48 protein-coding genes and 1 tRNA gene (2 of these 49 cut by a window edge) are annotated in these 57,671 nt (G+C 54.6%); 20 read left to right on the forward strand and 29 right to left on the reverse strand.

Annotated features, from left to right (window positions below):
- Nucleotides 1-217: the 3' end of a hypothetical protein gene (locus tag IE065_RS06390; protein ID WP_189513048.1), read on the forward strand. It extends 437 nt beyond the left edge of the window; only the last 217 of its 654 coding nucleotides appear in the window; its start codon lies off the left edge, out of view; the stop codon is at nt 215-217.
- 76 nt (nt 218-293) lie between these two features.
- Nucleotides 294-2,303: an NAD-dependent DNA ligase LigA gene (ligA, locus tag IE065_RS06395; RefSeq protein WP_189513050.1), complete on the forward strand. Its 2,010-nt coding sequence runs from the start codon at nt 294-296 to the stop codon at nt 2,301-2,303.
- 12 nt (nt 2,304-2,315) lie between these two features.
- Here ligA and IE065_RS06400 read toward each other — a convergent pair whose 3' ends face one another.
- Complete coding sequence (locus IE065_RS06400; protein ID WP_189513052.1) at nt 2,316-8,264, reverse strand: alpha-2-macroglobulin family protein; 5,949 nt, start codon at nt 8,262-8,264, stop codon at nt 2,316-2,318.
- Between the two features lie 83 nt (nt 8,265-8,347).
- On the opposite strand from IE065_RS06400, the gene IE065_RS06405 reads away from it, so the two are divergent.
- Nucleotides 8,348-8,662: a gamma-butyrobetaine hydroxylase-like domain-containing protein gene (locus IE065_RS06405; RefSeq protein ID WP_189513054.1), complete on the forward strand. Its 315-nt coding sequence runs from the start codon at nt 8,348-8,350 to the stop codon at nt 8,660-8,662.
- 68 nt (nt 8,663-8,730) lie between these two features.
- Here IE065_RS06405 and IE065_RS06410 read toward each other — a convergent pair whose 3' ends face one another.
- The 5 genes from IE065_RS06410 to IE065_RS06430 all read right to left on the reverse strand — a co-directional run bounded on the left by IE065_RS06410 (nt 8,731) and on the right by IE065_RS06430 (nt 13,935).
- Complete coding sequence (locus IE065_RS06410; protein ID WP_189513056.1) at nt 8,731-9,381, reverse strand: response regulator; 651 nt, start codon at nt 9,379-9,381, stop codon at nt 8,731-8,733.
- 68 nt (nt 9,382-9,449) lie between these two features.
- On the reverse strand, nt 9,450-10,790 hold the full coding sequence (locus IE065_RS06415; RefSeq protein WP_189513058.1) for an MFS transporter: 1,341 nt from the start codon (nt 10,788-10,790) through the stop codon (nt 9,450-9,452).
- 370 nt (nt 10,791-11,160) lie between these two features.
- Complete coding sequence (locus tag IE065_RS06420) at nt 11,161-12,255, reverse strand: succinylglutamate desuccinylase/aspartoacylase family protein (protein ID WP_189513060.1); 1,095 nt, start codon at nt 12,253-12,255, stop codon at nt 11,161-11,163.
- Nucleotides 12,252-13,448: a RimK family alpha-L-glutamate ligase gene (locus IE065_RS06425; protein WP_189513062.1), complete on the reverse strand. Its 1,197-nt coding sequence runs from the start codon at nt 13,446-13,448 to the stop codon at nt 12,252-12,254. The genes IE065_RS06420 and IE065_RS06425 overlap by 4 nt, the downstream gene beginning before the upstream one ends.
- A gap of 22 nt (nt 13,449-13,470) precedes the next feature.
- Nucleotides 13,471-13,935: an ATP-dependent zinc protease family protein gene (locus tag IE065_RS06430; protein ID WP_189513064.1), complete on the reverse strand. Its 465-nt coding sequence runs from the start codon at nt 13,933-13,935 to the stop codon at nt 13,471-13,473.
- Nucleotides 13,936-14,036: 101 nt separating this feature from the next.
- Here IE065_RS06430 and IE065_RS06435 point away from each other — a divergent pair, with 101 nt between their 5' ends.
- The 4 genes from IE065_RS06435 (at nt 14,037) to IE065_RS06450 (ending at nt 18,414) form a co-directional block, all read left to right on the forward strand.
- Nucleotides 14,037-15,209: a M28 family peptidase gene (locus tag IE065_RS06435; protein ID WP_189513072.1), complete on the forward strand. Its 1,173-nt coding sequence runs from the start codon at nt 14,037-14,039 to the stop codon at nt 15,207-15,209.
- On the forward strand, nt 15,196-16,170 hold the full coding sequence (locus IE065_RS06440) for a glucosyl-3-phosphoglycerate synthase (protein ID WP_189513074.1): 975 nt from the start codon (nt 15,196-15,198) through the stop codon (nt 16,168-16,170). The genes IE065_RS06435 and IE065_RS06440 overlap by 14 nt, the downstream gene beginning before the upstream one ends.
- Before the next feature lie 150 nt (nt 16,171-16,320).
- A complete protein-coding gene (locus tag IE065_RS06445) occupies nt 16,321-17,754 on the forward strand; it encodes a glycosyltransferase family 4 protein (RefSeq protein WP_189513076.1) in 1,434 nt (477 codons plus the stop codon).
- Nucleotides 17,755-17,817: 63 nt separating this feature from the next.
- Nucleotides 17,818-18,414 (forward strand): hypothetical protein, encoded by a 597-nt coding sequence (locus IE065_RS06450; RefSeq protein WP_189513078.1) that lies wholly within the window; start codon nt 17,818-17,820, stop codon nt 18,412-18,414.
- Nucleotides 18,415-18,477: 63 nt separating this feature from the next.
- Here the strand turns inward: IE065_RS06450 and IE065_RS06455 are convergent, their stop codons facing one another.
- Together IE065_RS06455 and IE065_RS06460 are read right to left on the reverse strand one after the other, a co-directional pair.
- On the reverse strand, nt 18,478-18,867 hold the full coding sequence (locus IE065_RS06455; protein ID WP_189513081.1) for a translation initiation factor: 390 nt from the start codon (nt 18,865-18,867) through the stop codon (nt 18,478-18,480).
- A 20-nt stretch (nt 18,868-18,887) separates the two neighbouring features.
- Entirely contained in the window at nt 18,888-19,115 is a 228-nt protein-coding gene (locus IE065_RS06460; protein ID WP_189513083.1) for a hypothetical protein, read from the reverse strand.
- A gap of 170 nt (nt 19,116-19,285) precedes the next feature.
- On the opposite strand from IE065_RS06460, the gene IE065_RS06465 reads away from it, so the two are divergent.
- The 4 genes from IE065_RS06465 to IE065_RS06480 all read left to right on the forward strand — a co-directional run bounded on the left by IE065_RS06465 (nt 19,286) and on the right by IE065_RS06480 (nt 25,710).
- Entirely contained in the window at nt 19,286-22,048 is a 2,763-nt protein-coding gene (locus IE065_RS06465) for a 2-oxoglutarate dehydrogenase E1 component (RefSeq protein WP_189513084.1), read from the forward strand.
- A gap of 187 nt (nt 22,049-22,235) precedes the next feature.
- Nucleotides 22,236-23,468, forward strand: coding sequence for a 2-oxoglutarate dehydrogenase complex dihydrolipoyllysine-residue succinyltransferase (odhB, locus tag IE065_RS06470; RefSeq protein WP_189513086.1), 1,233 nt, complete (start codon nt 22,236-22,238; stop codon nt 23,466-23,468).
- Nucleotides 23,469-23,521: 53 nt separating this feature from the next.
- Complete coding sequence (gene lpdA / locus IE065_RS06475; RefSeq protein WP_189513088.1) at nt 23,522-24,919, forward strand: dihydrolipoyl dehydrogenase; 1,398 nt, start codon at nt 23,522-23,524, stop codon at nt 24,917-24,919.
- Nucleotides 24,920-25,023: 104 nt separating this feature from the next.
- Nucleotides 25,024-25,710 carry a type 1 glutamine amidotransferase gene (locus tag IE065_RS06480; RefSeq protein WP_189513090.1) on the forward strand — a complete coding sequence of 229 codons (687 nt, stop codon included), beginning with the start codon at nt 25,024-25,026 and terminating at the stop codon, nt 25,708-25,710.
- Nucleotides 25,711-25,773: 63 nt separating this feature from the next.
- On the opposite strand, the gene IE065_RS06485 is transcribed toward IE065_RS06480, so the two are convergent.
- Genes IE065_RS06485 through IE065_RS06495 form a run of 3 tightly spaced genes read right to left on the reverse strand, consistent with a single transcriptional unit; the run spans nt 25,774 to nt 28,820 of the window.
- Nucleotides 25,774-27,042 carry a flagellar basal body-associated FliL family protein gene (locus IE065_RS06485; protein WP_189513092.1) on the reverse strand — a complete coding sequence of 423 codons (1,269 nt, stop codon included), beginning with the start codon at nt 27,040-27,042 and terminating at the stop codon, nt 25,774-25,776.
- On the reverse strand, nt 27,002-27,997 hold the full coding sequence (locus IE065_RS06490; protein ID WP_189513094.1) for a hypothetical protein: 996 nt from the start codon (nt 27,995-27,997) through the stop codon (nt 27,002-27,004). Before IE065_RS06490 ends, IE065_RS06485 begins: the two co-directional genes overlap by 41 nt.
- Before the next feature lie 7 nt (nt 27,998-28,004).
- Nucleotides 28,005-28,820 (reverse strand): ExeA family protein, encoded by an 816-nt coding sequence (locus IE065_RS06495; protein WP_189513096.1) that lies wholly within the window; start codon nt 28,818-28,820, stop codon nt 28,005-28,007.
- Between the two features lie 137 nt (nt 28,821-28,957).
- Between IE065_RS06495 and IE065_RS06500 the strand changes: the two genes are divergently transcribed.
- The 3 genes from IE065_RS06500 to IE065_RS06510 all read left to right on the forward strand — a co-directional run bounded on the left by IE065_RS06500 (nt 28,958) and on the right by IE065_RS06510 (nt 31,221).
- The gene (locus IE065_RS06500) at nt 28,958-29,248 is read left to right on the forward strand and encodes a septum formation initiator family protein (protein ID WP_189513098.1); all 291 of its coding nucleotides are present in this window, start codon (nt 28,958-28,960) and stop codon (nt 29,246-29,248) included.
- Nucleotides 29,249-29,378: 130 nt separating this feature from the next.
- Entirely contained in the window at nt 29,379-29,723 is a 345-nt protein-coding gene (locus tag IE065_RS06505; RefSeq protein WP_189513100.1) for a hypothetical protein, read from the forward strand.
- A gap of 109 nt (nt 29,724-29,832) precedes the next feature.
- Entirely contained in the window at nt 29,833-31,221 is a 1,389-nt protein-coding gene (locus IE065_RS06510; RefSeq protein WP_189513102.1) for a hypothetical protein, read from the forward strand.
- On the opposite strand, the gene IE065_RS06515 is transcribed toward IE065_RS06510, so the two are convergent.
- Nucleotides 31,218-31,628, reverse strand: coding sequence for a hypothetical protein (locus tag IE065_RS06515; RefSeq protein WP_189513104.1), 411 nt, complete (start codon nt 31,626-31,628; stop codon nt 31,218-31,220). The two genes, IE065_RS06510 and IE065_RS06515, sit on opposite strands and share 4 nt — an antisense overlap.
- A gap of 174 nt (nt 31,629-31,802) precedes the next feature.
- Here IE065_RS06515 and IE065_RS06520 point away from each other — a divergent pair, with 174 nt between their 5' ends.
- Entirely contained in the window at nt 31,803-32,069 is a 267-nt protein-coding gene (locus tag IE065_RS06520) for a DUF167 domain-containing protein (protein WP_189513106.1), read from the forward strand.
- Between the two features lie 54 nt (nt 32,070-32,123).
- Here the strand turns inward: IE065_RS06520 and IE065_RS06525 are convergent, their stop codons facing one another.
- The gene (locus IE065_RS06525) at nt 32,124-33,767 is read right to left on the reverse strand and encodes a peptidyl-prolyl isomerase family protein (RefSeq protein WP_189513108.1); all 1,644 of its coding nucleotides are present in this window, start codon (nt 33,765-33,767) and stop codon (nt 32,124-32,126) included.
- A gap of 151 nt (nt 33,768-33,918) precedes the next feature.
- On the opposite strand from IE065_RS06525, the gene IE065_RS06530 reads away from it, so the two are divergent.
- Nucleotides 33,919-35,370, forward strand: coding sequence for a hypothetical protein (locus IE065_RS06530; RefSeq protein WP_189513110.1), 1,452 nt, complete (start codon nt 33,919-33,921; stop codon nt 35,368-35,370).
- A gap of 104 nt (nt 35,371-35,474) precedes the next feature.
- Here IE065_RS06530 and IE065_RS06535 read toward each other — a convergent pair whose 3' ends face one another.
- From IE065_RS06535 to IE065_RS06565, 7 genes are all read right to left on the reverse strand, one after another.
- A complete protein-coding gene (locus tag IE065_RS06535) occupies nt 35,475-36,218 on the reverse strand; it encodes a YebC/PmpR family DNA-binding transcriptional regulator (protein WP_189513112.1) in 744 nt (247 codons plus the stop codon).
- A 66-nt stretch (nt 36,219-36,284) separates the two neighbouring features.
- A complete protein-coding gene (yidC, locus tag IE065_RS06540) occupies nt 36,285-38,198 on the reverse strand; it encodes a membrane protein insertase YidC (RefSeq protein ID WP_189513114.1) in 1,914 nt (637 codons plus the stop codon).
- Nucleotides 38,199-38,467: 269 nt separating this feature from the next.
- Nucleotides 38,468-38,722 (reverse strand): membrane protein insertion efficiency factor YidD, encoded by a 255-nt coding sequence (gene yidD, locus IE065_RS06545; RefSeq protein WP_229792067.1) that lies wholly within the window; start codon nt 38,720-38,722, stop codon nt 38,468-38,470.
- A complete protein-coding gene (gene rnpA / locus IE065_RS17995) occupies nt 38,719-39,120 on the reverse strand; it encodes a ribonuclease P protein component (protein ID WP_200163318.1) in 402 nt (133 codons plus the stop codon). The genes yidD and rnpA overlap by 4 nt, the downstream gene beginning before the upstream one ends.
- Before the next feature lie 55 nt (nt 39,121-39,175).
- Nucleotides 39,176-39,260, reverse strand: a tRNA-Leu gene (locus IE065_RS06555).
- Between the two features lie 61 nt (nt 39,261-39,321).
- A complete protein-coding gene (locus tag IE065_RS06560; protein ID WP_189513116.1) occupies nt 39,322-40,062 on the reverse strand; it encodes a 3'-5' exonuclease in 741 nt (246 codons plus the stop codon).
- On the reverse strand, nt 40,059-42,005 hold the full coding sequence (locus IE065_RS06565) for a DUF294 nucleotidyltransferase-like domain-containing protein (RefSeq protein ID WP_189513118.1): 1,947 nt from the start codon (nt 42,003-42,005) through the stop codon (nt 40,059-40,061). The genes IE065_RS06560 and IE065_RS06565 overlap by 4 nt, the downstream gene beginning before the upstream one ends.
- Before the next feature lie 298 nt (nt 42,006-42,303).
- On the opposite strand from IE065_RS06565, the gene IE065_RS06570 reads away from it, so the two are divergent.
- Nucleotides 42,304-43,125 (forward strand): mechanosensitive ion channel family protein, encoded by an 822-nt coding sequence (locus IE065_RS06570; protein WP_189513120.1) that lies wholly within the window; start codon nt 42,304-42,306, stop codon nt 43,123-43,125.
- 84 nt (nt 43,126-43,209) lie between these two features.
- On the opposite strand, the gene IE065_RS06575 is transcribed toward IE065_RS06570, so the two are convergent.
- Together IE065_RS06575 and IE065_RS06580 are read right to left on the reverse strand one after the other, a co-directional pair.
- Nucleotides 43,210-43,659 carry a hypothetical protein gene (locus tag IE065_RS06575; protein ID WP_189513122.1) on the reverse strand — a complete coding sequence of 150 codons (450 nt, stop codon included), beginning with the start codon at nt 43,657-43,659 and terminating at the stop codon, nt 43,210-43,212.
- Nucleotides 43,660-43,818: 159 nt separating this feature from the next.
- Nucleotides 43,819-44,607, reverse strand: coding sequence for a cytochrome c oxidase assembly protein (locus IE065_RS06580; RefSeq protein ID WP_189513124.1), 789 nt, complete (start codon nt 44,605-44,607; stop codon nt 43,819-43,821).
- Between the two features lie 198 nt (nt 44,608-44,805).
- Here IE065_RS06580 and carB point away from each other — a divergent pair, with 198 nt between their 5' ends.
- Complete coding sequence (carB, locus tag IE065_RS06585) at nt 44,806-48,036, forward strand: carbamoyl-phosphate synthase large subunit (protein WP_189513126.1); 3,231 nt, start codon at nt 44,806-44,808, stop codon at nt 48,034-48,036.
- 110 nt (nt 48,037-48,146) lie between these two features.
- Here the strand turns inward: carB and IE065_RS06590 are convergent, their stop codons facing one another.
- From IE065_RS06590 to IE065_RS06605, 4 genes are all read right to left on the reverse strand, one after another.
- Complete coding sequence (locus tag IE065_RS06590; RefSeq protein ID WP_189513128.1) at nt 48,147-48,902, reverse strand: hypothetical protein; 756 nt, start codon at nt 48,900-48,902, stop codon at nt 48,147-48,149.
- Nucleotides 48,903-49,107: 205 nt separating this feature from the next.
- Entirely contained in the window at nt 49,108-51,225 is a 2,118-nt protein-coding gene (gene ftsH, locus IE065_RS06595; protein ID WP_189513130.1) for an ATP-dependent zinc metalloprotease FtsH, read from the reverse strand.
- A gap of 29 nt (nt 51,226-51,254) precedes the next feature.
- Nucleotides 51,255-52,697 (reverse strand): tRNA lysidine(34) synthetase TilS, encoded by a 1,443-nt coding sequence (gene tilS, locus IE065_RS06600; RefSeq protein WP_189513132.1) that lies wholly within the window; start codon nt 52,695-52,697, stop codon nt 51,255-51,257.
- A gap of 84 nt (nt 52,698-52,781) precedes the next feature.
- Entirely contained in the window at nt 52,782-53,429 is a 648-nt protein-coding gene (locus tag IE065_RS06605) for a GOLPH3/VPS74 family protein (protein ID WP_189513134.1), read from the reverse strand.
- A 264-nt stretch (nt 53,430-53,693) separates the two neighbouring features.
- Between IE065_RS06605 and IE065_RS06610 the strand changes: the two genes are divergently transcribed.
- On the forward strand, nt 53,694-54,113 hold the full coding sequence (locus tag IE065_RS06610) for an RNA recognition motif domain-containing protein (protein ID WP_200163320.1): 420 nt from the start codon (nt 53,694-53,696) through the stop codon (nt 54,111-54,113).
- Nucleotides 54,114-54,334: 221 nt separating this feature from the next.
- Here IE065_RS06610 and IE065_RS06615 read toward each other — a convergent pair whose 3' ends face one another.
- The 3 genes from IE065_RS06615 to IE065_RS06625 form a co-directional block, all read right to left on the reverse strand.
- Nucleotides 54,335-55,414, reverse strand: coding sequence for a nitrilase-related carbon-nitrogen hydrolase (locus IE065_RS06615; protein ID WP_189513136.1), 1,080 nt, complete (start codon nt 55,412-55,414; stop codon nt 54,335-54,337).
- 17 nt (nt 55,415-55,431) lie between these two features.
- The gene (locus IE065_RS06620) at nt 55,432-56,037 is read right to left on the reverse strand and encodes a hypothetical protein (protein WP_189513138.1); all 606 of its coding nucleotides are present in this window, start codon (nt 56,035-56,037) and stop codon (nt 55,432-55,434) included.
- 395 nt (nt 56,038-56,432) lie between these two features.
- Complete coding sequence (locus IE065_RS06625) at nt 56,433-57,164, reverse strand: uracil-DNA glycosylase family protein (RefSeq protein ID WP_189513140.1); 732 nt, start codon at nt 57,162-57,164, stop codon at nt 56,433-56,435.
- 6 nt (nt 57,165-57,170) lie between these two features.
- Here IE065_RS06625 and IE065_RS06630 point away from each other — a divergent pair, with 6 nt between their 5' ends.
- A protein-coding gene (locus IE065_RS06630) for an N-acetylmuramoyl-L-alanine amidase (protein ID WP_189513142.1) crosses the window boundary here: on the forward strand, nt 57,171-57,671 show its beginning. The gene runs 702 nt beyond the window's last position; the window shows 501 of its 1,203 coding nt (coding positions 1-501); the start codon lies at nt 57,171-57,173; the stop codon falls past the right edge of the window.

Below are 57,671 nucleotides of genomic sequence, written 5' to 3' on the forward strand. Positions count from 1 at the left end.
GGTGCTGAACGATCTCCAAGAGCCGCTTGTCTACTTACGGCAGCGTAAAACCTGGCAATCGGCACCTAGTCATGCTGTCGAATGGTCGCCTGATTGGCGGAACTGTGCTCACCTAGTCGAAACACCGAGCTTGCTGCGTCCAGTGCATGAGCCGGACGTTTTTATTGCCGAAGAGGCAGTCTTTCAAAAGTGGTCCGCCGAGCGGCATCGTGGCTGAGTTGGTTTTGGTTGCAAAAGCAAAATTCCGATGGCTGATTGTGATACGGACTTGAACAACCCATACTATTTTTCCAATGAGTAATCCAACTCCTGACCAACACCTTTTAGACCTGCGAGCAGCTATTCGCCATCACGACGAATTGTATTATCGGCAGGCGACACCGGAAATTTCGGATCGTGAATACGACGTCTTGAAAGAGAAATTGGCTCAGTTGGAGTTCTTTGCGGACGCTCAGGCGGAGCCGTCCCCCACCAAGACAGTGGGCGATGACCGGACGGAGGGTTTTCGCAAAATTAAACACCGGCAGCCGATGCTCTCGCTCGATAATACTTACAGCGAGGATGAACTGCGTGCCTTCCATGCTCGTTTGCTTAAGCAGTTCGATGAAGGGACGGATCTGGAATACGTGGTGGAGCCAAAGATTGACGGAGTTGCCGTTAGCGTGACCTACAAAAACGGCAAGCTTACCCAGGCGATCACACGCGGTAATGGTGCCGAAGGTGATGACATTACGCGCAACTTACTCGAAGGCGTCCCGAGCCTGCCTCGAGAGCTTAACGACGCCCCGGAACTAATCGAAATTCGCGGCGAAATTTACATGACGGCAGAGGAGTTTTTGCGTATCAACACCGAGCGCGAAGAAAGCGGCCTGCCGATGTTCGCCAACCCACGTAACTTGACTGCTGGGACGATCAAACAACTCAACGGCGTTGCCGGTCGACGGTTGGAGATTGTCCTCTACGGCGTGGGTTTTTGTCAGCCGAATCGTTTCACCGCGCAAAGCGATTTGCACGAGGCCGTGCGCAAATGGAATTTGCCGACCATCGAAAAATACTGGTGTGTGCACAGCATCGACGAGGTGTGGGCGGCGATTGAAGAGCTGGACGAATTGCGCCACGATTTCGCGTATGGAACCGATGGCGCTGTCGTGAAACTTAATAGCTTTGCAATGCAAAGTGAGGTTGGTATGACTAGTAAGGCACCACGCTGGGCGATCGCTTACAAGTTCGAGTCCGAACAGGCCGAGACCTTGCTTGAGAAAATCGATGTGCAGATTGGGCGGACGGGTGTTGTGACTCCTGTGGCGCATCTGACGCCGGTATTGTTAGCGGGAAGCACGGTCTCTCGTGCGACCTTGCACAACGAAGACGAGATTAAGCGGAAGGACATTCGCCCTGGTGATACCGTAGTCGTTCAGAAGGCGGGTGAGATTATTCCCCAAGTTCTGAGTGTGGTGCTGGCCAAGCGTCCAGCCGACAGCCAACCCTTTGACTTCAGGGAGTTACTAACCAAGTTAGATATTCAGGCAGAGCGTGTGCCCGGCCAGGTTGCTTGGCGGCTGACCGATCAGGACGATCCGATTCAGCAGCGCCGTCGATTAAAGCACTACTCTTCAAAGCAGTGTTTGGACATTGAGAACTTGGGCGAGTCAGTGGTCGACCAACTGGTGACGGCGGGCTTGGTGAATGACCCTGCCGACCTTTACGGATTGACCGAGTCGCAGCTTCTTGAGCTAGAGCGCTTTGGCGAGCGTTCGGCTAGCAATCTAGTCAATGCCATCGAGCAAAGTAAAAAGGCGGAATTCTGGCGATTGCTGCACGCGCTGGGCATCCCGCATGTCGGTAAACAAAGCGCGAAAGACCTAGCCCAGCATTTTGGTTCACTTGATGCGCTGATGGAGGCTGATGAAGCGACGTTGGAGGCAGTCGACGGTATTGGCGGCATTATGGCACAGTCGATTTGCAGCTTTTTTGTGGACGATGCTAACCGCGCACTGATCCTCCGTTTGCGAGAAGCCGGGGTCAACGTGACGCTGTTGTCAGCAGAGCAAAAACCGCACGTTAATAGCGAAGGCGCTTTTGTCGGCAAGACTGTTGTATTGACGGGCTCCTTGCCGAACCTTAGCCGTGAAGAGGCCACGGCGATGATCGAGCAAGCGGGTGGCAAGACGAGTGGCTCGGTCAGCAAGAAGACAGATTATGTTTTGGCCGGAGATGCGGCTGGCAGCAAACTGACCAAAGCCGAAAAGCTTGGCGTCCATATCCTGGACGAAGCGGCCTTTCGTGAATTGATAGGCGATTGATGCTGTAAGCTTTTATTTATCCTCAACGATTATCTTTAGTTCCGCGCTGTTGCCACGGACTTCCGGCACATACATCGCTTCGGCTATGGCTGGCAGGGCGCTGAACTGACCGGGTGTCTCGGCTCGCAGTTCGTAGCGAATTTCCCACAAGCCTTGTGGGAGCTTGTCAATGAAGCTGGCAATCTGACGGTCGCGCAGTTCTTGGTAAACCCATTGAGTGCGGCCTGTGTAACGGTCGACCTGATCAAGCGCGCCGGGTCTGAGTTCCTTAGCGTAAAGCGCCGCGCCGCTCTGCAGGGCAACCGCTTCGAAGCCCGCAGGTTTCAGATCCTCGATCAGTAGGTATTCCAGATTATTTTTCGCCTCAAGGGTGAGGATCGCTTCGATTCGGTCGCCGGAGTTGGTATGGCCACCGTTTAACAATGGGTCTGAGCGCGAATCATAGCCTTCGAGCAAGGTCTTGACTGGATAGGTGCGCTCGTATTTGCGACGAACAAAGAGTTCGTTTCCGGCCGCAGCGATGGGGTCTTCGAGCGAAAAGAAATTAAAGCGCGTTGAAAAATACAAAGGGGAACTGCCCGCTTTGCGTTGCAGAGTAATTGAGTTTTCACCGACCTTAAGTTGATTAATAGGCAGGTTAAGAACGCGGGGCGCTGTAAGCACTGTTTCTTGTGCGATAGTGATCTCCCCCACGTTTTTCCCATTGAGCATGGCCGTGTATTGCCCGCTGGCTTTCAGTTCGCCGCTTTTGCGAAGCCAGGCATTGAGCGCAAGGACGACGATCGCGGTGTCTCGCGTGTTGCTCCACTGAGCGCCACGGCGGTTTTTTACAAGCCAGTTCATCGTGGGCTCAATGAGCTCACTGTCAGGAGTGATCTCGACCAAAGCCATCAGGACAAAAGCGGTGGATTCAACATTGCCGCGAGACCAACGCCAGTAAACGCCATCCTCCCCCCAATGTGCGGTTGGCAGGATAGTTGCGTCACTTTGCGCCGCAGAGCTTGCAGTGGCATTTGCTGGTAAAAGGATTGAGCCTTGCGGATTCTGGTCGAGCTTGACGCCGTTGGCGAGGTTTTCAGCGAGGATGCGAGCTTCGTCTTTGAAGCCCAGCCATTGGGCTGACAACGCTGTGAGCGCACGAGTGAATGCGCTGAGCTGATCACGGTTTTTCCAAAGATTCGCAAAGGCCTTGGCCTCGTGTTTATCGGGCTTAGGTGAGTCCTGACCACGGTCAGCGGCGGCGAGTGCATGGAGTAACCAAGCTTGCATGTCGAAGCGTTCTTCGAAGTCCACAAGATGCGAGCTTAGATAGGCGCGGCCACGCTCCAACATTTTATCGTCAATCTTGCGACCGGCTTGCTGCGCGAGGGTGAGGCCCCACACGACATAGGCGGACATATAGGGGTCGCTGTTTCCTTGCTTCCACCAGCCCCAGCCACCGTCGCTATGCTGGAAGTCGGTCAATCGCGTCAGGCCGGCGGCAACCATTTCATTGAGCTCGCTGATGCCGCCCTCTTGGCGAGGTTTCACTTTCTGAATGATTTTCTTTGGTGTGCTGGCTTCGATTCCGCCAAAGCTTTGCTTCTTGATCACGTCTGCTGGGACGCCCAAATCCTTAAGTGTTTTCGACACAATGACGGCTGGCAAAAAACGGCTCATCGTTTGCTCGGTGCAGCCATAAGGATACTGTGCGAGATAAGGCAGGGCGTCGAGCATCGTGGTGGCGATGCTTGGTGATAGATGCAGGGTCAGCGTGGCACCCTCGGGTTTGAACTTAGGGACGTCGAATTTCAGCTTGAGGTTGTCGGTGGTCATCTTGCCGGACAGTGCGAGGAATTTGTCGATGCCGTGTTCGAAGACAGGGATCGTGAGTTCCATGGCGTCGCTGTGTGTTGGAGAGCGAGTAGTCAGCGTCATCTTGGCAGGGCCAGGTTTTTTGACTGATACCGGCCAGTTGACTTGGGTCGATCCATGTGCGGGCACATCGATGCTTTGCGTTGCAGAGTCCGTTAATGAGATGCCGCCGGTGATCACAAGCTCGGCTTTTACGGCCATGTCGCCGTCGGTATTATTATTTAGGACGCCAGTAATGGTAAGCGTGTCGCCAGTCACCAGGAAGCGGGGTGTTTGTAGGCGTGCAATGAGAGGCAGGCGGGTCTTGGCCTGACTCTTGCCTTGGCCAAAGCTGGCGGGGAGGCCAACTGCGTGCGCTTCGAGCTCCCACGTGGTCAAGTTATCCGGGAATTCAAATTCGACGCTGGCTTGGCCGTTGGTGTCAGTTTGAATGGCGGGCTTCCATAAAACGGTGGCGCGGAAGTCATTGCGAACAACGACGGAGGGTTCTGCGGGCGGCGCTCCAGCGTCATCCGCTGATACCATAGAACTGTCGAGCGACTTGGCAAAACTACTGCGATTAGCAAGTGCTCCCTCTGCCATTGGCCCGGAGGCAGCGGCGGGAGCGGAAAAGGGATCAGTAAAGCCACCAGTGCTACCAATTAGGCTACTTCCGATTTCCAAATCATTTTCCATGCCCTCTTTCCTGCTGTAACGGTTTCCGCTATCCTGCCCTAGTTCAGCCGTTTTGATGGGCTTGATTTCGGTGAGGCCTTGCTGGCTCTGGGACGTTAGCGTCTGGACAGCATCGGACCGCAGTTCTCCGTAGAAAAACTCGCGTGGGTCTGGTGCGATTGTGGGTTGGATGTAGAGTACGGATTCGTCAAAGATCGACAGCGCGACTTCGACCGCGACTGGGCGTCCGTTAACGTCGCGTGTGGTAATCAACGCAGTGGCCTTATCCTTCGGTTGATAGTTTTCCGCATTGGTGACAACGCTGACATCGAGGAAATGCTTGTCGGGCGGCACGACAATGGCCATGCGGTCCTGATGCGGTCGTAGGTCGTAGTTGGCATTGGCTTGCAGCCAGATATTTGGAATCCATTGGTCGCTTACATTGTATTGGAGCAGTTTGACGTTACCTTCTAGGTAGATGACTTTGGTGTCGATCAAGCCTGCACCTTGAACTGAAAAGAGCACCCAGCGGCCTGGATCTGGCGTCGTCACCATGACGGGAGCAGTTGAGCCCTCGCGGAAAGATTGCTCGTCGGCGACGATTTTTAAATCGCCGTGGAAGCCGATACTTTGCGATGAGGAGTCGGCGACCCAGACGGCGGTGTCGACCCGAATAGGAGTGGTGCGTTCAGGTCGGCTAACCCAATAGACGCGGTAGTAGCCGGTTTTCTGTACTGGGAAACTAAAGGTCGCCTTGCCGTCTTCGCCAGTGTGGAGGACGGTGGTTTTGATTTCTTCAATGTCGTAGCCTTCGCGTATTTTGGTCCATTGCGTTGGGTCCAGTGCACTGGAAAAGAGGCTAGGGCCCTTTTTGATGCGGCGTTCAAATTCCTGACCGGAAATTTCTTCACCATCAGGGCCACGCCAGACCTGCATCCATTCTTCGCGTGTCAGGCGAATCTGGCCTTCGATGGACACTGGGTCGTCATTGGCGTTGAGCGATTGGACGGTGACGCTCGCAGTTTCGCCGGGGCGGTAAAGCGTGCGTTCGGGATTGAGATAGACGAAGTACGGCGCACGGGTAGCGCGAATTTTTGCCTGTCCGGAAACTTCACGGCGGGACTCATCAGTAACCCGAGCTTCTATCGTGTACTCTAGGTCATAGGGTGACGAGGCCTTTGTGGGCAATGCAAACCGAGCGCGTCCTTCGGCATCAGTTTTGAGCGTTTCGTTCATCACGACGCTGCCTGGGTTGTAACCGCGGTAGCGTGTGTTGTGATCATTGCGGAGCCAGGGATAGGAAGAGGGGGGACTCCAGCGATGGTAGTACGGGCTTTCGCGGACGACGATCTCGATCTCGGCATTAGTAACGGCACCGCCAAAATAATAGTCAGCGACAATCTCTACCTGAACTTCGTCTCCGAGGCGATAGGCGGTGGCGGTATCACCGTCTTTGCTGGCGGCGCTGACGGCGACTTTGTATTCGGGAAGCTTGTATTCTTCGAGGCGGAAGAGTTCTGCATTGCCGATGTAACTGCCCTTGGAGGAATCGCGTCGAAACTCGACAGAATACATACCGAGCTTCCAATCGTCACCAGCGGTGAATTCGCCCCAGATGCTGCCATATTCGTTGAGGGGCATGGTTCCTTCGGCTACTTGGTCGCCTTGAGGTCCAGACACTTTATAGTAGATGGTCTGGTCATTCGGAACGCGCCAGTTGGTCAGGGCATCGCGAATCCGCGCGGTGGCTTTCCAGTGGATGATGTCGTTGGGGCGGTAGGCGGGGCGGTCGGTGTAAGCGTAGACCTTCCAGGCGTTCTGGTTGCCTGCTTCATATTGGCTAAAATTATAGCCATAATTGCGACTGGTGGTGATGGCAGGCTGGCTATCTTTTTGAGTGATGGCGACCAGTTGTTCATAGTCGTAAAAACTTTTGGTGAGGCCGCTAAAGTCTTTCGCCGTAAAGCGAGCAATACCGTCTTCGGCTGATGTTTTCTGGGCGCTATGCCACTCAGTGAAATGCTGGTTTTTTTCGTAATGTTGGTTACCGATCCAGACCGTGACCGAAGCTTCGCTGGTTGGTTGGCCAGTATGGGCGCTGTTGACCCAGGCAAGGATGGTTTCGCTGTCGCGCAGGACGGTGACCATCTGCTCGGTGATGAGTAACAGACCTTGAGCTGATTCACCAAGCCCCGTGGCTTCGATCACATAGGCACCCGCATTAAGGCCTTCCTCAATTTGGATGGAGGAGTTTTGCCAAGCGTAGGCTTGGTCGTCAGACTCCCGAGTTAGGCGGAGGATTGGGGTTTTACCTGTCAGGTCATAGTGGAATTGGCTGTATGGAGTGGCGTAATTGTCAGTGCGCTCCGGTTTAAAGGCCTGTTCAAGATCAATCGAATACAGGCTGATGGCGACTTGATCCATGTTCCGCCATTGGAGTTGAAACTGGACGATTGAGCCCGGTAGGTAACTGTTGGTAATGATTACGTTGATCGATTTCTTGGTAATGCTTTCCACCTGATTCTTTACCTGATTCCAGTAACGGGAGTCGCCTTTTTGGTAATTTTCGAGAAACTGCTGGTAGAGCCGGAGCGCGAGGGCGAAGTCGGGTTTGGCGACAAATTGTCCATTCTGATTCCACTCGCTGGCACCGAAACGGGCGGCCCATTGGGCGTAACTAAAAAGAGCGTCGTCGGCCCACTCGGTTTTGTTTCCGGCGATGAGTGCGGCTTGAAAGGATTCGCCTGCCTTGATGCTTTTTTCGCCGTATTGCCGAGCTAGGCTGACAGCGAGCAAGTAATTCGCGTGCGCCTGCTGGTCGGGCTTGATCGCGATATCGACCGCGTTTTGGAGGATGTTTTCGGGAATCCAGTTGCCGTAGTAATCACCGTAGCGCCAGTAATTATTGACATTGGGGGGGCGGGCGGCGCGGAAAACAATGTCTAGATAATGTTCGCGGGCAAGGTCGAGATTGGTTGAGCCGGCCCACCAATTCAATGCCTGTTGATAGTGGTTCCAAGCTTGGCCCCAATCGCGGAACTGCTCTGGAAGCCAAAATGAATCGCCGAGGGATTCCTGAATGTCGGCCCAGAGCTGGGGGGGGCGGGTGCCCTTTGCTTCTTTGCGTAGTTTGGTGGCAAGCTGGGTGAGCTGTTCGCGGGGGGGGATGAGTATCTGGTGGTCCGATTGCTGGGTGGCGGCCAAGTTACGCCAAGTGGAATCTGCGAGGCGGAACACTAACTGGTCGCGGTTGAGGGGGAGGGGGAGCGAGTCCTGAGCTAGTAATTTCGCATAAAGCTCGGCGGCGGCCCGGTAATTATGATCAGCGTAATTTTTGTCGGCTTGAATGAGGTCGGCAGGGGGGGGGGGGGAGGCGGGTGTCTGTGCGGAGAGGTTGAGCGCCGCGAGGAGAATGATAAATCCGAAGACTCTTGGGAATGGACAACGAAGCATAATGGGAAGCATATTGATTTTCTTTTCCGCTTCGACATCAATTTGAGCGGTAAAGTTTCTTTTCCTTTTAGATATCACCCTTTATGCAAACACCACCCGAAGATCTGCAACTTATTGGCACCGAATTGGCGGTTCGCTGGGCTGACGGCCGTGAGGATTATTTCTCAGGCGAGTTCCTGCGCGCTCACAGCCCGAGTGCGGAAAACTTGGGCGAGAAGGATATCTTTGGTAATCAATACGGGGGCAATGGCCCGCGTGAGTTCCCCGGCGTCAAGGTCGAGGGCTGGGATTACCAAGGCAATTACGCTGTCCGTTTCGACTTCAGCGATGGCCATGGCTCGGGAATCTATTCCTGGGAATACCTCCGCATGCTCGGCGACCCCAAACGGGGAGAGTAGCGTTTTAAAAAGTTAAGGGGTCCGGCCAATGCATTTTGGTGCAGTCGCCTAACCTTAACTTTAATTGCTTAATCCAAATTCTGCGGCTGGTTGATGAGGCCGAAGGCGATTGCTTGGCGGGTGAGGCCGGCAACGTCGTGCACATCCAGCTTCTTCATGAGATTGGCGCGATGGGTGTCGGCGGTTTTCACGGAGATGTCGAGTTTGGCGGCGATTTCTTTACTCGTGCAGCTTTCGGCGATTAGCTGGAGGATCTGTCGCTCGCGCGGGGTCAGTTCTTCCAGTGAGTCGCTCTGATTGGGGTTAACCATGATTTCGCGCATGATGTCCACAATGCGGAGGCCGAAATGCGTTTGCCCGGCAACGATTTTTTCCACCGCGATTTCGAGGTCAGACAAGTTGGCGTCTTTTTCGACAAATCCATCAATGCCAGCTTCGAGCAATTTTTTAACGGTGCTTTTGCTGGGGAAGGCGGAGAAGACCAAGACACGCGGTTTATGATCTCCCTTGCGAACCTGACGAAGCAATTCAATGCCGTTCAGGTTGGGGAGCATGATGTCGAGCACCAGAATGTCGGGCATCGTTTTAGTGATCTCATCCACTGCGAGCTGACCGTCTCCGGTGGAGCCCACGATCTCAATATCCGGGTAGGATTCAAGCAGTCGGATAATGAGATCACGCAGGATAGTTTGGTCCTCGACTACATACACGCGCTTCATGTCAATAATTTGTAAGTTGCTTGTAGGGTTTTGCAAATGAAAATCATAAATATTAAGCACTACACAGACTAGCGTCGCAGTCGGGTATGAGCGAACCAAGAAAGTGCGATAACAGACACTAGAAATAGCATGGGAAATGTATGTAGAAGTTGCGCAAAAACCCAATCGCCCTGCTCGGCTTTTTCCATTGCTGTCAAAGTGCCATCCACAGAGTCGGTTTGCAGACCACTCGTCAGTGCAAAGAAGGCGAGGCCCGCTAGACCGTAAGCAACGTTGTTGGCCAAGCTCCGAAAGCTTAGCACTGTTGCTCGTCGGCGAGAGTCGGTCACCGCTGCATTCAGATAATGACTCATGAAAAAGTTGAGTAAGAACATCGCTACGCCGATGCCCATTGCGGGGATAACACCCCACCACGGAATGAGCAGCGCCTGCCCAATCATGCTGATCAGGATGATTATCGCCAATAGGCTGAAGTTCGTCAGCGCGCTTTTTCGCTCCACTAATCGCCGAGCAAGAATTGGAATAAAGAGTCCCATCAAGCCACCAATTGCTCCCATGATACCCAATGCCGCTTCGGGGAGCCCAATCATTCGGTAATACTCGCTGTTGATCGTTAACCCGACGCGAACGAGGCTGTCGAAGCAGACCGAGGCCACGATCAACACGAGCACGATCTGTGTTGTTAAAATCCATTTGCCGGTTAGGCCGACTAGTTTGAATGCCGCTCGGGGGGAGGGGGGGGCATTGTCCACACTGCTTTCGACTGGTGGCTCGACCAATTGCCATGCACTGAATAGTGTGATGAGCGACGTTGCCAGCGTCAGGTAAAGCGGGAAGCGAAGTGTGGTTTCGGCGGTCAGCTCGCCAGGCAGGCCAACTAACTGAAGGGCGTGGTTGACAAAGGTGTGGTCGTAAACGGCGGCCCCGATCAACATTCCGGCCAGAAAGCCTGCCGACTGAATACGCATTAGCAGGTCGAGTACACTGGGCCATTCCTTTTCGCGGCCTAGGGCTTTGAGGGAGTCGTAGGCGAGGGCTTCGTCTGCTCCGCTGGCAAAGGCTTCTGCCGCTCCACTGATGATCCGGTTCACTGCAAAAGCCATTAGCAGCAGCCAATAATGATCCAGTGGCACAAAGGCGATGATCGCCAACTCGACCACCATGCACAGCCCCGCCAGCCTCACGAGGTTCCGTCGCCCGAACGTATCGGCAAAGGCACCGGAAGGCACTTCGAGCAACACGATCGACGCGGCCCAAAGTACATTGAGGAGGAAGAAATCTTTGAGCGTTAGCCCAATGTCCAAAAATAAAATGGTGAACACCGGGTAATAAAACCGGGCGTTGAAAAACACCCGGAACGAAATGAACCAACGGATATTGGGAATCGAAAGGACGCCAGTGCTGGCCATGGGGGAATGTTATGGAGCGATCCGAAGGATTTCGCAACCAAGGGGTGTGGATTTTTTGAGCGGGGTAATTTTTCATTAGGAAAAGGGGTGAAGATAATATTGGGTTGTTGCCCAAGATTTTATCATGACCCCTTCACGTTGGCAATGGCTCCGCTGGCTCAGTTGGTTGGGTTGGCTCCATTGGCTTGGTTGGGCAATTTTTTTGCCCGTTTTGATGCCTTCGACGTGAAGCGATACGAGTGAGGATTAATAATTAATAGTGAGCACGATTTATTGGCTCTAGCTCGTGTCGTTTCAGGGGGCAAGAGGGAGGCATTTTAGCCACGTCACACAAAAAAGGTAGCAACTGTTAAGAGGGGGCAGGAGCGCCTTAGTCCGGCTGTGTTTCGGCGGGGATTTCTACCTTGGCAATGTTGGTGGCGAGGTCGCGGCGGACGCGGCCAGCGAGACCTTGGTTTTGCTGATTGCTTTTCCGCATGCCGGGGATGCTGCGTGTGGGTATGGCAATGTGGACAATCGGTTCGCCAGGCTTGACGGCGGGTAGTGTGGCCAAGCTCAAGATAATGCCGTCTGCTGGGCTGACGAGCGTGTGTTGCGCGTGGCCGAGGATCGTGTAATTTGTGGCAATGGGTTGACCGGCTTCGACCCAGTCACCAGCCCCGATATGATAACGCAGAATGCCGCCGACTTCGGCGCGCACCCAAGTGGTTTTCTTGACGCGAATTTGGTAGGCGGGTGTGATCGGCTCGCCGGAGAGCATACCCAGCTTAATGAGCGTGTTGCGGATGCCACGCACGCCGAGCTCAAGAATGCCACGTTCGATTTTCCAAGGTTCGCCGGCTTCAAGGATGATGGTCGGGCAACCGATTTTGCATGCCTCACGGCGGAGGGAACCCTCCGGGCCACGGCCATCGACGATCAACGAGCAACCGAAGGCCAAGGCGAGCTTGCGCGTGTCGGGGTTGCTAAGGTCGGCGCGGACATTGGGGAAATTCGTTCGTTGAAAAGCGGCGGAATGGAGGTCGAGCCCGTAGTCGCACTGGGAGACAATTTCCCGCATGAAAATGGCGGCAACGCGTGAGGCCAAGCTGCCGGATTCGTTGCCCGGAAAAGATCGGTTGAGGTCGCGGCGGTCAGGCAAGTAGCGCTCGTGTGTTTCAAAGCCGAACACGTTGACGACGGGGATCAAAAACAGCGTGCCGCATTCAATGGCCATCGGCACATCGTAGAGCAAATCGTGGACAATGCCCGTGCCGTTAATTTCATCACCATGGATGGCGGCGGAGATGAAGACCTTAGGCCCGGGTTTGGCCGAATGAATGACACGGACTGGCAGAGCAATTTCATCTCCGGTGTAGGTCTCGGAGATTTTTAGTCGAACGTCTTTGGCTTCGCCGGGTTGGATGGTTTCGTCACCCAGGCGGATGGGTTTTACTTTGCGGCTGCGTTTGCGCGGGGTCGTCATGCGGTCGGTGGTGTCTTTTTCTTTTTAGCTTTCTTCTTCTCAGGCATTTTGCGAATGGGAAGGAAGTCACGGAGGGTGTTTTTGCGGCCATAGCACAGGAGGATGTCTCCCTGCTGAATCATGTCTTGCCCCTTGGGGGCGGCTAGAATTTGCCCGGCGCGGTTGATGCTCATCACAATGACATCACGTTCGCGCAGACCGCTTTCGCCGATATTGCAACCGGCAAGATTGGATTCGGGGCCGACGGTGAACTCGGCCACTTGGAAACCACGGGCAAGGCTGAGGCGGTGCCGCAAGTCGAGGTCGTCAAAGCGAAGATTTTCAACGAGGTAATCCACAATCGCGCCTGCTACGTCGATGCCGGTAACGGTCTCAATGCCTTCGAGACCGGGCGAGGAATTTACCTCCATAATCACGGGGCCTTCAGCACCCTCCAGCATGTCGACACCCGCTACGCGGAGGCCAAGGATTTGCGCGGCGCGGACGGCGGTGCGTTCGTATTCCTCAGTTAGCTTGACGACTTCGGTTTCGCCGCCGCGGTGGACGTTACTACGGAACTCAGTGCCCACTGCTTTGCGACGCATGGCGGCGACGACTCGGTCACCCACCACAAACGCACGGATGTCTTTGCCGCGGCTTTCGGCCACGAACTTCTGGATGAGCACGTTGAGGGACTTCGACTGAAGCGTTTCAATGATCGCCTCGGCCATCTTGATTGTGTCGGCCAAAATAACCCCGACGCCCTGGGTGCCTTCCAGTAGTTTGACGATAACTGGCGCGCCACCCACGCGGTCGATTGCGGGGAGCACGTCTTTGCGGTCACGCACAAAAGCCGACGCTGCAATGCCAAGATCATAACGACTGAGCACCTGCAAAGAGCGGAGTTTATCGCGCGAAATGATGATTGATTGTGACGGGTTCGCACTCCAGATGCCCATCTGCTCAAATTGACGGACAACGGCCGCGCCGTAGAAGGTGATTGATGTGCCGATGCGCGGGATGACGGCGTCGTAGTGGCTGAGTCGTTTGGAACGGTAGGTGAGCGTCGGGTTTTTGGACTCGACGTAGATGCCGAACTTGAGCGGGTCGAGCACCATGGGTTTGTGGCCGCGCTGGGCGCACGCCTCCCGGAGTCGCTTGGTACTATAGCAGCGAGGCGCTCGGGAGATAATGGCGATTTTTAACGGGTCCATGTGGAAAGTGATTGGGTGCGAATTATTCGAGAAGTGGTTTTCTACGTTTGCCGTGGAGATATTTCTGAGCGGAGTCCACCACGAAATCGCCCTCTAAGGCTTCACGGCCTAAAATAGCGCGGCAAATCATGCTCCGCCGGTCGACGAGCGAAAATGTCACCTTCTTTTTATGGCGACCAATTTGCAGGGTGGTGGAGACTTTTACGCGCTGCTGGAGGATGCCGTTGCTGGAGCGAACTTTGGACTCGGTGACGACGTCGGCTTCAATGATTTGCTTGAGGGATTTGTCTTTGCGATCAGCGGCGATGACAAAACGTACGCGACCCTCTGGCAGCATCTCGATACCCCGCACGTCGATGGCGGAGCTTTTGGCACCGGTGTCAGCTTTGGCAACGAGATTGCGGATGCCCCAATCGGGTAGGTCGATGGTTTCCTTCCAACCGATGAGCGCGGGCTGGTGTTGATTGCGTTTATTAATAGCGGGCATGCAATGCAGTGATAAATGGATTTAACAGGCAACTGTTAGCTGGGGCGATAAAAAACGATTGTGCCCGGGCGGGGTCTACCGATAGGTTGATGCTGCCACATATGACCGAATCTATTAATGAACTTATCACCGCCTTGCCGGATCTACGCGAAAGCCTGTCGGCCAAGCGCGAGCTCCTGCTGGCCAATGCAGTGATGTTCAGCGAAATTCCGGCGCCAACGTTTGAAGAAACCGAACGCGCACGATTCATGATGGACCGCCTGATCGAGGCTGGTTGCCAGAATGTTTCCACGGACGAGCTGGGCAATGCTGTGGGCATCCACCCCGGCAAAACCGGTAAACGCAACATCCTCGTTGCTGCCCACCTGGATACGCCGTTCGCCAAGACGGCGGACCACGCTGTGCAAGTCAACCCAAACTCGATCACTGGGCCCAGCATTATGGACAATGCGCTGGGTTGCGCGGCAGTCGCAAGCTTGCCGACGCTGTTGTCACAGTTGGGTATCGAGCTTGAGGACAATCTAGTGCTGCTCGGCAGCGTCCGCAGCATGGGCAAGGGGGACATTGAGGGCATGCGCTTCTTTTTGGAAAACAACCAACTCCCAATGCGCGCCGCGCTGCTCTGCGAAGGCGGCACGCTCGGGCGTCTGAGCTACAGCTCGCTGGGGGTGGCCCGTGGCACCATTGACTGCGTGACAGTGCGCGGTGCCAATGCCGGGCGGTTGGCCAGCGGCGGAGCAATTCCTGTGCTCAACCGCGTGCTCACCAAGATGTTGGAAATTCCGTTGCCGACTGACCCCGTGACGCAAGTCATCCTAGGGTCCGTTATTGCGGGCACCACGTTCAACACGCCCTCCCGCGATGCGCATTTGCGTTTTGAAATCCGGAGCGAAGGCGCGGGTGTCGTCAATGAAGTCCTCGAGCAAATCGAGGCCGTGGTGGCGGAGGCCAATTCCATCCCCGGAGCAAAGGTGGCGCTCAACATTGTGGGCCGTCGCAAAAATACGGCGATCAGTTTTCAGCACCCGCTCATTAAATCGGCGCGGCGCATTTTGAAGGAACTCGATATCGAGGACCACACCGCACCTTCCACCGGCGAACTTAGCACGCTGATTGGGCGCGGAATTCCGTCGCTAGTCCTTGGCCTTACCAATGGCGATCACCGCCACGATTACAACGAAACCATTGAGATCGACCCCATTTTCACTGGACTCGCCCAACTCATCACCATGCTACAAGCGATAGACGGAGGACTCTGCGATGCCAACGATTGAAGATTGGATAACACGAAACACGTTTCACCACAGCCAGTTTTTCGACCAACTTGAGCTTCTCAAGCAAAAGGAGAAAACCGGGCTAACGATTTCACTGTGCATTCCCACGCTCAACGAGGAAGCTACGATCGGCAAAGAGATCGTTATCTTCCGCTCAGAGCTGATGGAACGCTACCCGCTGGTTGACGAGATCGCGGTTATTGACTCTGGCTCTACGGATAAAACGTTGGAGGTGGCCGCATCCTTTGGGGCAGACACCTACTTTGCCGGGGACATCTTGCCCGAACAGGGCCATAAACGTGGCAAGGGAGAAAATCTTTGGAAGGCGATCCACCAGCTCAAGGGTGACATCATATGCTACGTCGACGCGGACATTAAGAACATCCACCCGCGTTTCTGCTATGGCCTCATTGCACCGTTGCTTTATCGGCCTGAAATGAGCTACGTGAAGGCTTTTTACGACCGGCCACTGGCCTTCTCGCAAGGCGTCCGCCCGAGTGGTGGTGGCCGCGTGACGGAGATTCTGGTGCGTCCGCTTTTCTCGCTGTTTTACCCAGAACTGAGTGCGCTCATGCAGCCGCTCTCTGGTGAATACGCCGTGCGGCGCCATGTGTTGGAGCGTCTGCCGTTTCCGATTGGCTACGGTGTCGAAACCTCACACATCATGGACGTCTATAAAGAGTGGGGGATGGAAGCCTTTGGCCAGACCGACCTCGACAAGCGCGTCCATCGCAACCAGGAAACGCTGTCTCTCGGCAAGATGAGCTTCGGCATTTTGCAAAGCTTCCTCGGCCGGATGCAGGGCATGGGGATGGAGGGCGCATTGCCCGAGATGCACAACATCCTTCGCCAGTTCCAGGCCCAAGATCAAACCTACGAGCAAATCTGCTACGACATTGTCGAAGAAGAACGTCCGCCGATGATCGAGATCCCGGAATACCGCGAAAAAATGGGATATTAAGGTGTATTCCTTAGTGTTTGGTGTCGAGTGCTTGGCCTAGAAAAAGTTGGGCTGTGAGTCTTGCGTAAAAAACTGCCGCAATGTCGTTAATGTTTGCGAATCAAGCACTCATAACCAAGAACTAATACACACGCCTGTGCTTGCTGTCCCATGAAAGTTGCCACTGTCCATTATCATTTGCGTCCCGGCGGGGTGACCCGAGTCGTGGAAAACGCTTTTGCCTCGCTTGAGGGCAAAGGGGTCAATTTCGTGGCCTTGTCAGGCGAAGCTTACACGGGCGACACCCGTTTGCCAACCGTGGTTGTGCCGGGCTTGGGCTATACGCATTCCAATGAAAAAGCCGATCCCGGCGCATTGTGGTTCTCCATTCGCAAGGCTGCACGAGACGCCTTGGGTGGTGATCCTGATGTCTGGCACGTGCACAATCATTGCTTGGGTAAGAACGCCGCCATGCCGCAAGTCGTCGAGCGGCTTGCCGCAGAAACACCGGTCTTGCTGCAAATCCATGACTTTGCTGAGGATGGGCGCCCGGCCAACTACGCGGCGATGTCTACGCTGATCCCCAATCTGGACTCCATGTATCCGCAGGCTTCGCAGGTACACTATGGGTTGCTGAATTCGCGTGACTTGAACTTTCTGTCGCAAAGTAACTTTTCATCGCAAAGTTTGCACCTGCTCCCCAATCCGGTCGCGGTGCCAGCCTTAGCTGAAGAACGCGCTGCGCTGCAGGGCTTTGGAAGTCGGCGGTTGATTCTCTACCCGACGCGCGCCATTCGCCGCAAAAACCTCGGCGAGATGCTGCTGTGGTCTGCACTGGCGGACAATGATACTGTTTTCGCAACCACGCTCACGCCTGCCAATCCGACCGCATTACCGATTTACGAACGCTGGATGGAGTTTGCACAGGAACTGGAGTTGCCAATGCGATTCGCTCTCGGTGAACAGGTATCGCTGAGCTTTTCCGAGCTGATGTCTGCGAGTGATGCGATCGTGACGACCAGTGTTGCGGAGGGCTTTGGCTTGGCTTTTCTAGAGCCTTATCTGTTCGGCAAGCCACTGGTGGGCCGCGATCTTCCAGACATCACGCGCGACTTTACCAACACCGGCGTTCGTCTCGATTCACTTTATGACGAACTCATGGTTCCGTTGTCTTGGGTTGGCAAAGACCTCGTTCGAGAGACGCTTGCCACTGCGCTAGAAGATTATTACACCGCTTATAACCGCACGCTGCCAGAGCATGCGGTGGACATCGCATTAGCCTCCATGACAGCAGGTGATTACGTGGAATTTGGCCGTCTTTCGGAGGTGTTACAGGAAAAAGTTATTCGCTGCCTGACAACCAACCCTGCTTCTCGCGAAGAAATTCGCCCGGCTCAGTTATGCACCGATTCGGCCAGCGAAAGTGTGACCCTCAACCGTCAGTTGATCGCAGATAATTTCAGTCTGAAGAGCTATGGTGAAAACTTGGCCGCTGTCTATGGCAAGGTCGCTGCTTCGCCCGTGGAGCCATTGGGGCATGGTTCGCACTCGGTCGTTCTGGATCAGTTTTTGGACCCGAAACGTTTCAATTTGCTGCGCACATAGCGCCTCAGGCGTTTTGTCGGTGGTTGTTCGTCGCCAGGGAGTAGCTCGCGCAAGTGGCTTGCCATGAGCGGCTGGTTGGTAGATGCTGACGGGATGAATCACTTTCTCCGTTTCTTTTCCCTGAGCGCACTGATGTTGGCTTCGCTGTCTGCGCAAGCGTTGGACAGCATCGACAAGCAGGTGGTAGTAGATTTTCTGAATGCGCGACGCACAGCCTACCTGTCGGGAGATCCCGCGGTAATCATCCAGGCAGCGGCGCCCGACATCACCGTGACCATGATTTCCTCTGTTGTGGAAGGCCCCGCGGGCACTCGAAGCATGCGCTTGCCGCAGTATGTGCCGTTTTTAAAGGAAGCCTTTGCGAACACCGAGTATTACGGCTATGACTTCAAGGGAGTGAAAGCGCAGATGGCTGATGACGGCCAATCCGCCAAGGTGTTTGTTGATGTTGAAGAGGACGCCCGTATCCAAGGCTTGCCCGTTAAGGCGAGCAAGGCACTTATCTTTACGCTGGTGATCAACAATGGCGTGCTTCAGGTGACCTCGCTCACTGAGCAAATCGGAAAGGTCGATGCGGGCATTCAGATAAGCAAGAAGGCTCCGACTGCGGGCGAATCGACAAGTGGTAGCGGTCAAAGCGCGGTCAAGATCGGCAAATAGCTGTCCTTTTAGTGATCCGTTGCTGGTCTGGGGCTTGTGTTAACGATTTAAGCGGCGTAACCTTTACCCTCCAACACGCACGACCCGGTAGCCACGCTGGATCAGCTCGGGTTCGACGGCGTCGCGAACATCGCCTTGAAGCTCCACGGTTTTGCCCTGTACCTTGCCACCGCAGCCGAGACGGGTCTTGAAGTGCTTCAGCATGGCGTCCAGCTCTTGGGGGCCAGTGTGGAGCATGCCTTCGCCGGAAATCATGGTGACTATTTTGCCGCCGCGACCGCCTTTCTGTCGTTGCAGGTCTATGCGCCCCCGCTTTTTCGGTGCTGTTTGTTTTTTGGGGGGCTTGGGCACGGATTGCTTGGGGGTGTTGGGTAGATTATCACCACTCAGTGCGGCAAAGGGATTTGCGCCGAGCTCGTCACCGCCATCGGTTGAAATACGTTTTTTGGACATTTCAGAAAAAAGGGGATGAGCTAGGATTTTGAAGAACACCCGCCTGGAGGCATGTTTTCGGCGTCGCCGCGGAGGAAGGCCGTGGCCTTGCCGTAGCTGCGGCGCTCTAGGAAGTGCGCGAGGCGTGGGGGGAGGGCTGCGGCGTGGTCTTGGTGGTAGGCGTCGAGGTCGCGGATCACGTCAGCCACGGGGCGGCTACGGGATTCCAGTGATTCAAGATGCTTAAGGAGTGTATCAAATTCGCTCATGCTTTTTGTTCTTCTATGCTTGCGACAATTTGGTCAAAAGTCTATTTCTTCGTGTTCTAAAACCGAATAAAAGCCAATATTTAAGACGAACACCGCTCATTTAAGACATTTTTTGGACGCCTGTGCATTTTTTGACGGTCGTTCGATCTTAGCCCCGGAATCCCCGAACAATGAAGAATCTCGGCATCGCCAATCGTTGGAACGCAGACCTGATTGACCAGAACTACGAGCAGTGGCTTGACAGCCCGGACTCGCTGGATGATCACTGGCGTGCATTCTTTGAGGGTTTTGAGTTGGCCCAGCAGCTTGGAAGCTCCGGTGTCTCAGCTGCGAGTTCCACGACTCCAGAGTCATTGGAGGGCTTGGACGCGATTGTTCAGTCTCGCGTGATCGGTGCGGTGTATGCGTATCGCTCGATTGGCCACACGCAGGCACACTTTAATCCGCTCGTGCCGAATCCAGTGCCGAACCCGCGTCTTTCGCTGGAGCGCTTGGGGTTAGATCACGTGGACACCTCGCGGGAGTATCACACGGGCAATTATTTGGGCGGTGTTTTCATGCCGGTGTCCACGTTGTTGGAACGCCTCAGCGAGACTTATTGCGCCCACGTTGGCTGCGAGTATATCCACATCCAGGAGACCCCGAAGCGCCGCTGGATTCAGTCTGCGATCGAGCCTACCAATTTTCATCCGGAGTTTACCCGAGAGGAAAAGCTCCGCATGCTCGACAAGGTCATGCAGGGAGAAATCTTTGAGCGTTTCTTGCATACCCGTTACGTTGGCCAGAAGCGATTCTCTCTCGAAGGTGCGGAAACGCTGATTGCTGCGCTTGACTTGCTGATTCAGGACTGCCCGAAGAACGGCGTCGAAGAGATCGTCATGGGCATGGCTCACCGTGGCCGACTCAATGTGTTGGCGAATATCCTTGGTAAGTCTTACCAATATCTTTTCCGCGAATTTTCGGAGAACTATATTCCTGAGTCCATTCATGGCGACGGTGACGTTAAATATCATCTTGGTTTTGAGTCCACGCTCAAGACTTTGGCTGGGCCGGAAATCGAGCTGCGCCTTGCCGCTAACCCGAGCCACTTGGAAGCCGTCGACCCGGTTGTCGAGGGCAAGGCTCGCGCCCGTCAGCGCATTCGGGGCGACCTTGAGCGCAAGCGCGTGCTCCCGCTCCTCATTCATGGTGACGCGGCTTTTGCCGGCCAGGGTGTCGTTGCGGAAACGTTCAACCTTGCGAAGCTCAAGGGCTATCGCACCGGTGGCACGATTCACGTGGTTATCAATAACCAGATTGGTTTCACGACGGATCCGCGCGACTCGCGCTCCAGCCGTTATTGCACCGACATCGCCAAGATGATCGACGTGCCGATTTTCCACGTCAATGGCGACGACCCGCTAGCGGTTTGCTCTGTGATGCGCCTCGCTGCGAAATACCGCCAGGAGTTCGCCGACGATGTCGTCATCGACATGTATTGCTACCGCCGTCATGGCCACAACGAGAGTGACGAGCCCGGCTTCACCCAGCCCGACCTTTACCAGCGCCTCTCCAAGCATCCGGCCATCAGTGAGGCGCTCAAGCAGCGTTTGATTTCCGAGCAAGTTATTTCCGAGCAAGAGGCCGATCAGCTCACCGAAGCTTATCAGAAGGACCTCAACGACGCCTTCCTCGATGTGAAGAAGGAAGAAGAAAAGAACAGTAATGGAAACGGCAAGGCCACCAAATTGCATGGTTCTTCAGGCACAATTCAGCCACCCTACGATTTTAAGCCCGCCAAGACTGGTTTAAAAGTGAAGGACCTACGCCAAATTGCGCGTCGCCTTACGGACATCCCTGGCAACTTCAAGGCGAACTCCAAGATCGCTCGCCAGCTTGCGCAGAAATGGAAGAATTTTGAGAAGGGCGAAGGCATTGACTGGTCATTTGCGGAATCGCTCGCCTTTGGTGCCCTGCTCATGGACGGCACCCCTGTCCGCCTTTCTGGACAGGACAGTGAGCGCGGTACTTTCAGCCAGCGCCACACCGCTTGGTATGATAGCGAGACTCGTACCCGCTACGTGCCATTGGTCAATCTGGACCCGAATCAGGCGACGTTCTGCGTGCACAATTCAAGTTTGTCCGAGGCGGCAATTTTGGGCTTCGATTACGGCTACTCAATTGACTACCCAGACATGCTTGCCATTTGGGAAGCGCAATTTGGTGACTTCGCCAACGGTGCGCAAGTGCACTTCGACCAATTTATTGCGAGCAGCGAATCCAAATGGGGCCGCATGAGCGGGCTCGTTATGCTGTTACCTCATGGCTATGAAGGGCAGGGCCCAGAGCACTCTAGCGCCCGCCTTGAGCGCTATCTCCAAGCCTGTGCGGAGAACAATATACAAGTCGCGATGATGACTACGCCCGCGCAGTATTTTCACATCATTCGTCGCCAGAAGATGCGCACGTTCCAGAAGCCGCTCATCATCATGGCACCGAAGAGCCTGCTTCGTCACAAGCTGTGCGTCTCCACCGTTGAGGAATTGACCGATGGCGTCTTCCACGAAATTCTCGACGACAATGCGCCGCCGAAGAAGGCCGAGCGTGTTGTCTTCTGCTCGGGCAAGGTCTACTACGACCTGATCGCCTACCGCGAAGAAAACGCAATCACCAACACCGCCATTGTCCGTGTGGAGCAGTTGTATCCGTTCAACGAAAAAGTGTGCGGTGAGATACTGGCCAAATACAAAGGCTATAAGCAACTGGTTTGGTGTCAGGAAGAGCCACAGAACATGGGCGCTTGGAACTTCATTTACCACTACCTCAAAAAGGTTGCTGGCGTGGATCCGATCTTTGCCGGTCGTTACGCTGCCGCCAGCCCCGCACCCGGATCGCTCGCGATTCACAAAATCGAGCAGCAGACGCTGGTCGAGGAGGCGTTTGGTAAGGCGTAAACTGTGCGATCAGCGAAGTTTTTTGCAAGTTTTTCGCACTGGCGGAGCTTTGATTTTTCAAAAAATCTGAAGCATGAAAATGACGGATCCGCTTCAACCCTAATCTATACTGCTTTTTTCACCGACCCGAACTCTTCTTCCGCGTCTCGTTGGTTTTCATCCTTCACCTTTCATTATTTCTTCCATCATGGCCGTTGACATCAAAATTCCCGCCCTCGGTGAGTCCATCACCTCGGGTATCATTGCCGCCTGGCACGTTAAAGAAGGCGACTTCGTTGAAAAAGACCAAGTCATCTTCGAACTCGAAACTGACAAGATCACCTCGGAAGGCCTCGCCGAATCCGCTGGTAAAATCAGCCTTAAGGCCGAAGAAGGTGATGAGGTCGAAATTGGCCAAGTCGTCGCAGTGATCGATGACTCCGCCGCAGCGCCCGCAGCTTCCGGTAAGACCGAAGAAAAGGCAGAGGTTTCGAAGGAAGAAGCCAAGGCAGAGCCTGCGCCCGCCAAGACAGACAAGGCTACGCCTGATGAGACACAATCGCCTGCCGTGCGCCGCCTTGCTGCTGAGACCGGCATCGACCCCGCTAAGGTTGATGGCTCCGGTAAAGGTGGCCGTGTGACCAAAGGTGACATGCTTGCCGCTGGTGAAAAGCCTGCCGCTGCGCCTGCTCCTTCTGCTTCCACACCTGCGGCTCCAGCAACTGCGCCAGCGAGCGACGAGGGTCGGACATCGCGCAAAAAGCTGACGCCGCTGCGCAAGAAAATCGCCGAGCGCCTTGTGGCTGCGACGAATGAGGCTGCCCTGCTCACCACGTTTAACGAGGTGGACATGAGCGCGGTGATGAATCTTCGCAAGCAGCATCAAGAAAAATTTGTCGAACGCTATGGCGTCAAATTGGGTTTCATGTCCTTCTTCGTGAAGGCCGTGGTCAATGCCCTGCAAGCGGTGCCAGATCTTAACACCCAGCTCGATGGCGACTACGTTATCCAGAACCACTTCTACGACATTGGCGTGGCGGTTGGTTCGGACAAGGGCCTCATGGTTCCTGTAGTCCGTGATTGTGATGAAAAGAATTTTGCCACGATTGAGCAGGATATCATCGGCTACGCCAAGGCAGCGCGCTCGGGCAAGATCAAGCTGGAAGATATTAGCGGCGGCGTCTTCACGATTTCCAACGGTGGTATCTACGGCAGCATGCTTTCGACGCCACTGCTCAATATGCCACAGACAGGCATCCTCGGACTGCACAACATCACTGAGCGAGCGGTTGTTATTAACGGCGAAATTGTTGCACGCCCAATGATGTATCTGGCTTTGAGCTACGACCACCGCGTGGTCGACGGCAAGGGCGCAGTCACGTTCCTGGTCAAGGTCAAGGAAGCGATCGAAGATCCGACCAAGTTGCTCTTCGGCGTTTAATGATATCTTTGTGCCTTCGTGCCTTTGTGAGAAATTCCTTACGTTTTTAAGTTATGGCAGATTACGATTTATTGGTTATTGGCTCTGGCCCTGGCGGCTATGTTGCCGCGATTCGCGGTGCTCAGCTTGGGATGAAAACCGCGCTTGTCGAAAAGGATTCGCACCTTGGCGGCACCTGCCTGAACGTCGGCTGTATTCCCAGCAAGGCGCTCCTGCACTCCACGGAAATTTACCACTTTCTGCATGAGCGCGGCGACGCGCACGGCATCAAAGTTGGCAAGCTGACCAGCGACATCCCTGCGCTCATGAAGCGCAAGGACGGCGTGGTGGACCAACTGCGCAATGGTGTGACCTCGCTTATTAAGGCGCGCAAAATCGATGTGCTCAAGGGTATCGGCTCGTTCCAGGGCGAGGGTAAGGTGAATGTCGAAGGTGCCGAGGGTGGCAAGACCGTCACCGCGACGAACATCATCATTGCGACGGGATCCGTGCCCGTGGAATTGCCCTTCATGAAGTTTGACGGCGATGTGATCGTCTCCAGCACCGAGGGCATTGCCTTTGACAAGATTCCAAAGAAGCTCGTCGTCGTTGGCGGTGGTGCAATTGGGTTGGAGCTTGGTAGCGTCTGGTCGCGCCTTGGCAGCGAAGTGACCATCGTTGAAATGCTTCCGCAAATCGCGGGTGCTGTAGACAAGGATGTTTCCAAACTCGCCGAGCGCCTCTTCAAAAAGCAAGGGATGAAATTCGAACTTGGTGCCAAGGTGACTGGTGTCGTGAAGGAGGGGAAGAAGTCATTCCTCACCGCGGAAAAGAATGGCAAGGAACTTAAATTTGAAGCGGACAAAATCTTGGTCGCCGTGGGTCGCAAACCAACCACTGCCGGCCTTCATGCCGACAAAGGAGGCATCGAACTCGACGAAAAAGGTCGCGTGAAAATTGACAGCCATTTCCGCACCAGCGCGAAGGGCGTTTATGCGATTGGCGATGTAGTCAGTGGCCCAATGCTCGCCCACAAGGCTGAGGAAGAAGGTGTGGCCTGTGTTGAGCTGATTGCTGGCAAGGGCGGCCATGTCAACTATGACGTGATTCCGAACGTTGTTTACACCGAGCCGGAAATTGCATCGGTTGGGATTGGCGAAGACCTCGCCAAAGAGCAAGACATCGAGGTGAACGTTGGCAAGTTCCCGCTCATCGCCAACGGACGTGCTATTGCCACCGACGCGACCGACGGCTTCGTGAAAGTCATTGCTGACAAGAAAACCGACAAGCTTCTCGGCGTGCAAATCATCGCCAAGGGCGCGAGCGAACTCATCGCTGCTGCCGTCACTCACATGGAATATGGGGGTAGTGCCGAAGACTTGGGCCGCACGATCCATGCACACCCGACAATGGCGGAATCGATGAAAGAGGCTGGCCTCAGCGTCAGCAAAACAGCAATTCATTCGATGTAGTGTCTCAGGACGCTCGAAGACCGCATTTGAAGACCATGCCAAGTGTTTCGATTGCGAATGGCGCGGCTTCGGCTGTCGCGAAATAGTGATAGGAGGAATTCAAAATGCGCGCTCATTACCTACAGCACGTGCCCTTTGAGGGGCTTGGCAGCATTGAGCGCTGGCTCCAAAAAGCCAGCTATGAAATCACATGCACCAAGCTGTATGATAATGAAGCGCTGCCGCCGCTTGATGGGATTGATCTGCTCATCGTGATGGGCGGGCCCATGAGCGTGAACGACGAGCCCAAATATCCGTGGCTGGTTTCGGAGAAAGCGTTTGTCCGGGGTGCCATTGCGGCAGGCAAAGCGACACTGGGTATTTGTCTGGGCGCTCAGTTAATCGCCAGTGCACTGGGCAGCGAAGTCAAAGCCAATCCCGTGAAAGAAATTGGTTGGTTGCCGATCGAAGCAGCCAACATTGATCGCCCCGATGTCTTTCAATTTCCACCGGTGGTAGGTGTCTTTCATTGGCACGGCGAAACGTTTTCGCTGCCCGAGGGGGCCACACTAACCGCTTCCAGCCAAGGCTGTGTGAATCAGGCCTTTCAGATTGGTGCCAATGTGATCGGGCTACAGTTTCACCTTGAGACAACCTCAGCCACCGCTCAGGCCATTGTCGAAAACTGTCGCGATGAACTGGTGGATGGGCCTTATGTGCAAAGCGAGGAGCGAATCCTTCAAGTGCCGCCCGAGCGCTATTTAGCCATCAACAGTCTCATGGCGAACATCCTGTCATACTTGCAACAGTGATTGGCCGTGACCGTTGATTCTGCCGTGCCCAAAACTGATGGTCCGGCAGGTTTCGGACGCATGTTAGAATTCCTTCTCGTAGGTCACGTTATTGGCGTCTTGGAAATACAAGAGTTTTAGCCGTGGGTCTTCCTTTAGCCAGCGGACATTTAGCGTGGGATTGACTACGGCACCTTCTTTGTAGAGTTGGCCGTTGAGGATCAATTTGCCACGTCCGACCTGATAGCCTTCGAGGGACTCTACCCATTTTAAAATAGTAGGATCTTGTTGGCCGTAGGTAACTACTGAGGGCCCCTCAACAACTGGTTCTTCCACTAGGACAGTGGTAATTGGGATCGCTGTTATTGGTGTTGGTTTGGAGGATCCTCCAAGTATTTCATCAGTATTGGACGCAGCGTTAACGGCTGCAACGGTTTCTTTTGCCTTATCGATTGATTGCTTGGGGATTTTGGCAATGGATGAAGGCTCTTTAGCGGACGCTTTCGTATCTTCCGCAATTGGCGCTTCCTCCTTATCTCCGCCCATCATGCCCATGAGTAGATAGCCAACTCCGCCAATCGCGGCAAGGAGTGCTACAAGAATCACGATTGCGACTATGATGTGTTTCGCGTGGCTCGGTTTCTTGTCCAATGCCTCACCCATCAGGTCATTCCCAGCAGGGGACTGAGCGAGTGGTGGCGGCGGTGGCATGGAGCCTGGTGGCGGTGGTGCGTCGTTCGTTGTGCCACTTGTCAGCGGAGGTGGCATGGAGGCTGATGGCGGTGGTGGCGGTGGTGGTGGTGCCATTGGACCAGCTTGCTGAATGCCATGGCTGGAAAAATCATCGTCGTCTGACTGGTTCTCATCGCCAAGGCCTAAATCCATGTCGCCCTTGGGCGCGCCAGAGGGAGGCGAGGCGCTGGCATCCGAGTCATCACTCGGTCTTTTCAGGCCTAGTCGCACCTTTGGTGCCTCGTCTTCAGCCACCGTATGCTGTGAAGGTGGCGGTGTTGGTGGTGCACTTTCTTGAGCAGTTTGATCAGGGGTTGAGCTTCGCTTCAGGCCCATGCGCATTTTAGGCCTTTCCGGCTCGGTGTGCGCTGGCTCAGGCGGTGTGGCAGGGGTCGTTGCTGGCGGCGGCGTAATAGGCGGCAGCGGTGCTTCGGGCGGCAGTTCTGCTGGCGTATCTTCGCTTGGGCGCTTCAGGCTCATGCGCATCGGTTTTTTCTCCGCCGCAGATACATCCGCGGGCGTGGCCTTTTTAGCATCGGTAGGCGCTGATTCCCCTTTTTTACGGAGGATTAGCTTTTTCTTACCGCTGGAACTGTTTCCGGTATTCGACTCCTGACTCATCGACGAATTGGATTTCGTTGGATTGGATGAAGGTGATTTTCAGCTGGCTGGTGGCCTGGACAATCGAGCCAACTTTGAAGACTTGATTGTTCATCAGAACACGACTTTTCCCCCCAGCAACCTTGATGCCTGTTATGCGTGATGCTTCCAAGAACGCAATGATTTTCGGGTCAGGTTCTTGATTGGCGGTTACAGCAGGTGCGGGCGCAGGAGCTTCCGCCTCGGTGCCAGTGGTTACTGGTTGCTGGGGCAAAGGTTGGATGTCGGGCGCGGGTCCTTGTGTGCCTACAGCATTCGCGGCAACTGGTTCAGCCGGAATGATGACAGGTGCGGGCGCAATGGGTGCTGGTGGAGTCTCTGCTGCGCGTGAAGGAGGCAGAACCGTCGCGGGTTTGGGCGTTGGTACCGTAGCAACTGAGGCAACTGCTGCAGGCTTGACTGGAGCAGACGGTATGGCGGCAATTTGGGCAGGTTGAACCGTGGTTGTTGTTGCCGGCGGAGCAGATTTCACTGGGGGTGAAATGGGTGCTTTTGGCGCAGGCGCAGGCGTTGGAATTGAAGCTTGTGGAGCGGGAGGAGTGATGACTGGCGCTTCAATACGCACGATTGGCGTGGGGACGGGTTCAATTCGATTTGCCGTGTGCTGTGGTGTTGACGGTGCCGTTGCGGCGCTCTCAGAGGGGCGAATCGTGACGGGGACCTCGGTGATGACCGGTGCTGGGGCCGGAGGGTCCTTCTTCACTGCGGTAATCAACAGGCCGATGGCAGCGATGAGCAGAGACAGCACGATCACGCCGACGGTTACCGTGCGCAACAGCTTGAAGCTGGTCTTGTCCGCGGGATTGCCACGGCGTGGGTGTGAACCGCCGACCGTGGGGATATTCTGCTTGGCTGGCGTGTCGCCGCCTTCGCGTTCCCGTTGGGCCTTTTTCAGTGCGTCGTTAATTAATGACATGGCGGTGTTAGCCGAGGCGTTTTAGATCTTTGATTGCGCGGGAGATGTCGCTGAATGCAATTTCTTCAGAATCGCGAATATAGGCAGCCAGAAGCGCTTTGTCACACAGATTGTTGATTAAGCGTGGTGTGCCCTGAGTCCACCGATGGATGCGCCATTGTGCCCACCAAGTGAAGCGTGGGCACCCGTTGCTGCCTGCGGTGGTTAGGCGATGTTGGATGTAGCTCGCGGTTTCTGCCCGGTTGAGTGCAGACAGGTCGTAGTAAACCAGCACGCGTTGGCGGAATTGACGAAGGCGTTTCTCGCGTAGCCGGTCGTTGAGCTCGGGTTGCCCCATTAAAATGATCTGCAACAGCTTCTGGTCGTGCGTCTCCAAATTGGACAACAACCGTAGTTGCTCCATGACCTCGAATGAGAGATTTTGCGCCTCATCGATGATCATTACGATCTCCTTGCCGGCATGGATGCGGGCTAGCAGGGCACCGTTGAGGCGGGCGGTCAGGTCAATGTGGCTGGCTTCGGGAACATCTTCACCCAGTTCGTGCAGGATATTGAAGAGCAGCTGCTGTTCGGAAATACGCGGGTTGAGTATGAGGATGGTCTCAATTTGCGGCTGTTCGTCCAGCTCGCCCAGCAGTGTACGGCAGAGCGTGGTCTTACCGCAGCCGACTTCGCCCGTGAGCACGATGAATCCCTTCTTCTCTTTAATGCCGTAGCGTAGGTGTGCGAGCGCGTCTTGGTGCGTGGGACTTAAGAAGAGAAACTTCGGGTCCGGCGTCACGTTGAACGGCATTTCGCTGAGTCCGAAAAATTCCTTATACATAACGTCGATAGCGGGCGCTGGTGGTCAGCGCAGGGAGATATCTACCCCTAGGCAAACTCGATGTAAAGGCGAGGGTTTTTTCCTTTGCAATTTGAGCTTTGTTTTACAGAGTTTGTTTGTCGGCAATTACTTCCGCAATGAGCAGCACCAGAAAATATCAGTTCATTTTGCCCGCCATGGCAGTGGCATTGGCCTGCGCATGCGCGGTATTTGGCGTGGTCTTGACGCAGAGCTGGCGCGAATACAACGCCTTCAACGAGCGTCGTGTCTCCGCCGATGCACACTTGCAGGCGCTGCAACAGCAGAATGCAGAACAACAGACCTACCTCACGGAATTGCTCAACAATCCGGATATGATCGAACGCGCTACGCGCGAACGTTTAGGCTACTCCCGAGAGGGCGAATTGATCTTCAAATTCCGAGAGTAATCCACGACTTATCGGTCCATTTTGGGGGTTGTTAAGGCTCGGTAAAAAGCGTTTCGATCCCCGAAGTCGTATTGCTGAGACAGGGGTAGCTGAGTAGCTTATCTACATCATGTTGCGGGAGTTTAAAGCCGTGAAACAAGAGCCAGGGCCAGGCAGTCGGCGCTGGTGGGATGGCGATGGCCTGGAATTTGTGGTGTGGTATGATGGGGCTGACAATTTTACCGGCTTCCAACTTTGCTACCGTGGCTGTGCGCTTACTTGGAAAACCACGGGCTATTGGTCGCACGTGCGGGTTGGCTCAGGCATTAGCCAAGTCGATTCTCGTGGCTACAGCTCGCCGATTCTTCAGGCCAATGGCGCTCCAACACGTCCTCCGTTCAAGCTGCTGACCGATTTCGAACGCTCCTCCAAAGCCAGCGTTGGCGATCAAATTCGGGATTTGGTGACAGGCGTTTTGAGTATTGTTGCCCGTTAAGACAGCCAGTGTTAGTAAGGGACCTGCTTAAGGCTATCAGCATTTCTGCAATCCATTCGATAAGTAAATATAATCTTCAACCGTAATTAAATAAGAATATATTCTCAATGTGCTTTCAAAATCAATCAACTGGATCTTGCTTTGGGCGCTCTCTGGCGTCGTCCTGACGCCTTGCGTATGGGCTGAGCCGATGGCCTCCGGCATATCTGGCGAGTTAGCAGAACTCCGGGCGATGTTGAAAGCGCAGCAAGAAGTCATTGGCGAATTGCAGCAGGAGGTTCTTGGTTTGCGGGGTGAACTGGATAACGTCCGTGCCTCCTACGTAGCAATTACTCCACCGCAGGTAATGAATATTGAGCAGGGTGCTAACCAGCAGTTGCCGGCACCTGAGCCTCCTCCTCCCGCAAGCTTGAGCCCGGATTTGAGTTTCAAGCATCGTGATTGGTCGTTTGAGGTCTACGGTTTCGTGAAGCTCGACGCCTCCTACGACACACATCGGGTCTACAACGGTGATTTCGTCCGCTACGTCTACCCCGAGGCTGGCAGTGACGACAATCAACTAAGCATTACGGCGCGCGAGACTCGGCTGGGCCTGAAAATTAACGGGCCTGAGTGGGAAGGCTGGCACCCAAGCGCACGCATCGAGACGGATTTTTACGGTAATGCCAACAGCAGCACACCGGCTTTGCGAATGCGTCTAGCCTACGCCCAGATGGAGAGAGGAGATTGGCAATTTCGCGCGGGGCAGGATTGGGATGCCCTGACGGTTGCCCTGCCGCGCACTGTCAATTGTGGGAGCTATGCCTACCAAGGCGCGTTGTGGTCCCGGCGGCCACTCGTCAAGGCGACTTGGCGCAAAGACACTGGAGGCGGTGAATTGCGTGTGATTGGCGCGATTGCCAGCGCCGTGAGCGCGGACATTGATGGCGGTGGACAACCGGATGGCAATGACTCTGGCGTGCCCAATTGCGAATTAACCGCTGTCTGTGACTGGCGTTTGGCCGAGGATTGGACTTTGACTACGGCTCTCGGCGGTGAATGGGGACAGGAAGCATTTGATCGGCCTACTGGCGGGGAATCCGTCTACGACTCCTATGCAGGAATGTTGACGATGGTGCTCAATTGGAAAGATCGCGCCAAGTTGATGGGGGCGGCATGGGTCGGGTCGGACTTGGGGAGCTTTAACGGTGGCATTGGCCAGACGGTCAACCTAGCGAAGAGTGAGTCCATTAAGTCGCGCGGTGGGTGGATTCAGTTGCAGACGTTCCCATGGGAGGATTTTAATTGGAACATGGCACTTGGTGTTGATGATCCCGAGGACTCTGACTTGAGCGTGGGCATGCGGCGCTTCAACGTGAACGCCTCGACGTCTGTTTTTTACAAGTTCACCTCTTACCTGACATTGGCTGCTGAATACAGTTTTCTCCAGACGGGCTACGTCGGACTACCCACTGCAAATAGCAACCGCATTCAGACTTCGGTGATTGTGGAATTCTAGGCTCGAGCTGAACAGCCGGATAGAGCGAGTTTAGGCTCTTCGCACCAGCGGCGTGCTTCGCCCATATCCTCAAACAAACGGACTTCCCAAGTGGTGTTACAGCTGGCCAAGATTTTGCGGTATAGTTCGCAGCCTTCCCTTACTTTGGGTTCTCTTACCACGAATGCGATTTTGAAGTTTTTAATGCTTTTGCTCGCGCCGATATCGTAACCAGCAGCTACCGAAATATCGATTTGATCGAAGGTGTGGTCGGTGACTTCGAGAAAGTCTGTGAGCATAAACTTGCAATTATCCGAGCGAGAATCGCCGTAAAACTGCGAATTGAATTCATCTAACTCTTGCGGGTGGAGCACTCCCCAATGACGTTGGATAACGCCTTGGGGCTCCCATATAATCTCAAAGGGCATAACGAGAAGCAAAGAAAGGGGTGTTTTTAACTGCTAGATGCCGATTTTAACGCAAGATTGTATTTGCACAATTTCCATAAGCAGTAATATATGCGTGCATTATTTTTGCTTATTTGCCTTGTTCTGCATTACCCAGATTGACCTGTGGGGCAGGTATTTACAAAAATAGGATACATGGCTCTCATGATTCGCATTTTCGCTTCACCGAAAGCTTCGCGTACTGAAATCGCCGGTTGGCAAGAAGATACTTTGAAAGTGCGAATTGCCGCTCCGCCCGTTGATGGGCAGGCCAACACTGAATTGGTCAAGTTTCTTGCCAAGCATTTGGGTTTACCCAAGCGCGCGGTAACGATTGTCTCTGGCGAAGGTGGCCGCCGAAAAGTGATTGCGGTGGAGGAGATGAGCACAACTGAACTCATGGCCAAATTACCTCCTCGGTAAACAAAAAGGCCCGCTCAATAGAACGGGCCTTTCGTGAATAAAATCAAAGACAGCTTAGAGCGCTTCTTCGGTGGCCTCAAGCTTTTGGCTGCCGATAGCAATGAGCTCGTTGAGGATGCTGGACTCGGTCGCTTGGGCGATACGTCCGGTGAGCTGCGACATTTCTGCGACAACGTCCGGCGATTCTGCCGTGACTTCGGGCACCTCTAATTTTTTCACATAGATTACGGTGCCGATGTCACCAAAGCCGACCATGTTGGAGACTTCACCCTGGCTCATGTCATTGATTGTGCTGAGCTCGAAATTGTCGAGACCTTCGGGTGGAGCAGCCATGGTGAAGTCGGCGTAGCTTTCGACTACCAAGCCGAGAGAATCTGCTGTTTCCGCAAAATTTTTGTCTTCTTTGACTGCGGCTTGGAGCTCTTTTTGCAGCGACTGGCCCTTTTGGTTAAACTGGCGCTGTTCTTCTTCCTTCGAGTAATCGGCAACGACCTGTGCGCGGACCTCAGCGAGAGGGGGGATGGTTGTGCCTGATTTTTCCTTGAGGAAGATGATAGCACCACCGTCGGCCGTGACTAGGCCATCGGAATAAAAACGCTTTTCGTCAAGTGAAAGAGCCTGTTGGAGAGCGGCGGGGGGGATGGGGGTATTGCCCGGTAGGTTGTCCGAGCTGAAGGCTGGCAATGGGGCTAAAGTCAGCCCTAGGTCGCTGATGAAGGTGGCGAGGGATTCGTCACCCTGTTTCACTTTACCTTCATAGGTGGCGTCATACAGCGCAACAGCGAGCTTATTGGCTTCATCGATTGCGATCTGCTGGGCTTGCTTGGCCTTCCATTTGGCAATGACTTCATCTTTGATCTCATCCAATGGCTTCGTAGCACCTTCTTCGTTCTTGGGCCACTGTGCGCGTTGGGAATTGTAGAACTTGAGAATATCTGCTTCGGTTGGTTCGCCGACTTGGTCGAGGAAGTCTGCTCCAGAAAATGAGACGAACTCGGTGAGGAACTGAGGCTTGGTTTCGTAGCGGAACTTGTTCTGCTGGTAATACGTATCCAGCGCCTCATCGGTGATGTTGATTTCCGGCTTGAAGGTGCTGCGCTCAAGCGTAGCCAAGTCGACAGACCAAACCGAGTCGCGGCGCTTGATTTCTTCTACTGCAAGGTAGGGCATAACGTAGCCTGGGCCGCCAATGGCGTTACCCACTTGTTCCATGCGAAAGTTCTGTGAGAGCGCAATTACGAGGGTGTCCTCGTTCATGTTGGGGTTGTTCTTAAAGCCATCAATGAAGCGCGTATACATGTCCTGGCTGAACTCACCGGTCCGAAAGTCCTTAAAGGCCATACACTCACGGACATACTCTTGGAACTGCTGTTGAGTGGGCTCGGGGATCTGGAGTTCGTTGGCCAAGTAAAGCATGACGGCGCGTTGCATGGCACCATACTGAATGGCTTCGTCACTGGTGCGCTGGCGGTTGAGTGCGAGCGTGATCAACGTCCACTGCTCCAGTGCGGTTCTGTCGCGATTGGAGTTGAGGTTGAATCCGTAGAATTCGCGTGGCCCGTTGTTTTGGTTGGTTGGGTTGCCGAAGCCCCCGAAGTTGCCAATGGTAAAAACAAACGATATGATAATCACCACAAGAATCACGCCAAAGATGATTTTATGGTGCCTCTGAATATGGGTCTGGAGCCAGGTGAACATGGGTGTGTTAAAAACGAAACCGGCAGAGTGCCGATAGCTGACAGACCTGTCAATCTTTCCATTCGTCCGCTATTAGAGTTTTTATTTTGATAATAACCAATTGCTCGGGATACGAATTGACCATGTGGTGGATTTGAGTGAAAACCTGTCTATGACTGCTCTTACCATGCTAAAGGCTTTTATTGTTAGCTGCATATCCGTTTATTTACTCGGATGTAGCGGAACGAAAGATTCTGTAGGATCATCTTTTCCATCGATGCCGTATCAATCTAGCATCACCAACTACGAGAATAGGGTAAGTTTTCAATCGGATGTTTATGAGTTCCTGGCTTCATTGGAGCTTCTGATAGATGAGCAGAAATCGATGGGCATGGAGTCCTCGGGCGCATTGATTCAACACTTCGAGGAACTGAAAGATGAAGTGACAGCGATGAGGATTGACGGAGGTCAAGGTAGGAAAATGTCGGAGACCCAATTTGAGGCACTGAATTTTCAGCTTTATAGCCTCAGCCGTTCGCTGGATGACTTGCTCAGTCAAAGCCAATCAGATCGAGAAGCTAACGGAAAATTAACTCCATCACTGATGCATATTAACGCTGATTTGGCTAGGCTTCAAGCGCTTTTGGCGGCTATGACGCAACGGTCGGTTGAAGAACCAACCATCAAAATGTTTGATTTAAAAATCACACTTTCGGATTTTTTAGGGGTCATCGTTCTCATTGTAACTTTTGTGGGGGTATTTGTAACGGGCGTTGGGGCAGTCATTGCTTTAAATCAGTGGTTTCGTTCGCTCAAGTTTAAGGAAATGATCAATGAGCGGGTATCTGTGGCGGTCACTGAGGTTCATATCAGCGCTTACACGATTACGTTGGAATCGCTTGAGTATAGTAAGGCTTATGGGGCTGGAACTCGAGCCATTATATGGGCGCACCAAGGCTGGAATTTGAATCCTGAATTGCTTTTGATGCCAGGGCGAGAGCATCAATACCTTTTACCCCGCCATTTGGGTGATGCTAGCAATATTATCGCTTGTCGACGAGCGGTGGAGCTATGTGCCGAATCTTTGAATAGGTGGGAGGAAATCAGCTGTATTGCTAATCTAATATCGAATAGTAAAGGGAGTGGGCTAGGGGATGTAACCGATCAAGAGAAAATGAGTGATGTTGTGAAGAACGAATTAAAGGAAAAGATTAATGATTTTGAGAAAACTGCACGTGAATCCTATAAGGCTATACTTAATAATTACTTGTTTTACTGCTCTATTTTCCCCTCGGAAAATAAGGATTTTCCTGATGTTAAGTGTCGAACGGTCCCTATATTGGATGACTTAACAAAGCTTGAGGTATTCGTTCGAGAAAAACCAACTTTTCAGCGAATTATTACGCTCGCGCGTTACTCTATCCGGTTCAGTGAGAAAGAGTTTGGTTCGACTCAACACTCGTACGAATGGGATCGATTGAAGGCCCTTGCATCTGAAATGATTTCAATGGCTCACTCTAATTGTCCACGAGTCAACCATCAAAACGTACGTTGGCAAATAAACGTAGCATTGATTCAAGGTCTTAGGTCCGAATACACAAAAAAATTCGGCCAGCGTATTTAAGGCTGGTGACCCAGCTTAGAAGTCTTCTTCGTCGTTAAACATAGTAATTATATGACACGCCATAAAGACGTTTATTCCGTGGAATAATGAATTTTTATACATTTCTAGGCCTGCATTAAGGCGTCGTCAATGTCATAATTGGACCAGACTGCCTTGACATCTTCGAGGTCGTCGAGGGTTTCGGTGAGGCGGAGGACCTGCTTGACGACATCGGGATCGGTGACGGTGACGAGGGTGTTGGGAATATAGGCCAGCTCGGAGCTATCCGGCTCGATGTTCTTTTCGTTGAGAGCAGAAGAGACGGAGTCGAATTCGGTGATTTCGCAAACGACTTCGAAGTGGTCGCCTTCATTGAGGATGTCTTCGGCACCAGCTTCGATTGCGACGTCCATCAACGTTTCTTCGTCGGTTTTTTCTGAATCGATGATAAACTGGCCCTTGCGCTGGAAATTGAACGCGAGTGCACCGGGTCCGGCAAGGTTACCACCACACTTGGTGAAGGTGCTGCGTACTTCCGAGGCTGAGCGGTTCTTGTTGTCCGTGGTGACTTCGACCATGATGCCGACGCCGCCTGGGCCGTAGCCTTCGTAGACCAATTCCTCATAAACCACACCGGGCAGCTCGCCGGTGCCCTTCTTGATGGCGCGGTCCACATTATCGGCTGGCATGTTGGAAGCCTTGGCCTTTTGCATGACCATGCGCAGGCGCGGGTTAAACAACGGGTCGCCGCCGCCGTCGCGCGCAGCAATGGTCAGCTCCTTGGAGATGACACTAAAGATTTTGCCACGTTTGGCGTCGATGGCCGCTTTGTGGCGCTTGATGGTGGCCCATTTGGAATGTCCGGACATGGTATCTACGGGGTTTTCTGGTTTTCTCTGATAACTTTAGCGTGCGACTTTCAATGAAAAAAGATTTTAGCGCTTCTTCTTACCGCCTTTTTTCGGAGAGTTGGCGTTCGCTGCCTTCTTTTTAGCAGGTTCCTTGGCGGGAGTTACGTCGATGACGCCGTCTTTGGGGGCGTCGTCGCGCTTGCGGTTGGTCAGCCATTGCTGGAGGATGGAAATACAGTTCTGGACGGTCCAGTAAAGGACGAGGCCGGAAGGAAACTTATAACAGAAGGCCAGGAAGATCAGCGGCATGAACTGGAAGATCTTCCGTTGCATGTTGTCCGTGGTCGGAGTAGGGGTCATCCGCATTTGGACAACCATGGCTGCGCCCATGAGCAGCGGCATCAGGTGGAACCAGTCCGGCATGAAGGGCAGGGTGTCCGGCACGGATAGGTCCTTGATCCACAAGAACGGCGAAAAACGCAGGTCCGACGAAGTCCGCAGCATGTAGAACAGTGCGAAAAAGATCGGGATTTGGAGGACAATGGGCAGACAGCCAGCGGCTGGATTGACCTTGTTCTCCTTGAAGAGCTTCATGGTCTCCTGCTGGAGCTTGGTTGGGTTGTCTTTGTATTTCTCCTGTAGCTCCTTCATCGGGGCTTGGATTTTGCCCATGGCCTTGGCAGACTTTACCTGCACTTGCGTGAGCGGCCACAGGAGTGCCTTGATGAAACAGGTCAGCAGGATGATCGAAAAGCCCCAGCCCCAAGTCGGTGCGACGTGGACAAGTATGCCGTGGATGCCTACCAGCGCCCAGAGCAGGATCTTGCTGATGCCGCCGAAGAAGCCGAACTGCATGATCTCGTCTTGGTTTTGGCCCAGTGTGTTGAGGCGAAAATATTCCTTGGGGCCAACGTAATAAGAGGCGCGGATCGATTTTTGCTCGCCGACTGGAACGCTGCCCAGATCGAATTCCATGGCACCGGTCATGCCCATTTGCAGGTCTGGGTCTTCAATGCTTTCACCTAAGTCGATCGGTTTGGCGAAGATGCCCGATCCAAGGGCGTCGGTTGGGGTGAGCACCGAAGTGAAAAACTGGTTCTTAATAGAAACCCAGACGATTTCTCCGCCAGCATTGTCCATACCTTCGTAGAAGGCGTCGCGTTCCGGGCTGGCACCCATGCCCATAAAGCCTTTGGAGCCAGTGAACTTGGACATCTTGATGAACTCGGCGTCGCCAGCCGCGTAATAACCGAAGTTCAGGAATTCTTTGCGGACATCGCCCTTGGTCGGAGGCGCCGAGCCGACGTTGAGGAACATCGCTTCCAGCGGGAGGGGTTTGTCGCTCTTATTAATGAAATGCGTGTCGTGCTGGATGACGTAGGGGTCTTGCTCTCCGCCTTCCTTGGTCAGCACGTAATTACGGACGATCGCGCCGCCACTGGCATCTTGATAGGCAAACTGGATGACACCAGCTACTTTATCGATTTTGGTGACGGTGAAGTCGGGCGCAAACTCGTCGGGTACGCCATCACTATCGAGGTTCATGCTGATGGCCAAGGCTGGCTTTTCAGAGCCAGCACCAAAAATGTAAGGCTCCTCGCTGTTGAGGGTGGCGGGGTATTTCAACCGGCCGTCGGGCATCGTGTCGGTAAAGGCCACGTGCTTGATCGCGCCGCCCTTGCTGGTAAAGGTCACACGAATGTGCTCATTGGCCAAGTCGTAGGTTTGCTCGGGCAGATCGGATTCTGGAGCTGCCACAATGGCTGGCTCGGGGAGATCTGCGGCGGCAAAGACGCTGCGTGTTTCGCCACCAGTCGCCTCAGCAACAGACGTCGGCAATGCTTCAGGGTTGGATACAGCTTCCTTGACCTGCTCGGTTTGCGTCAGTTGCTTGCGTTGTTCCTCGGCCGCGCGCTGCTTCGTGCGCATGTCCTGGCTCATCAGGAAGATTGCCGCCCCTATGAGCAGTACTCCGAAAATGGTGTTCTTTTTATCCATGAGAAAATGCGCCGGAAAACCGGCGCTGGTGAAAACGGACTAGGGAAACGCTTTCCTGCCTAGCTTCAATGCTTATTTTTGTGCCGTTTTTGCCGTAGAGCGGGCATTTGGGTGGTGAAAGTAACTGGCTCTCTTGCAGGCGCAGAGCCACAGGGCCATGATGAGTGGTGTCTGGAAGGTAGATTTAATCGCTGAAAAGATGAAATTTATTCTACAGACAGACGGTTGTGAGCTTTGTGCCTCTGCCGATAAATAATTGGGTTTGGCAGCTACTCGGGGGCAGGGTCGTGGCCACCGGGGTGCCAAGGGCCACACTTGAGGATGCGTTTTGTTGCGAGCCAACTACCTTTTATAAAGCCGTGACGCAGAAGGACGATTCGTGCGTATTCAGAGCAAGTGGGCGAAAAACGACATCCACCCGTTGGGCCGAACAAGAGGCGTTTCAGTGGGGAAAGGGTCAATTGGTAAAGCCGGATGAGTGCGGCGGCGAACCGGGCTGGCAGGCTGGCAGGGGGGGGGGTCACGGGGAGGCTTCTTGCTTGGCCCAGCGTTTCACTGCACGCGCGGCAGCGTCCCGCACACGTACTTCCAGTTCGGGCAAAGTCTGGGTGAGTAGCTCTTTACGTGCGACAAAGAGGACATCGCAGTGGGCCGGTAAATGGGTTTGGTTTAGGCGGAAGGCCTCTCGTAGTAAGCGTTTGGAGCGATTGCGCTGGACTGCGCCACCCACTCGGCGGGACGCAATGACGCCCAAGCGGCGACAGGGGCGTGCGAGCGGGTCCATTGGCGGTAGCACGCGGCACAGGAAGGCTGGGCACTCATAGCGAAGGCCAATTCCACGTTCACGGTCAAATTCTCGCCGTTTGCGCATACGTTGCCACGGGCGAAGCCGGAAGTCCTGATTATCTGCAGGGGAGGTCATTGGAAAGAATTGGCGGTAGCCGCATCAAATGCGTCAGCCTTCTTTAAATGAAAGCTGGTACTCGGGACAGGGGTCGAACCTGCACGTCCTAAGACACTGGAACCTAAACCCAGCGCGTCTGCCAATTCCGCCACCCGAGCAGTCAGAAAGAGAAGTGTTTTAGTCGTTGAAACGAGTTTGTCAATACGGGCTTCGCACGTATTAAGGCTGAATTTTCGGCGAATCTGGCTCGTCTACGTATGGCTGGCTGATCTGGGCTAGCGTTGTGCGGCCCGCTCGCTTCGCAATGCGGAGCAGCTTAATGAAGATTTGTGCGGTGATAAAGGCGTCTCCGGCGGCAGTATGCCGGTCATGCGGGTCCACACCAAAACGACGGCAGAGGCCATCGAGGGAGAAATCCCGCGAACGAGCGAAATCGGCGGAGGCGTCCATTGTTCGCTTGAAGGGGACATTGGTTTCTCCGGCATCGAACATGCCATCACGCTCCAAGTGGAGGGTGAGGTCCATGGTATCGAGCCAGCGGTTGTGGAAATCCAGGCCGAAGCGACGCAGGCAAGCCTGGCGGATAACTTCCACGTCAAAACCAATATGGTGCCCAACGATGACGCCGTCTCCCAGGTATTTGAGTAATCCAATCAGTGCCTCGGCTTCGTCCAACCCGTTTTCGGCCGCTTCTTCGGCAGTGATGCCGTGGATGACGACCGAGGAGGTGTTGTAAGCGATTTTGAGCAGGGCCTCGTATTGGTCCTCAATAATGATCTGACCATCTTCCACGGCGACGGCACCGATGGTGATGATGGAGTCTTTTTGGGGGTTCAGCCCGGTGGTTTCGCAATCAAGCGACACAAAGCGGACTCGGCTGACGAGGGAATCGTCGGTCCAGGTTGTGGTGAAGGCTTCGCGATAGCCTTGGATTTCGTCTTCGTCTCCGAACAGGCTCATGAAAGTGTCTTCCCTTCGAGGTGAAAGTATTCCGTGGCGAATTCCATCAGGCGAACCACGGTTTTAAAGATAGCTTTGCAGCGCTGCACTTCGCCGCGGGGTAGTTCATCGGGTTTCACATATTGTCCGTCGTCTCCCCGGCGTAGGCCCATACGGGTTTGCAGGCGGATGGCGTGGCTGAACGCTTCGGCGGCTTCCTCAAAGAGCTCACGGTGTTCGATCAGGTGACGGCCAACGCGCTTAAAACGTAGTGGGGTAAAGGTGGAGTCTTCGAGATTCAGCTTGAGCGCAAAGACGCGGGCCGTGTCGACCAAGGGCAGTAGGGCGTGGAGTTTGGTGTCGATGCTGCTCCAGAGGGTGCCGGATTGGTCCATCACCGAGTCACGGAAGATCGTGATCGGGGGAAGGTTGTCCAGGGCATCATTTGCCAGCAACGGCATGAAATTGGGATTATCATGAATGCAGGCCTGAATGTGGGTGCGCAGTTCATCAAGCAAGCTGGAGTCGCCATAAACGCATCGGGCGTCAAAGTAGGGCGTTAGCGCTAAAATGTTATTTTCGACTGGGTAGGCAATCCACTGATGATAGCGCTCTTTCCAGACGCTGAGCGTTCCGCGCCATTGTGGGTTGGTGGCCATGCGGCCATTGGGATCGAGCGAGAAACCACACGGGGCGAGCATGGCGGTGATCTCGGTCGCCAAGCGGGCGAACCAGATTTCTGCATCATCGCCTTCCGCTCCGGCGGGCAATTCATCGTAGACCATAGCGCTGCGCTGAGGGGAGCGGAGCAGACGTTCTTTGCGGCCCTCACTGTGCATGGCCAGCCAGCACCATTTGGCCTTGGGTTCGATCATGCCTTCGGCCAGTAGTTTTTTGCGCGAGAGGCGTACGGCTTGTTCCAAAACGGCACCATCGACTTCGGCAATGAAATCCGCCAGCCAGTAAACTTGGGCATCACCTTCGATATAGTGCAAGAGCAGTTCGTCGGCGCGGTCGCGCAAAATGGCCAGCGAGTGGGCGTTTTCGGCTACGGATATTTCTTTGGCTAGAAAAGTAGGGATGCTCCCGTGGAGCATTTGGATGGAGCGGTCGCTGATAATGCCTACCACGGGCGTATTTGTCGTGCCATCCTCCGTCACGATGAGGTGATGGAGGCGGTGGTGGAGCATTTCCAGGATGAGCTGCCCGGCGCTCATTCCAGGGCGCACTGTAATGAGTGAGGTGGTGGTGATCGCGCTGGCAGCGGCGTCAACGGGCACGGCACCAGTGGCGACGCGGGCTGACAGGTCGGATTCAGTAATGATACCCAACGGGCGCATTTGATTGTCTACTGCAACAATCGCTTCTTGTAGGCCAGGGGCGAGCCGCTTGGCCACGATGTGGATGGGCTCGTCTAGCCGGAAGGTGAGCAGTCGGTTGGAAGCGCGCTCATTGACTGGGCCGGACTTCTGGAGCCAGTGGGCTGGGCGTTCGTCAATGCCTCGCGCATTATCTGGCGTGGAGGAGGTGTTGCGTCGTGGCTTAAAGCCTTCGCCAAAGTATTCGCGGAAGTAATCACCAACTTCTTCGTATTTTTCGCCGACTTCGCGCAGCAGATTCTGGGGAATCGCGTAGATAATGGTGTCTCCAGCCGTTTTAACGGTGCAGCGATAGGGGGTGTCAGGCGAGTCAAAGAGGAAGCCCAGCAAATCGCCTTCCACGCGCACATCGATGAGGTCTTCGCCACGAACTGAGCGGCGGAAGAGGTTCACGGTGCCCTTTTGGATAACGAAGGCGTAGCGCCCGCGCTCTTCCCCTTCGGTGTAGACGATTTCTCCGCCTTCGTGAAATTTTACCCGTCCAGTGCCTGCCAGTCTCAGAAGATCGTCCACAGCAATCATGTCAAAGGGTGGGTGTCCTTTCAGGAAATCCGCGACTCGGAGTGAAATGCTGGATGTTTTCATGCGTTGGAAAGGGGCGGTGCGTCAGAGCTTTGGGCGCGAATGTATCCTAAGAGAATTGATGAAACTTACGTGATGAACGTTTGTAAATCGAATTAAAACATAATCACAGCAGTGCATTGGATACAGGACTATTTGCGCAGTCTATTCGAACCTTTTCAGGCGCTTTCAACGTTTATTCTGAACAAGGTACGATAGGGATTAATTAGGGGGTTTCCCGCTGCTGACGGCAGTTTTTTTTGGTGCCAATTGCATAAATGACTATATGTTGGTGCATTTAAACCGATAACCACGGATTGCTATGGAAACTGAAACTCAAGATATCTTCATCATCCTACAGGGATACGCCTTTAACGTTCTTTGGGCGCTCCTTACTTTTTTTGTTGGCAAGTTTGTCGCTAAATTGGCGACGACCATTGCCCGTAAAACCTTGGAGGCTAGGAAAGTTGACGCGACAATCGTCAGTTTCCTGAGCAATGTTCTCTATGCCATTTTAATGGTCATCGTTATCCTGATGGCAGGTGACGAACTGGGCATTGAAACCACGAGCTTAATCGCTGTTTTGGGTGCCAGCACCTTGGCCATTGGCTTAGCTCTTCAGGGCTCGCTGGCCAACTTTGCTGCTGGTTTCATGCTGGTCTTGTTCCGCCATTTCCGAGTTGGTGACTTTATCGAAGCAGGTGGTGTGGCCGGTATCGTGCTAGAAATCAAAATCTTCGACACAAAGATGCGCACCGGAGACAACAAGGTTATCATTGTGCCTAACGGCCAAATCCTTGGCGGCCCGATTACGAACTATTCGGCGATGGAAACGCGTCGTTTGGACCTCGTGGTGGGCGTCAGCTACGATGACGACATCCGCAAGGTGAAGGAAGTGCTTACGGACATCGTTGCCAGCGACCCTGGAACACTCGCTGAGCCTGAGCCTACCATTGGTCTGCTTGAAATGGCCGATAGCTCGGTCAACTTCGCGGTCCGTCCATGGGTCAATACCGGTGATTACTGGGTTGTCTTTTTCCGTCTCCAAGAGTCGATCAAGCTTCGTCTGGACGAGGAAGGCATCTCGATCCCTTATCCGCAGCGCGACGTCCACATGCTCACGACAGAGAAAAAGCCCGCCTAAGGCGTTGGCCATTCTTTTACTTTCAATCAGCGGTTCCGGAAACGGAGCCGCTTTTTTTGGCCAACTTACGCCAGTCAGTCAGGATTATGGCGACTTTTTTTCTGGGGCTTTTTCCTTTTCACTGGTTTCTGAGAGCTGATGAAGCGCATCTGCGGAGGAGAAAAAGCCTTTCAGCTCTTCCGAATCAGTGAAGCCAGTCGATGGGTTTGAACTCGATGTGACCGTTGCTTGATAGTCATGGATTGCATTTACCAACTCAGATGATGGCGTAAGGGACTTGGTGGGCGTATCGACAGGCTTCTCCGAATGATAATACTCCAGAACGTCCGATTCGACGAGGTCGGGGTTGCCAACCAGTCGGATGCTTTCGCTGTTACTGATTGAGATATCACTCAGCTGGGAGGTGGCTGTTTTAGCTTTATCCCGCTGGCTCTGGGCTTGTTCGTGCCAAATGTAGCTGCCGCCAAGCACGATGACAATGGCCAGTGTGGCCAGCTTCAGTGGGAGAGGGAAGGAAGAAACATGATCAGCCATTGGGTACGCACAGATCGTAATAAATAGTCACCCAGTCGAAAAGAAAAATCATACCGGGTTATTCCTTCGGTTGCGAGTAGCAGCATCGTCGGAGCATGGGTAGGTTGACACGTGTGATTGTGACCGGTTCCCATTAATGTGATGTCCAACTTCGGTTGACTAAGCCTCGGCCTCGGCGGTGTCTTGTCTATGCCAGGCATAAAAGCACCACGCCAGCAGACTCAGGGAGACACCCATGTTGACCACTTTCATGATCAGTCCGCCCAAAATCTGATCTTGCAGCGGATCGAGATCGATCACCCGCGGAGCCCATTCGTACGTCGGGTAGAGCACCGTTTCAGACAAAGTCAGGAACCCAAATACGGGTAGTTGCCCGATCATCAGCAAAAACAAATACAGCATGCGCGGCCCGTAGCCAATCGGTGGTACGCGGGTCGAGGGGCTGATTATCGGCCACCACATCATCAGTGCGGGGATGAACATGCACCAGTGCTCCAGCACGTGGACGTCTTTTTGCTGCAAGGCCAGCTCGTAGAGCGACGGGATGTGCCACAAAGTATAGAGAAACGTAAACGTTAGCCACGCGGTGAAGGGGTTAACGAGCACCTTGATCGGCTTGCGGATGATCGCCGGGGCGAGCAGCCAGTCCGCCAGCCACGTCGGCAACCCCCGGATCAGCAGAGGTGGCACGAGATAGATCAACAGCATGTGCTGCACCATGTGGGCGGAAAACAGAAAGCTCTCGCCCCATTGGTCGAGCGGCGAGCCCACCGTCAGGTAGCCAGCGCCCAGACCGAGGTAAAACCAGATGGATTGCCGCATGGGGAATCGCTCACCCGGTGCAATACGGTCACGCCACGGCCCCGTCGCTAGGGCATAAAGCCAGCCAGCGCCAATAATGAGCAGGAGCAGAAAGGGCTCCGTGTGCCAATGCAGCGGAATGGGCATAAAAGCGGAATCTCACGCCTTTTTCATGGAACGTCAAACTTTGGCGTGATGGTATTCGATCTAGATAATATACGCCTCAGACTCCATTGACTTAATCCATCTGCAAAGCACATGCTTTAATCTTTCATTTTTTAATCTTTAATCTTTCGGCATCAGCGCCAACACTCCGCGAAATTTTTTGAATTTTAGAACCCGACCATGCCTAAGCGTACCGACTTAAAAACCATCCTGATCATTGGCTCCGGCCCCATTGTAATTGGCCAGGCCTGTGAATTTGACTACTCTGGTGCTCAAGCCTGCAAAGCTCTGAGAGAGGAGGGCTACCGTGTTGTGCTGGTAAACTCCAATCCGGCCACGATCATGACCGATCCAGACTTTGCCGATGCGACCTATGTTGAGCCGCTGACGCCACAAATTCTGGAGAAGATTATCGAGCGCGAAAAGCCCGATGCACTGCTGCCGACTCTTGGAGGCCAGACTGGGCTCAACCTTTCGCTCCAGTTGGCTAAGCTGGGCATCCTAGAGAAATACGGTGTCGAGCTGATCGGTGCCAAAGAAGAGGCCATCAACCGCGGCGAAAACCGCAAGTTGTTCCGCCAGATCATGCTCGATATCGGCTTGGATATTCCCCAGAGCCAGACGGTTGAAACACTGGAAGAAGCGCGTACCGCAGCATCGGAGATTGGTGCATTCCCGCTCATTATCCGCCCTAGCTTTACTCTGGGTGGTACTGGCGGTGGCATTGCCTATAATCGTGAGGAATTCGACCGCATGGTCGCCTATGGCCTCGATGCATCCCCCGTCACCGAAGTCCTGATCGAAGAGTGCCTTCTTGGCTGGAAGGAATTCGAGATGGAAGTCATGCGTGACCACAAGGACCAGTGCGTCGTCATTTGCTCCATTGAAAACTTTGACCCGATGGGCGTCCACACGGGGGATTCCATTACCGTCGCCCCGGCGATGACCCTTTCCGACAAGGAATACCAGCTCATGCGTGACGCGTCGTTCGCAGTCATCCGCGCCATTGGCGTGGAAACGGGTGGCTCGAATATCCAGTTCGCCATCAATCCCGAGAATGGCCGGATGATCGTTATCGAGATGAATCCCCGCGTGTCGCGTTCCTCGGCGCTGGCGTCCAAGGCCACGGGCTTCCCCATCGCCAAAATCGCCGCCAAGCTCGCGGTCGGCTATTCAATGGATGAGCTGCGCAATGACATTACGCGGGAAACTCCGGCCAGCTTCGAGCCTACCATTGACTACGTGGTCACCAAAATGCCGCGTTTCGCCTTCGAGAAGTTCGTTGGTGCTGACCAAACGCTGACGTCTTCCATGAAGTCAGTCGGTGAGGCGATGGCCATTGGCCGCACATTCAAGGAAAGCTTCCAGAAGGCCCTCCGCTCATTGGAAATCGGCTCGCGCGGCTTTGGCGGCGGCGGCAAATACGGTATCGGAGATCTGCCGAGCGACATCGAGATCCGCGCTGGTCTGGCCAAGCCTACCATGGAGCGCGTGTTCTACATTCGCTACGCCATGCTCGCGGGCTTCTCGATGGAGGAGATTTTCAACTTCACCAAGATCGACCCGTGGTTCCTGCATCAGCTCCGCGAAATCGTGGATATTGAGAACGCACTATTCGTCGCCAAGCTCTCCGGGATGACTCCTGAGCTGCTCCGTAAGGCCAAGGAAAGCGGCTTTAGCGACGTGCAGCTCGCCCACATCCTCAATACCAAGATTCGCAACGTCAAAAAGCTCCGTGAGGATTGGGACGTTAAGACGGTCTATCGCCTGGTTGATACCTGTGCGGCGGAGTTCGAGGCTTACACCCCTTATTATTATTCCACCTACGGCCTCGAAAATGAGATCGTTAAGTCTGACACCAAAAAGGTAATGATCATCGGCGGCGGGCCGAATCGGATCGGGCAGGGGATCGAGTTTGACTACTGCTGCGTCCATGCCAGCTACGCCCTGCGCGAAGCCGGCTACGAGACCGTCATGATTAATTCCAACCCGGAAACCGTCTCCACGGACTATGATACCTCCGACCGCCTGTTCTTCGAGCCGCTGACGCTGGAAGACGTGCTTGAGGTCTATCATCAGGAAGGTTGCATGGCTGCCATCGTGCAGTTCGGGGGGCAGACGCCGCTTAATCTCGCGACGCAGCTCAAGGAAAATGGCGTGAACATCATCGGCACCTCGCCGGAGATGATTGACGCCGCCGAAGATCGCGAGCGTTTTAAGCAAATTTTGGACCGTGTCGGCCTGAAGCAACCGCGCAATGCGACCGCCCTCGCGCCTGAGCAGGCTTACGAGTTGGCTGGCGAGATTGGTTTCCCGATTCTCCTTCGTCCGAGCTTCGTCCTTGGCGGTCGCGGCATGTTCATCGTGTATGACACCGACGAGCTCAAGCGCGTCATCCGCGAAGCCTTTGACGCTGCGCCGGGTCATCCCGTCCTCATCGATAAGTTCCTCGAAGATGCGATTGAGCTGGACGTGGACGCCATCAGTGACGGCGAAACCGTTGTCATCGGTGGCATGTTGGAGCACATTGAATACGCTGGCGTGCACAGTGGTGACGCCGCCATGGTCATGCCGCCTCATACGCTCTCCAAGGAGATGCTGGACACCGTCCGCACCGCGACCTTCGCCTTGGCTCGCGAGCTGGAAGTCATCGGCCTGATGAACGTCCAATACGCGATTAAGGACGACGAGCTGTACATCCTTGAGGTCAACCCGCGCGCCTCGCGCACGGCACCCTTTATTTCCAAGGCAATCGGCAAGCCGCTGGCAAAATATGCTGCGCGCGTAATGGCGGGTGAGAAGTTGACGGACATTGGTTTTACCGAGGAAATCGTGCCTCATTTCTGGGCAGTCAAGGAGTCGGTGTTCCCGTTCATCCGTTTCCCCGGCGCCCCAATTACGCTGTCGCCGGAAATGCGCTCCACTGGAGAAGTCATGGGGCTGGACCACAATCTCGGCTTGGCGATTGCCAAGAGCCAAATGGCCGCGCAGCCTGCATTGCCAACCGAAGGCAACGTGTTCCTCTCTGTTCGCGACAAGGATAAGCCTCGTGCGATTGAGTTGGCTAAAGAACTCGTGGCCCTCGGTTTCAAATTGCATTCGACATCGGGCACCGCGAAAGTGCTCGAAGAAGCAGGCCTCCCCGTGAAGCGCTTGTTCAAGCTGAGTGAGGGTGCCCGCCCCAATGTGATTGACATGCTCAAGAACAATCAGATGAGCCTGATCATCAACACGCCCAGTGGCCAGACTCCGCGTCTCGACGAAAATCAGATTCGCGAAGAGGCCGTGCTGCGCAAAGTTTGTATCATGACGACGCTCAGCTTCGCCGAAGGTGCCCTCAACGGCATTAAGGCTCTGAAGGAAGTTCCGCTCTCAGTCCGTTCGCTGCAAGAATTCGCCCAAGAGCTTTAGCTCACGCCCTTGGCGGAGTAGTTAAATATTCGTCGTTCAAGTCCTGGCAGTGCACAGCCCTGCCAGGATGTTGTCGGGTTACTTGAAAGTTCTGCCTCCCAATGGCAGCGCTATTCGCGCTCCATGGAGGTGATGACCTTGGTCTTGTCCTCGATCGATGTGATGATGGGCTTGCCGCCAATCGTTAAGGCCATCTCCATGTGTTGCTCTTGCTTGACCGTGCCAATGCCAGGTGCCAGCCAGTTGGTTTCCTTGATCTTACCGTCTTGAATGTTGAGGGTCTGCGAGCCGCTGTTGATCACGCCTGTAATGGTGCCCGTAACCTTGTAGCGCAGCACATTTTCCAGCTTGCCCAATGCGGTGTCGAGGGTGACGTATTCATAATCCGAACTGGTGGTGCTGATCTTCATGCCTTTCATGGACATGGTTGATTGGAAAGGCTCACCCGCTTTGACCTTGTTGAAGTCAATCAATACGGAGGGGTCAGAATACAGCGCGTCTTTGTTAAAGGGTACACCGTCTGGAAGCTGGCCATAATTTAAAACGGTTTGGCCTTTTTCCGAAAAGAGAATGTTCAGGCTGTCGTGAGATTCGCCGCCAGACATCTTGCTCTTTTGGGACACATTCTGTTGAAGAATCAAGGCACCTTCCGTCGTGAACTCCGGGTAGATATTATCCACGATAGTCTCGGATGATGTCCCGCTGATTTCGTCGACCTGTTCGCCTTCGAGCAGGACGAAGCGCCGCGTTTTCTCAATCTGGTAATTCCAGACGACTCCCTTTTCAATCGGGAAGTATTTCTCGATTTGAGCGTTCAGAGAGACGACGAATGGTAATAGCCCCAGCAGAGCCAAGCAGGATTTCATTTATCAAAGGTAAGCGTAGGCGCGTACGTTTAGCAAGGCCAGAGGCGGGTACAAAAAAGGGGTGGATTGATTGACTCGCTGATTCAGTCATTAGCTGGGTCAAGAGTAAGCCGAGCGTCGGTTAAACCCTGTCTCTGGGCACAACAACGGCGTAGTTGGCAGGCAACTACGCCGTGTTTTCGGCAAAAGAATTGTTGGGTGATGTTTACGCAGGGATGCCAGCTGGCGCAGCCCCGGGCAGGCCGTCATTATCGTCATCTTCCTCTGCCTTCTTACCCTTGACCGGAGGTTTTTCCTCGGCAGGTTCTTCGCTGGGCGGGGAGATGTTGTTAATGACGGGTGAGCGGATTTCCCCGAATTTTAGAATCTCATGAACGTGCTTGCCTTCGATGGTCTCGAATTCCAGCAGAGCTTCACCGATCGTTTCCAACTGTTTGCGGTATTCCTCGACGATCTGCGCAGCGCGCTTGTATTGCGTGTTCAGGATCTTCTGAATTTCGTAGTCGATCTTGCGCGCGGTTTCTTCGGAATAATTCTGGTTCCGGGTAATTTCTTTGGCCAAGAAAATATGGTCTTGGTTGTCGCCGAGAGCCACCGGGCCGATGTCGCTCATGCCCCAGTCACAGACCATTTGGCGGGCAATTTGCGTCGCCTGCTTGATGTCACTGGAGGCACCGTTGGAGAAGTCGCCGGTTTCGAGTTCTTCCCCAATACGGCCCGCCATGGCAGAGCAAATCATATTGAGCAAATCGTTTTTGGAATGCCCAAGGATTTCCTTGATCGGCGTGTACATTGCCATACCGAGTGCGCGACCACGCGGAAGAATGGTTACCTTGTGCAGCTCGACATTTTTGTCCTTGAGGACGGCTTGCACGAGGGCGTGCCCTGCTTCGTGGAATGCGATTGAGCGCTTGTCCGCCTCATCCATGACCTTGCGGCGCTCGCGGCCGTAGGCAATTTTGTCGCGCGCCTCTTCGATGTCAGCAGAGTCGACTTCAGACTTATCACGACGGGCAGCCACCAAGGCACCTTCATTAAGCAGGTTGGCAAGGTCGGCACCTGAAAAACCAGCGGTGCTGCGGGCGACGCGGGTCATGTCAACATCGCGGCTCATCTTAATCTTCTTGGCGTGAACCTTGAGGATTTCTTCGCGGCCACGGAGGTCGGGCAGGTCGATCAACACTTGGCGGTCGAAACGGCCAGGGCGAAGGAGCGCCTTGTCGAGCACGTCGGGGCGGTTTGTTGCCGCGATGATGATGACGCCTTCGTGGCCGTCAAAGCCATCCATCTCAACCAGCAGCGAGTTGAGCGTTTGTTCGCGCTCGTCGTTGCCACCACCGAGACCGGCACCACGTTGGCGACCAACGGCGTCGATTTCGTCAATAAAGACAATACAAGGGGCGTTTTTGCGGCCTTGCTCAAACATGTCGCGGACACGGGCAGCGCCTACGCCAACAAACATTTCCACGAAATCCGAGCCGCTAATGGAAAAGAAAGGCACGTCTGCTTCGCCAGCAACTGCCTTAGCAAGAAGCGTTTTACCAGTGCCGGGAGGGCCAACCATCAGCACGCCCTTGGGCACTTTACCACCGATCTTCTGGAATTTCTTGGGATCGCGGAGGAAGTCCACCACTTCGGCAACTTCTTCCTTGGCCTCATCACAACCAGCCACGTCCTTGAAGAGGAAACGGTCCTTGTCGCGGGTAAGCAGCTTGGCGCGGCTCTTGCCGAAGGACATTGCACCCTTGCCGGCCATCTTGAGCTGGCGCACAAACAGGAAGTAAATCAGGCCAATGATGATCAGGAAGGGTAGCAGGTTGACGAGGATTTCCATCATCACCGTGCTCGCTGGCTTCGGGAAAACTTTATAAGGTGCGTCTGGCCGGGTCAGTTGGTCGTAGGACTCATCCGTCAGACGACCAGCACACGTAAATGGAAGGAGCTCAGGATTATCTGTCTGTTGTGGGATTTTATCGACCTTGGAAGAGGTTGACGTCGACTCGCTTTTCGCTTCGGCGTCTGCTTTGGTTGGCTCTGGTGCCTTATAGTCAGGGTTTTTCAGCTTACCCCACATGGCATACCACTGCGGGCCGCCGCTGGGGTCAGACTTTAAATACAGCTCTGCCAACTCGCCAGAATCTGCTTTTTTCATCAACTCGGTCACGGTCAGGTTCTCGGAACCTGTCGGTTGGCCGGGTGACAGCTTCCAAAGCATCACGATCGCTGAAATGACCACCAGCCAGATGATGATCATTTTTGGATGAAATGATCCTGGTGGCGGATTTTTTGTCGCGTCGTCGCGGTTGTCGTCTTTATCGCTCATTATTAGGTAAAAAGAAAGTTAATCATCCGTTAGAATGCTCGGTAAGTCAACCACAGAGCCGATTTGCATTCAGAACCTACCCGGCAGGACTCGCTGGGTGGCAATCCAGGGACCCAAAGTATGTCCCCGCCGCCATCACAGACCACTGGAAGCCGTTTTCGTTCCCTTTCGGGGATTTTGCGGTCGGTAAAACAATCCTGCAGTTTGCGCGAGCCGGGACAGCCGAGCGGTCGGTAACGATCACCGGGTTGCCAGAGACGGACTTGTAGTTGCATGGCTTCGGCGACTGCGCCGCCTAGGTAGACGCTTTCGGTCTCCGGAAAATTTCCTGCGCGAATGGCTGTCCGGAGCGTTGGGTTAAGTTTAGCAGTGCGGAGCTGGAGCCAACGGCGGGCTGGCAAGGCCAAGGCGCTGTCTAAGGTCAAGGTGTGGGGCGTCCAACTGGGCGCGCGGTGGTCGACGATTAATTTGATCACGCCCCGGTCGTCGGCGACGAGAAAACGCGCGTGCCCAATGCTGAAGCGGAGCGGGGCCAGCTCGATCCAGTTATCCAGCAGGTCATCCAATCCATTGGCGGACAAATTTTGGAGTAAATCCTGTCGAGCCAGCCAGCGCAGGAGGGCCCGGCGCCAAAGGGCGCGTGGTTTCCCGCGTAGTGTGAGGGAGCTGAGTGTGTCTTCTTGGGTATCGGCGGGGAAAACGGTTTCCAGCCAAAGGTCGAGTGCTTCGGCATCTTCTTCCAGAAGTTGTCGAGTGCGGGTCGTACCGGCTAAGGCAGTGCCGGGGCTGGCTGCGCTCAGCACTGGCCAAACCTGATGCCGCACGCGGTTGCGGAAAAAGTTGGTTGAGTGGTTGGTCGCGTCCTCCCGCCACTCAATGCCGATTGTGCGGAGGCCTTCCTCGATGAGAGCACGGGGCCAGTTCAGCATGGGCCGAATGTGGACGGGGCTCTTGCTGGTTGGTTGGCTAACGGGCCGTGGCGCGGCGAGGCCCTCCGTCCCGGACCCACGGCAGATGCGCATGAGCAGGGTTTCGGCAATGTCGTTGGCGTGCTGGCCCAGACAGATGAACGAGCAGCCGGATTCGGCAAAAAAATTCAGACGGGCGTTGCGGAGTTCATTTTCGCCAACGTTGGCGTCGGGCGCGGGTGGGGCAGCTTGGCCGGCGTGAAACGCTAAGCCCAATGCTTGGGCAACTTCGCGCACGAATTCAGCATCGGCTGCCGCCGCTTCTCCACGTACTCCGTGATTAAAGTGCAAGACACGCAATTGGCTACGGCGCTTGGGGTAGCGAGCCCACAGAAGCAGTAGCAGGGCGAGGGAGTCTGCCCCACCCGAGCAGGCAACGCCCCAGCTCACAGCGAATTGATTGAGCACGTGGGTGGTAGCGGGGTGCAGGGATTCTGTTTGCCAGTGTTCCGCTAGCCGCTGGGCCTGTTGATACCAATCGGGCACGATCTTCAAACTATACACGAATACAGGATGCGCGCCGCAAAAAGTGACGCTTCGCAGTGGTTTGGCGAAAATTTAACAAGCTGGCTTGCCAGCGGGTGGTGCTTAGTCGGCTGCCAAATCGAGCAATTCCTTGTCCCGGGCTGCCCGAACGGCGTCCACAATGGCGATGCCAACGAGGTCCATGCCAGCTAGTTGTTGGAAGCGGCTTTCAAACTCATCACGCTCTTCTTCGGTGAAAATCTTACGCTGGAGCCGGCAGGCCAAGACCAGAGCGAGTAAAGCGGCTTCTTCAGGCGCGGGGATGGCTTCCGGGTCCAAAACGAGGTCGCGGATCTGTTTAACCACGTCTTGGCGGAGGCGATCGTCAGCCTGTGGATAGATGGGGGAGTCGCGGCGGATGAAGAATATCTTATCCTTACGGTCCAGCACTTCTTCGTCTACCAAATGCTCTAAGGTTTTACTAACCAATAGCTTGCCTTGTAGGGCGAGGCGTCCAATCGCTTTGCGAAATGGGATTTCTTTGTCCCCTTCGCGCACGACTTGGAGCGCGGAGTTGAGCAGCGGCCGTTGCGGGTACTGTTCCTTAAGAATGATGATGCTGTTTGCGTCAGAATCGATGACATTGCGGAAAGTCAGCTCCAGAAGGAAGGCACCAGCCAAGCCAATCTCCAGCGACTTGCGCGGAAGGGCGTGAAATTTCCCCGTTTTGGGGTCCAGGGCGAGGATGATTAACTGCTCGGCAAATGTCATGGAGGCAGTGAAGCGGTTTTCGGGCAGCGCGGAAAGACAAAATCCATTTCATCGATACTAAATGAATAATGCAGTTCTTACTTGCCTGTTGTCATTAAATATCTCATACATGCCCTGTTTTTACTGAGAAAAAGCGTCCGGACCAACATCTTCGGGGGCGGCTTTTCAGTTAAGACTGGGCGTTTAGCCCGCAGTGAACTTGGTTCGGGGCGCCGGAATCCAGTTCGTTATCCTCCGGCGCTGAACAAGAAAAGAATTAAGACAGTGGACATATACGTTGGGAACATTCCCTACGATCTATCTGACGAAGAGCTGATGAGCCTTTTTGGCCCACACGGCGAAGTTACGTCAGCTAAAGTCATCATCGACCGCGAAACCGGTCGTTCCAAGGGCTTCGCATTCGTCACCATGACGAATGAAGACGAAGCAAACGCAGCAGTGGAGGCCGTAAATGGAGTAGACATCGGCGGCCGGCCTGCAAAGGTCAACATCGCGCGTCCGCGTGAAGAACGACCTCCTCGTCGCGACTTCGGTGGCGGCGGTGGCGGCGGTCGCAGCTTCGGCGGCGGCGGCGGCGGCGGTCGTAGCTTCGGCGGCGGCGGCGGCGGTGGTCGCGGCGGCTTCGGCGGCGGCGGTGATCGTCGTGGCGGCGGTGGCGGCGGTCGCGATCGTCGTCCTTACTAATCCCCTTGGGCTTACTCCAGCTCAAGTAGCTGTTTACGAGGCGGACAGCCGTTTAAAAGGCTGATCCGCCAATCCATCATTTCAGGAATAACGCCGGCCACACTGGTCGGCGTTAATTGCGTACACATTTCTGCAGGGCCTTGACCAAGAATTCCCGTGTTTGGTCATCAATCAGCCCGTCCGCCCGCTCCGTTCAAGACGGCCCTGGGCAAAATCGCGGCTCACTCATAGCGGAACTCGCCGCTGAACAGGTCGGTGTCCTCTACAATGGGGCCGTGCGATGTATCGATGAACTGAGCTTCTTTGCTCAGGAGCTGGGTGTAGAGCTCGGGGCGACGATCCTTTAAATAGTGATAGGCTGGGGCAGGGTGGGTGCGGCCATAGTAGGCCGGGACGCAGTCCGCGACCAGCAGCGTATCCTGCTCATTGTGTGCGGCGACGAGGATTTCGCCGTGGGGCGAGCAGACCATCGAGTTGCCCCGATAATGCCAGGAATCGCCGTCGCGCGTCTCATAGCCGCAGCGATTCACATAGGCGAAGAACAGATTGTTAGAGTAGGCGTGCGCGGGGAATTGCACTTTGGCCACGTCGGGGTAGGGGACTGCGCTCATACGGCCGTCTGGCAGCCGGTAAAAGGTGTCCGCCGCCGTGGGGCCGGCAATGAGCTTGGCACCTTTCAACGCGAGAATGCGCATCAGCTCGGGGAACTCGCACTCGTAGCAATTGACCACGCCAACCGGGAAATCGTGGATGCGGTGGACGGGGTAATCGCTGTCGCCAACGTCCCAATTGTCGCGCTCCTGCTGGCCGTAAAGGTGGCACTTCTGGTAGCTGTCAAGTAGCTTGCCATGTTCGTCGATCACGGCGATCGAGTCGTAATAATACGCGCGATCCGGGCGGTCGATGCGTTCACCGTAGGAGACGACGATCCCCATCTTCGCGGCCTTGGCAAGCTCGCGGATACGGGTGATGCTCGGTCCGTCGCTGGTCTCGGCGGTCGCGTGTGCCGTCTCGGGATTGTGCGTGTAGCCCTGTAAATAAAGCTCCGGAAACGAGATCAACTGCGCACCATATTGCTTGGCCTTATCCACGGCCATTTCGAGGCGGCGGAGGTTGGCGTCCGTCGCATCGTCGCCGCACGCGCCTTGCGCCTGATAAATCGCCAATCGGATGCCTGCGCCACGCTTGGGCAGCTCATCATAGATCGACGTGCGGACTTGGAGTTTGCGGTACGATGCCTCGACGGTTGGTCCGTGGTTCGGCGTGCCGTCGTTGACGAGGAAACTGGATACATCGGGCATAAGTGAGCGTGCAGGCGTTAATTTACCTTCGTTTTGGATGAGGTAATGTTGTCGACGACGCCATCACGGTCAAAGCCGATGAGGGTCTTTTCTGCAATTGTGGAGTTGTCTTCCTTCCGGGTGTCCTGGTTGTAAATCCAGATTTCCTCGCCAGAGCCTTCGTCAAAGATTTGCAGCGTGGTCGTATAGTAGGCCTTGCCATCGGGCTGGCCCATTTCGCGGATGACGTCGTTGTGGGCGGATGACTGACGGTTGATGCGCTTGCGGCCGCCAAGATTACGTGTGCCCAGATCGCCCTCGTAAGTCGCGCTATAGTAGTAGCCGTTGAGCTTCTCGTCGACGAACTCCAAAGTCATTAAGCGGGCACCGGAGTCCTGTGGGCGGGCGCTGTTAATCTCGACGAAAATGTATTGGAATAGCGTGAAATCGTTGAAGTCGTTGGTGACTTCTTTTTCCACCTTAGGCTCGCCGAACATTTCGAGAGCCTGCTGCTTAGTCGTCTGTCCAAGCTGAAGCGAATTGACGTGCGCGAAGTTGAAGTTGCGGCCCTTGGTCGTTACGCAACCCACCAAAATAGTGAGCAGACTAAGGCTAAGCATTCCCATTAACCAGTGCTTGTTCATGGGACGCAATTTGGCACCCGTTCGAGGACCCGTCGATCTTTTCTTCCAATTAGCACAAGTGCGCCGTGCCCCCCTAACAGGGCACAGCATTGCCCCACCGCCAACAGGATGAAACGGCACCGGGGCAGGTTCATTCTTTGCCGCCGAAAAGTGTATTTTGCCGCCGCCACAATAGGCAGCCAAAAGGTTGCGAAAACCCGGTCTGTGCGGATGACGAATCGCCAAACTTTGCTGTAGTTTCCATTTTTAGGCCCATTTTTCCCAAAAAAGAGCATAAAAGTATCAGTTTTGTTTTCGAGGAATTCGCGGCTAAATCGACGGAATCGCTGACCACAATTGGGCTGGAAGACGTTTTTGGAGAAAAAACCGCGTTTACCCCCCCTTCGCACCAAAAACTACTCCCAGATTCCTTGAGCAAGGAGTTGCTTGGTGGCAGCTTCGGCCCACCCGCGATTGGCTGCTGGACTGGCCGGACTGGGGTGGAGGACCTTGCCGACTTGGTGCGGCTGGTCCCAATTGAGGTCCTTGAGCTTTTGCTCCGCAAAGCCACCCACACCCACTAACCATGCGGGCTGTAGGGCGTCCAAGGCGGCGCGTAGGTGCGCATCACAGGCGGCGTAAAGCGCGTTCGTAGCCTCGGCCTTGAACTTGTCCGGGGTCAGATTACGGCACTTGCCATCGGCCCCATCCAGGAAGAGCAAAGGGCAATAATTAAGCACATAATGCTCGGCAAAAAAGTCATCCGCCGCCCCAAAGCGCTCCATCATAAGCCCCCACAAACGGCGCCCGCTAACCTCGCTTTTGGGACAGGCAAAGCCGTCTACAGGCCGCTTGGGGTGCTCGATTGGGGGCTTGCCCACAGGTGCCTCAATGCCCATCCAGTCACGCACTGCGGCCACTTCACCAAAGGGGGCACCGGTCTGCGCCATGCCGAAAGGGCCGGGATTCATGCCCATCAACACAACGCGTTTTTTCGTCGCCCCAAAGCGCTGAATATACTGTTTATGCGGCTTCCAGGCGTAGTTGAGGGGATTGTAAACGTGCGTTACCGGGGCCTCAAAAGTGATTTGGTCGACGGAATCGCGCAGTGCGATCGCGGCATTTTCCAGTTGTTTGACGATGGTCATGGTCACATGTTGATCGCCATGCGAATGTTGGCGATGGTAGGAATGTTGTGGACGGGCAGCCTGCTGGCAGCAGCAAAGCTGACCTCGATGGGTGATGCCCCAGACTGGTCACGGCTCGATGAATATCAAGCCCAAGTCACCGCCAGTGATTTTCGTTGGCTGCTCGACAGCCATTTTGCCCCTGATGACGCCGCTAAGGACTGGATTACGATCGAGCCCGGTCAGGCCTTAATCAAGCGAGACGCAGGCGATGAAGCCCCTGCCGTGCTCAAATTCCGTGCCTTTGAGGAGACGCCTCCCCCCGTGGGCCGCTACTGGCGAACCCGCACCGAATGGGCCGCTGACAAGGCTGAACTGCCGCTGGCAGGCTTGAAAATCGCGCTCGATCCCGGCCACATTGGCGGCGATTTTGCAGTAATGGAGTTCCGCAGTTGGAAGGTCGGCGATGGGCCTTTGTTTCGCGAAGGAGACTTCGTGCTAGCGGTCGCTCAAAGCTTGAAACCTAGG

Origin of the sequence: Cerasicoccus arenae (assembly GCF_014651635.1) — a bacterium.
GTDB classification, from domain to species: domain Bacteria; phylum Verrucomicrobiota; class Verrucomicrobiia; order Opitutales; family Cerasicoccaceae; genus Cerasicoccus; species Cerasicoccus arenae.

Excerpts from the sequence above, each read along its gene's own strand:
- ligA (WP_189513050.1), top strand. The coding sequence starts at position 294 with ATGAGTAATCCAACTCCTGACCAACACCTTTTAGACCTGCGAGCAGCT.
- IE065_RS06400 (WP_189513052.1), bottom strand. The coding sequence starts at position 8,264 with ATGCTTCGTTGTCCATTCCCAAGAGTCTTCGGATTTATCATTCTCCTC.
- IE065_RS06405 (WP_189513054.1), top strand. The coding sequence starts at position 8,348 with ATGCAAACACCACCCGAAGATCTGCAACTTATTGGCACCGAATTGGCG.
- IE065_RS06410 (WP_189513056.1), bottom strand. The coding sequence starts at position 9,381 with ATGAAGCGCGTGTATGTAGTCGAGGACCAAACTATCCTGCGTGATCTC.
- IE065_RS06415 (WP_189513058.1), bottom strand. The coding sequence starts at position 10,790 with ATGGCCAGCACTGGCGTCCTTTCGATTCCCAATATCCGTTGGTTCATT.
- IE065_RS06420 (WP_189513060.1), bottom strand. The coding sequence starts at position 12,255 with ATGACGACCCCGCGCAAACGCAGCCGCAAAGTAAAACCCATCCGCCTG.
- IE065_RS06425 (WP_189513062.1), bottom strand. The coding sequence starts at position 13,448 with ATGGACCCGTTAAAAATCGCCATTATCTCCCGAGCGCCTCGCTGCTAT.
- IE065_RS06430 (WP_189513064.1), bottom strand. The coding sequence starts at position 13,935 with ATGCCCGCTATTAATAAACGCAATCAACACCAGCCCGCGCTCATCGGT.
- IE065_RS06435 (WP_189513072.1), top strand. The coding sequence starts at position 14,037 with ATGACCGAATCTATTAATGAACTTATCACCGCCTTGCCGGATCTACGC.
- IE065_RS06440 (WP_189513074.1), top strand. The coding sequence starts at position 15,196 with ATGCCAACGATTGAAGATTGGATAACACGAAACACGTTTCACCACAGC.
- IE065_RS06445 (WP_189513076.1), top strand. The coding sequence starts at position 16,321 with ATGAAAGTTGCCACTGTCCATTATCATTTGCGTCCCGGCGGGGTGACC.
- IE065_RS06450 (WP_189513078.1), top strand. The coding sequence starts at position 17,818 with ATGAGCGGCTGGTTGGTAGATGCTGACGGGATGAATCACTTTCTCCGT.
- IE065_RS06455 (WP_189513081.1), bottom strand. The coding sequence starts at position 18,867 with ATGTCCAAAAAACGTATTTCAACCGATGGCGGTGACGAGCTCGGCGCA.
- IE065_RS06460 (WP_189513083.1), bottom strand. The coding sequence starts at position 19,115 with ATGAGCGAATTTGATACACTCCTTAAGCATCTTGAATCACTGGAATCC.
- IE065_RS06465 (WP_189513084.1), top strand. The coding sequence starts at position 19,286 with ATGAAGAATCTCGGCATCGCCAATCGTTGGAACGCAGACCTGATTGAC.
- odhB (WP_189513086.1), top strand. The coding sequence starts at position 22,236 with ATGGCCGTTGACATCAAAATTCCCGCCCTCGGTGAGTCCATCACCTCG.
- lpdA (WP_189513088.1), top strand. The coding sequence starts at position 23,522 with ATGGCAGATTACGATTTATTGGTTATTGGCTCTGGCCCTGGCGGCTAT.
- IE065_RS06480 (WP_189513090.1), top strand. The coding sequence starts at position 25,024 with ATGCGCGCTCATTACCTACAGCACGTGCCCTTTGAGGGGCTTGGCAGC.
- IE065_RS06485 (WP_189513092.1), bottom strand. The coding sequence starts at position 27,042 with ATGAGTCAGGAGTCGAATACCGGAAACAGTTCCAGCGGTAAGAAAAAG.
- IE065_RS06490 (WP_189513094.1), bottom strand. The coding sequence starts at position 27,997 with ATGTCATTAATTAACGACGCACTGAAAAAGGCCCAACGGGAACGCGAA.
- IE065_RS06495 (WP_189513096.1), bottom strand. The coding sequence starts at position 28,820 with ATGTATAAGGAATTTTTCGGACTCAGCGAAATGCCGTTCAACGTGACG.
- IE065_RS06500 (WP_189513098.1), top strand. The coding sequence starts at position 28,958 with ATGAGCAGCACCAGAAAATATCAGTTCATTTTGCCCGCCATGGCAGTG.
- IE065_RS06515 (WP_189513104.1), bottom strand. The coding sequence starts at position 31,628 with ATGCCCTTTGAGATTATATGGGAGCCCCAAGGCGTTATCCAACGTCAT.
- IE065_RS06520 (WP_189513106.1), top strand. The coding sequence starts at position 31,803 with ATGGCTCTCATGATTCGCATTTTCGCTTCACCGAAAGCTTCGCGTACT.
- IE065_RS06525 (WP_189513108.1), bottom strand. The coding sequence starts at position 33,767 with ATGTTCACCTGGCTCCAGACCCATATTCAGAGGCACCATAAAATCATC.
- IE065_RS06530 (WP_189513110.1), top strand. The coding sequence starts at position 33,919 with ATGACTGCTCTTACCATGCTAAAGGCTTTTATTGTTAGCTGCATATCC.
- IE065_RS06535 (WP_189513112.1), bottom strand. The coding sequence starts at position 36,218 with ATGTCCGGACATTCCAAATGGGCCACCATCAAGCGCCACAAAGCGGCC.
- yidC (WP_189513114.1), bottom strand. The coding sequence starts at position 38,198 with ATGGATAAAAAGAACACCATTTTCGGAGTACTGCTCATAGGGGCGGCA.
- rnpA (WP_200163318.1), bottom strand. The coding sequence starts at position 39,120 with ATGACCTCCCCTGCAGATAATCAGGACTTCCGGCTTCGCCCGTGGCAA.
- IE065_RS06560 (WP_189513116.1), bottom strand. The coding sequence starts at position 40,062 with ATGAGCCTGTTCGGAGACGAAGACGAAATCCAAGGCTATCGCGAAGCC.
- IE065_RS06565 (WP_189513118.1), bottom strand. The coding sequence starts at position 42,005 with ATGAAAACATCCAGCATTTCACTCCGAGTCGCGGATTTCCTGAAAGGA.
- IE065_RS06570 (WP_189513120.1), top strand. The coding sequence starts at position 42,304 with ATGGAAACTGAAACTCAAGATATCTTCATCATCCTACAGGGATACGCC.
- IE065_RS06575 (WP_189513122.1), bottom strand. The coding sequence starts at position 43,659 with ATGGCTGATCATGTTTCTTCCTTCCCTCTCCCACTGAAGCTGGCCACA.
- IE065_RS06580 (WP_189513124.1), bottom strand. The coding sequence starts at position 44,607 with ATGCCCATTCCGCTGCATTGGCACACGGAGCCCTTTCTGCTCCTGCTC.
- carB (WP_189513126.1), top strand. The coding sequence starts at position 44,806 with ATGCCTAAGCGTACCGACTTAAAAACCATCCTGATCATTGGCTCCGGC.
- IE065_RS06590 (WP_189513128.1), bottom strand. The coding sequence starts at position 48,902 with ATGAAATCCTGCTTGGCTCTGCTGGGGCTATTACCATTCGTCGTCTCT.
- ftsH (WP_189513130.1), bottom strand. The coding sequence starts at position 51,225 with ATGAGCGATAAAGACGACAACCGCGACGACGCGACAAAAAATCCGCCA.
- IE065_RS06605 (WP_189513134.1), bottom strand. The coding sequence starts at position 53,429 with ATGACATTTGCCGAGCAGTTAATCATCCTCGCCCTGGACCCCAAAACG.
- IE065_RS06615 (WP_189513136.1), bottom strand. The coding sequence starts at position 55,414 with ATGCCCGATGTATCCAGTTTCCTCGTCAACGACGGCACGCCGAACCAC.
- IE065_RS06620 (WP_189513138.1), bottom strand. The coding sequence starts at position 56,037 with ATGAACAAGCACTGGTTAATGGGAATGCTTAGCCTTAGTCTGCTCACT.
- IE065_RS06625 (WP_189513140.1), bottom strand. The coding sequence starts at position 57,164 with ATGACCATCGTCAAACAACTGGAAAATGCCGCGATCGCACTGCGCGAT.